Annotated in this window: 48 protein-coding genes and 1 pseudogene (1 of these 49 running past the window's edge); 26 read left to right on the top strand and 23 right to left on the bottom strand. The window is 64.7% G+C overall.

Features of this window, described 5'->3' with window-relative positions; translation table 11 throughout:
- Both D2V17_RS15640 and D2V17_RS15635 read right to left on the bottom strand, forming a co-directional pair.
- Positions 1–2108, bottom strand: partial view of a multidrug efflux RND transporter permease subunit gene (locus tag D2V17_RS15640; protein ID WP_119593766.1) — the 5' portion only. 1033 nt of this gene lie to the left of the window's left edge; only the first 2108 of its 3141 coding nucleotides appear in the window; its start codon is at positions 2106–2108; its stop codon lies off the left edge, out of view.
- Between the two features lie 18 nt (positions 2109–2126).
- Positions 2127–3269, bottom strand: coding sequence for an efflux RND transporter periplasmic adaptor subunit (locus tag D2V17_RS15635; protein WP_119593786.1), 1143 nt, complete (start codon positions 3267–3269; stop codon positions 2127–2129).
- A gap of 183 nt (positions 3270–3452) precedes the next feature.
- Here D2V17_RS15635 and D2V17_RS15630 point away from each other — a divergent pair, with 183 nt between their 5' ends.
- The 4 genes from D2V17_RS15630 to D2V17_RS15615 all read left to right on the top strand — a co-directional run bounded on the left by D2V17_RS15630 (position 3453) and on the right by D2V17_RS15615 (position 7867).
- On the top strand, positions 3453–4157 hold the full coding sequence (locus tag D2V17_RS15630) for a response regulator (RefSeq protein ID WP_119593764.1): 705 nt from the start codon (positions 3453–3455) through the stop codon (positions 4155–4157).
- Positions 4154–5257: an ATP-binding protein gene (locus D2V17_RS15625; RefSeq protein WP_119593762.1), complete on the top strand. Its 1104-nt coding sequence runs from the start codon at positions 4154–4156 to the stop codon at positions 5255–5257. Before D2V17_RS15630 ends, D2V17_RS15625 begins: the two co-directional genes overlap by 4 nt.
- Before the next feature lie 104 nt (positions 5258–5361).
- Positions 5362–6543 carry a glycosyltransferase family 2 protein gene (locus D2V17_RS15620; RefSeq protein WP_119593760.1) on the top strand — a complete coding sequence of 394 codons (1182 nt, stop codon included), beginning with the start codon at positions 5362–5364 and terminating at the stop codon, positions 6541–6543.
- The gene (locus tag D2V17_RS15615; RefSeq protein WP_119593758.1) at positions 6536–7867 is read left to right on the top strand and encodes a glycosyltransferase family 2 protein; all 1332 of its coding nucleotides are present in this window, start codon (positions 6536–6538) and stop codon (positions 7865–7867) included. The genes D2V17_RS15620 and D2V17_RS15615 overlap by 8 nt, the downstream gene beginning before the upstream one ends.
- Here D2V17_RS15615 and D2V17_RS15610 read toward each other — a convergent pair.
- From D2V17_RS15610 to D2V17_RS15585, 6 genes are all read right to left on the bottom strand, one after another.
- Positions 7803–9032, bottom strand: coding sequence for an ABC transporter ATP-binding protein (locus D2V17_RS15610; protein ID WP_119593756.1), 1230 nt, complete (start codon positions 9030–9032; stop codon positions 7803–7805). The genes D2V17_RS15615 and D2V17_RS15610 overlap by 65 nt on opposite strands.
- Entirely contained in the window at positions 9029–9817 is a 789-nt protein-coding gene (locus tag D2V17_RS15605) for an ABC transporter permease (protein WP_119593754.1), read from the bottom strand. The genes D2V17_RS15610 and D2V17_RS15605 overlap by 4 nt, the downstream gene beginning before the upstream one ends.
- Positions 9818–9913: 96 nt before the next feature.
- Positions 9914–10903: a glycosyltransferase family 2 protein gene (locus D2V17_RS15600; protein WP_119593752.1), complete on the bottom strand. Its 990-nt coding sequence runs from the start codon at positions 10901–10903 to the stop codon at positions 9914–9916.
- Entirely contained in the window at positions 10904–11881 is a 978-nt protein-coding gene (gene galE / locus D2V17_RS15595) for a UDP-glucose 4-epimerase GalE (RefSeq protein ID WP_119593750.1), read from the bottom strand.
- Positions 11878–12858 carry a UDP-glucuronic acid decarboxylase family protein gene (locus D2V17_RS15590; RefSeq protein ID WP_119593748.1) on the bottom strand — a complete coding sequence of 327 codons (981 nt, stop codon included), beginning with the start codon at positions 12856–12858 and terminating at the stop codon, positions 11878–11880. The genes galE and D2V17_RS15590 overlap by 4 nt, the downstream gene beginning before the upstream one ends.
- Before the next feature lie 356 nt (positions 12859–13214).
- Positions 13215–14153, bottom strand: a complete 939-nt coding sequence (locus tag D2V17_RS15585) for a LysR family transcriptional regulator (protein ID WP_191229236.1) — start codon at positions 14151–14153, stop codon at positions 13215–13217.
- Between the two features lie 124 nt (positions 14154–14277).
- Between D2V17_RS15585 and D2V17_RS15580 the strand changes: the two genes are divergently transcribed.
- From D2V17_RS15580 to D2V17_RS15530, 11 genes are all read left to right on the top strand, one after another.
- On the top strand, positions 14278–17214 hold the full coding sequence (locus tag D2V17_RS15580) for a TonB-dependent receptor domain-containing protein (RefSeq protein ID WP_191229235.1): 2937 nt from the start codon (positions 14278–14280) through the stop codon (positions 17212–17214).
- Positions 17215–17289: 75 nt separating this feature from the next.
- Entirely contained in the window at positions 17290–18978 is a 1689-nt protein-coding gene (locus D2V17_RS15575; RefSeq protein ID WP_119593742.1) for a dihydroxy-acid dehydratase, read from the top strand.
- Positions 18972–20261 carry an aconitase X gene (locus D2V17_RS15570; RefSeq protein ID WP_119593740.1) on the top strand — a complete coding sequence of 430 codons (1290 nt, stop codon included), beginning with the start codon at positions 18972–18974 and terminating at the stop codon, positions 20259–20261. The genes D2V17_RS15575 and D2V17_RS15570 overlap by 7 nt, the downstream gene beginning before the upstream one ends.
- Positions 20261–20704: an aconitase X swivel domain-containing protein gene (locus tag D2V17_RS15565; RefSeq protein WP_119593738.1), complete on the top strand. Its 444-nt coding sequence runs from the start codon at positions 20261–20263 to the stop codon at positions 20702–20704. The genes D2V17_RS15570 and D2V17_RS15565 overlap by 1 nt, the downstream gene beginning before the upstream one ends.
- A gap of 238 nt (positions 20705–20942) precedes the next feature.
- On the top strand, positions 20943–21509 hold the full coding sequence (locus D2V17_RS15560) for an HdeD family acid-resistance protein (protein ID WP_119593736.1): 567 nt from the start codon (positions 20943–20945) through the stop codon (positions 21507–21509).
- A complete protein-coding gene (locus D2V17_RS15555; protein ID WP_119593734.1) occupies positions 21506–21901 on the top strand; it encodes a DUF2147 domain-containing protein in 396 nt (131 codons plus the stop codon). The genes D2V17_RS15560 and D2V17_RS15555 overlap by 4 nt, the downstream gene beginning before the upstream one ends.
- Before the next feature lie 48 nt (positions 21902–21949).
- On the top strand, positions 21950–22861 hold the full coding sequence (yegS, locus tag D2V17_RS15550) for a lipid kinase YegS (protein WP_119593732.1): 912 nt from the start codon (positions 21950–21952) through the stop codon (positions 22859–22861).
- A 214-nt stretch (positions 22862–23075) separates the two neighbouring features.
- On the top strand, positions 23076–24362 hold the full coding sequence (locus D2V17_RS15545) for an arsenic transporter (RefSeq protein WP_119593730.1): 1287 nt from the start codon (positions 23076–23078) through the stop codon (positions 24360–24362).
- Positions 24363–24439: 77 nt separating this feature from the next.
- The gene (locus D2V17_RS15540) at positions 24440–24850 is read left to right on the top strand and encodes a DUF2946 family protein (protein ID WP_119593728.1); all 411 of its coding nucleotides are present in this window, start codon (positions 24440–24442) and stop codon (positions 24848–24850) included.
- A 75-nt stretch (positions 24851–24925) separates the two neighbouring features.
- Positions 24926–26959, top strand: coding sequence for a TonB-dependent receptor (locus tag D2V17_RS15535; protein ID WP_220474132.1), 2034 nt, complete (start codon positions 24926–24928; stop codon positions 26957–26959).
- On the top strand, positions 26959–28080 hold the full coding sequence (locus D2V17_RS15530; protein ID WP_119593727.1) for a PepSY-associated TM helix domain-containing protein: 1122 nt from the start codon (positions 26959–26961) through the stop codon (positions 28078–28080). Before D2V17_RS15535 ends, D2V17_RS15530 begins: the two co-directional genes overlap by 1 nt.
- Before the next feature lie 53 nt (positions 28081–28133).
- Here D2V17_RS15530 and D2V17_RS15525 read toward each other — a convergent pair whose 3' ends face one another.
- The 6 genes from D2V17_RS15525 to D2V17_RS15505 form a co-directional block, all read right to left on the bottom strand.
- Positions 28134–28931 (bottom strand): acetoacetate decarboxylase family protein, encoded by a 798-nt coding sequence (locus tag D2V17_RS15525; RefSeq protein WP_191229234.1) that lies wholly within the window; start codon positions 28929–28931, stop codon positions 28134–28136.
- Between the two features lie 262 nt (positions 28932–29193).
- Complete coding sequence (locus tag D2V17_RS15520; protein WP_119593723.1) at positions 29194–29823, bottom strand: 2-dehydro-3-deoxy-6-phosphogalactonate aldolase; 630 nt, start codon at positions 29821–29823, stop codon at positions 29194–29196.
- Complete coding sequence (locus D2V17_RS15515) at positions 29823–30692, bottom strand: 2-dehydro-3-deoxygalactonokinase (RefSeq protein ID WP_119593721.1); 870 nt, start codon at positions 30690–30692, stop codon at positions 29823–29825. The genes D2V17_RS15520 and D2V17_RS15515 overlap by 1 nt, the downstream gene beginning before the upstream one ends.
- Positions 30693–30776: 84 nt before the next feature.
- Positions 30777–33101, bottom strand: coding sequence for a glycoside hydrolase family 127 protein (locus D2V17_RS15510; protein ID WP_191229233.1), 2325 nt, complete (start codon positions 33099–33101; stop codon positions 30777–30779).
- Positions 33101–33256, bottom strand: a complete 156-nt coding sequence (locus tag D2V17_RS21420; protein WP_191229232.1) for a hypothetical protein — start codon at positions 33254–33256, stop codon at positions 33101–33103. Before D2V17_RS21420 ends, D2V17_RS15510 begins: the two co-directional genes overlap by 1 nt.
- Positions 33257–33474: 218 nt before the next feature.
- Positions 33475–34173: a FadR/GntR family transcriptional regulator gene (locus D2V17_RS15505; RefSeq protein ID WP_119593717.1), complete on the bottom strand. Its 699-nt coding sequence runs from the start codon at positions 34171–34173 to the stop codon at positions 33475–33477.
- Positions 34174–34390: 217 nt separating this feature from the next.
- Here D2V17_RS15505 and D2V17_RS15500 point away from each other — a divergent pair, with 217 nt between their 5' ends.
- Together D2V17_RS15500 and D2V17_RS15495 are read left to right on the top strand one after the other, a co-directional pair.
- Complete coding sequence (locus D2V17_RS15500) at positions 34391–35341, top strand: Gfo/Idh/MocA family protein (protein ID WP_119593782.1); 951 nt, start codon at positions 34391–34393, stop codon at positions 35339–35341.
- On the top strand, positions 35338–36687 hold the full coding sequence (locus D2V17_RS15495; RefSeq protein ID WP_119593715.1) for a glycoside hydrolase family 27 protein: 1350 nt from the start codon (positions 35338–35340) through the stop codon (positions 36685–36687). The genes D2V17_RS15500 and D2V17_RS15495 overlap by 4 nt, the downstream gene beginning before the upstream one ends.
- Positions 36688–36699: 12 nt before the next feature.
- Here the strand turns inward: D2V17_RS15495 and D2V17_RS15490 are convergent, their stop codons facing one another.
- The 7 genes from D2V17_RS15490 to phhA form a co-directional block, all read right to left on the bottom strand.
- Entirely contained in the window at positions 36700–37167 is a 468-nt protein-coding gene (locus D2V17_RS15490; RefSeq protein ID WP_119593713.1) for a GreA/GreB family elongation factor, read from the bottom strand.
- Positions 37164–38486, bottom strand: a complete 1323-nt coding sequence (locus D2V17_RS15485; protein ID WP_119593711.1) for an Hsp70 family protein — start codon at positions 38484–38486, stop codon at positions 37164–37166. Before D2V17_RS15485 ends, D2V17_RS15490 begins: the two co-directional genes overlap by 4 nt.
- Before the next feature lie 53 nt (positions 38487–38539).
- Positions 38540–38746: a hypothetical protein gene (locus tag D2V17_RS15480; RefSeq protein ID WP_119593709.1), complete on the bottom strand. Its 207-nt coding sequence runs from the start codon at positions 38744–38746 to the stop codon at positions 38540–38542.
- 154 nt (positions 38747–38900) lie between these two features.
- The gene (locus tag D2V17_RS15475; protein WP_119593780.1) at positions 38901–39914 is read right to left on the bottom strand and encodes a fumarylacetoacetate hydrolase family protein; all 1014 of its coding nucleotides are present in this window, start codon (positions 39912–39914) and stop codon (positions 38901–38903) included.
- A complete protein-coding gene (locus tag D2V17_RS15470; RefSeq protein ID WP_119593707.1) occupies positions 39911–40459 on the bottom strand; it encodes a VOC family protein in 549 nt (182 codons plus the stop codon). The genes D2V17_RS15475 and D2V17_RS15470 overlap by 4 nt, the downstream gene beginning before the upstream one ends.
- The gene (gene hppD / locus D2V17_RS15465) at positions 40456–41547 is read right to left on the bottom strand and encodes a 4-hydroxyphenylpyruvate dioxygenase (RefSeq protein WP_119593705.1); all 1092 of its coding nucleotides are present in this window, start codon (positions 41545–41547) and stop codon (positions 40456–40458) included. The genes D2V17_RS15470 and hppD overlap by 4 nt, the downstream gene beginning before the upstream one ends.
- A 14-nt stretch (positions 41548–41561) precedes the next feature.
- Positions 41562–42473: a phenylalanine 4-monooxygenase gene (phhA, locus tag D2V17_RS15460; protein WP_245978747.1), complete on the bottom strand. Its 912-nt coding sequence runs from the start codon at positions 42471–42473 to the stop codon at positions 41562–41564.
- 159 nt (positions 42474–42632) lie between these two features.
- Here phhA and D2V17_RS15455 point away from each other — a divergent pair, with 159 nt between their 5' ends.
- Positions 42633–43103 carry an Lrp/AsnC family transcriptional regulator gene (locus tag D2V17_RS15455; protein WP_119593701.1) on the top strand — a complete coding sequence of 157 codons (471 nt, stop codon included), beginning with the start codon at positions 42633–42635 and terminating at the stop codon, positions 43101–43103.
- A gap of 7 nt (positions 43104–43110) precedes the next feature.
- Here D2V17_RS15455 and D2V17_RS15450 read toward each other — a convergent pair whose 3' ends face one another.
- On the bottom strand, positions 43111–44622 hold the full coding sequence (locus tag D2V17_RS15450; RefSeq protein ID WP_119593699.1) for a tryptophan halogenase family protein: 1512 nt from the start codon (positions 44620–44622) through the stop codon (positions 43111–43113).
- Positions 44623–44889: 267 nt separating this feature from the next.
- Between D2V17_RS15450 and D2V17_RS15445 the strand changes: the two genes are divergently transcribed.
- From D2V17_RS15445 to D2V17_RS15410, 8 genes and pseudogenes are all read left to right on the top strand, one after another.
- Positions 44890–48045 carry a TonB-dependent receptor gene (locus D2V17_RS15445; RefSeq protein ID WP_119593778.1) on the top strand — a complete coding sequence of 1052 codons (3156 nt, stop codon included), beginning with the start codon at positions 44890–44892 and terminating at the stop codon, positions 48043–48045.
- An 81-nt stretch (positions 48046–48126) separates the two neighbouring features.
- Entirely contained in the window at positions 48127–49056 is a 930-nt protein-coding gene (locus D2V17_RS15440) for a glycoside hydrolase family 16 protein (protein ID WP_220474131.1), read from the top strand.
- A gap of 14 nt (positions 49057–49070) precedes the next feature.
- Complete coding sequence (locus tag D2V17_RS15435; protein ID WP_119593776.1) at positions 49071–50129, top strand: LacI family DNA-binding transcriptional regulator; 1059 nt, start codon at positions 49071–49073, stop codon at positions 50127–50129.
- The gene (locus D2V17_RS15430; protein ID WP_119593696.1) at positions 50126–51328 is read left to right on the top strand and encodes an MFS transporter; all 1203 of its coding nucleotides are present in this window, start codon (positions 50126–50128) and stop codon (positions 51326–51328) included. Before D2V17_RS15435 ends, D2V17_RS15430 begins: the two co-directional genes overlap by 4 nt.
- 73 nt (positions 51329–51401) lie before the next feature.
- Positions 51402–53783, top strand: coding sequence for a glycoside hydrolase family 3 protein (locus D2V17_RS15425; RefSeq protein ID WP_119593695.1), 2382 nt, complete (start codon positions 51402–51404; stop codon positions 53781–53783).
- A 32-nt stretch (positions 53784–53815) separates the two neighbouring features.
- A complete protein-coding gene (locus tag D2V17_RS15420) occupies positions 53816–55165 on the top strand; it encodes an MFS transporter (protein ID WP_119593694.1) in 1350 nt (449 codons plus the stop codon).
- 141 nt (positions 55166–55306) lie between these two features.
- A complete protein-coding gene (locus D2V17_RS15415) occupies positions 55307–55597 on the top strand; it encodes a putative quinol monooxygenase (protein ID WP_119593693.1) in 291 nt (96 codons plus the stop codon).
- 258 nt (positions 55598–55855) lie between these two features.
- Positions 55856–56236 (top strand): annotated as a pseudogene (locus D2V17_RS15410) (TonB-dependent receptor plug domain-containing protein); the annotation flags it as partial.
- A gap of 87 nt (positions 56237–56323) precedes the next feature.
- Here the strand turns inward: D2V17_RS15410 and D2V17_RS15405 are convergent.
- Entirely contained in the window at positions 56324–57580 is a 1257-nt protein-coding gene (locus tag D2V17_RS15405; protein ID WP_119592595.1) for an IS701 family transposase, read from the bottom strand.
- Between the last annotated feature and the right edge of the window lie 91 nt (positions 57581–57671).

The raw sequence follows: 57671 nt of genomic DNA, 5'->3' as shown, positions 1-57671 counted from the left end.
GTGCTCTGCGCGGCCGCCGCCAGCAGCTGGTACTGCGCCGCCAACAGCGCCTCCTCGCCCTGATTGGCGCGATCCTGCAAGCGCAGGGCAAAGCCCGAGGAGGTGCCCAATTCGTCGATAGCGGGCGGCATCAGGTTCATGACCATACCTTCGGGCACATTGGCCATCGCCTCGGTCGCGCTGGCGACTTCGGCGGCGGCGGTGGCGCCATCGCGCTCGCCCCAGTCCTTGAGCATGGTGAAGGCCATGGCGACATTGGTGCCCGAGCCGGCGAAGCCAAAGCCCAGCACCGTTTCCAGATCCTTGATGCCCGGGCGGTTCAAGGCGTGCTCCTCGTATTGCCTGACGACATCGAGCGTGCGCTCGGTCGTTGCGTCGGCGGGGAGCTGGAACAGCGTCATGAAATAGCCCTGATCCTCTTCCGGCAGAAAAGCGGTCGGCAGGTTCACGAAACTGACGACCAGCAGGCCGACAATCAGCGCGAAGCCCGCCATCGCCCGGCGCGTATGCCGCAGCAACAGGCCCAGCCAGCCGCGATAGCGCTCGGTCATGCTGGCGAAGCTGCGGTCGAACCAGCTGAAAAAACGGTTCTTGCTCTGGTGGCCCTGCACCGGCTTCAGGATCGTCGCGCACAAGGCTGGCGTGAGCGACAAGGCCAGAAAGGCCGAGAACAGGATCGACACCGCCATCGACAGCGTGAACTGGCGATAGATCGCCCCGACCGAGCCGCTGGCGAAGGCCATCGGAATGAACACGGCGGACAGCACCAGCGTGATCCCGATCACCGCGCCGGTGATCTCGCGCATGGCCTTGATCGTCGCCTCCTTGGGCGACAGCCCTTCCTCGGCCATCAGCCGCTCGACATTCTCGACCACCACGATTGCGTCGTCGACGATGATCCCGATGGCCAGCACCATGCCGAACATCGTCAACACGTTGATCGAGAACCCGGCCAGCAGCATCACCGTGAAGGTGCCGAGCAAGGCAATCGGCGCGACAATCGCCGGGATGAAGGTGTAGCGGACGTTCTGCAGAAACAGGAACATCACGAGGAACACCAGCACCATCGCCTCGATCAGGGTGATCACCACCTTCTCGATCGAAATCCTGACGAAGGGCGCGGTGTCGAAGGTCACCACCGGCTCGATGCCTGCGGGCATGTCCTGCTTCAGTTCGTCGAGCCGGGCGAGGATCGCCTGCTGCGTCTGCACCGCGTTGGCGCCGGGCGACAGCATGATCGCCACGCCCGCGCTGGGATTGGCATTGGTGCGAACCGAGAAGCTGCTGGTCTGCCCGCCAAGCTCGACCCGCGCCACATCGCCCAGCCGCACGCTGGAGCCGTCGGGGTTGGCCCGCAGCACGATGGCCGCGAATTGCTCCGGCGTGCTGAGCTGCCCCGTTGCCGTGAGCGGCACGGTCACGCGCTGTCCTGGAATGGCCGGGGAGTCGCCCAGCTTGCCCGGCGCGATCTGGATATTCTGCGCCGCGATAGCCGCAGTCACGTCACCGATCGACAGGTTATAGGCGAGCAGCCTGGTCGGATCGAACCAGACGCGCATCGCCTGTTCGGACCCGAACAGCTGCGTCCGCCCGACCCCCGCAATCCGCTTGAGTTCGGGCACGACATTGCGCGCGGCATAGTCCCCCAGCTGGACCGGGTCGCGGCTGCCATCGGGCGAAATCAGGTCGATGATCATCAGGAAGTTCGACGAGGCCGCTTCCACCGTCACCCCGGTCTGCCGCACCATTTGCGGCAGCCGCGGCTCGACCGTCTTGAGGCGGTTCTGCACGTCGACCTGCGCCAGCTCGGGATCGGTGCCCGGCTTGAACGTGGCCGTAACCGAGGCCTCGCCCGAGGTGTCGACCGAGGATTCGAAATAGAGCAGGTTCTTGACGCTCGACAGCTCGCGCTCGATCAGGCTGACGACGTTGTCGTTCATCGCCTGCGGCGTTGCACCGGGATAGCTCGCGTAGATGCTGACCGAGGGCGGCGCCACGGTCGGGTAGCGGGCAATCGGCAGCTGGGGAATCGCGATCAAGCCGACCAGCACGATCACGATGGCGACGACCCAGGCGAAGATGGGCCGGTTGATGAAGAACTGCGGCATGGATCGCTCTCCCCTCGCCTAGCGTGCTGCTGCGGCGGCAGGCCGCCAGGCGATGGACTTGACGGGCACATCGGGCTGAACCTTGTCCTGCCCTTCGACAATGACCGTCTCCCCGGCGCGAAGGCCGCTCGAAACGTGGTAACGCCCCTCGATCACGTCACCCACGACCACGTCGCGGGCCGCGACCTGCCCCTTGCCATCGACGACAAAGACCTGCGCCTTGCCCGAGGGATCGCGGCGCACTGCCTGCTGGGGGACGGTGATCGCCTCCTGCTCGAAGGTGCGCGGCAGCCGCGCGCGGACGAACATGCCCGGCAGCAGGCGCCGGTCGGGGTTCGGCACCAGCACACGGACGACGGCGTTGCCCGTGCTCGGGTCCACGGTAATGCCGGAGAACAGCATCCGCCCCTTCACCGGATAGGGCTGGCCTTCGGTCGAGAGGATCTCGACCGGCGCATTCTCGTCGGCTGTGCCCGCCTCGATGGCAGCACGCATCGTCTCGATGCGGGCGACCGGCTGGCGCACGTCGATATAGACCTGATCGATCTGGTGCACCGTCGCCAAGGGATTGGCGTCATTGGCCGAGACCAGCGCGCCTTCGGTCACAAGCGCCTCGCCAATGCGCCCTGAGATTGGCGAGGTAATCCGCGCAAAGCCCACATCGAGCCGGCGCCGCGCCAGAGCGGCACGCGCTTCGGCAACGTCGGCGGCGGCCTGATCGCGCGCGACGCGGGCATCGTCATAGCTCTGGCGGCTGATCGCATCGGCATCGACCAGCGGGCGCAGGCGCTCCTCCTGAAGCCGGGCACGGGCGAAGGTCGCCTGGGCCCGCTGCAAGGCCGCTGCCGAGCTGTTGGCGTCGGCCTGAAACGGCGCGGCGTTGATCTGGAACAGCGGCTGTCCGGCGCGCACTTCGCTGCCCTGCTCGAACAGCTGGCGCTGCACGATCCCGCCGACCTGCGGACGGATCTCGGCCACCCGGTAGGCCACCACCCGGCCCGGCAACTCGTCGAACAGCGCCAGCGGCTCAGGCTTCACCTTGAGCACCGCCACCTCTATTTCGGGCGGCGGTGCCTGCTCCGGCGACGAGCAGGCGGCCAGCACCAGGCCAAGCGTGCCGACAACAGCGAGCGATGCGCGCTTGCGGACCTTTGCAATCATAAATTCTTCGTCTCCGCCCGGTGGGCTGCCCATGTGCGGCCGGTATCCGGCCAGATTTCACGGCGCCTATGACACCGGAGCGTCGACCTTGTGTGCAGGCTATGTTGCGATTGTGTGGAGGCCAGTGGCCCTCCCCTGATAATCGCCGCTATAGTGCACCCGTTCTGGAGGAGGATCAGGAACTTGCAAACGGACAATGCCCTTGTGCTCGTTGTGGAAGACGAGGCCGAGATTGCGGAGATCGTGACCGCCTATCTCGAACGTGAGGGCTTTCGCTCCATCTCCGTCGCGAACGGGAAAGCCGGGCTTGATTTGCACAAGAGCCTGAAGCCCGACATGGTGCTGCTCGATGTCGGCCTGCCCGGCAGCGACGGTTGGGATGTCCTCAGCGAAATCCGCCGACGCGGGACCACGCCCGTCATCATGATCACCGCACTCGACAAGGATATCGACAAGCTGCAAGCCCTGCGGATCGGGGCTGACGACTATGTGGTCAAACCGTTCAATCCGGTCGAGGTGGTGGCGCGGGTGCGCGCGGTGCTGCGCCGCACGGCGGGCAATTCAGGGAGCAGGATCGTCCGCGTGGGCGCGCTCAGGATTGACCCGGACAGCCACCTTGCCAGTGTCGCCGATGCGGCCAGCGGCGAACTGGTCCACCTCAACCTCACGCTTACCGAGTATCGCCTGCTGGTTCACATGGCCGCCGCGCCGATGCGGGTGTTCGGCCGGGGCGAACTGGTCGACGCCTGCCTGCCGGGCGGAGACGCGCTCGACCGCACGGTCGACAGCCATATCAGCAAGCTGCGCCGGAAGCTTGCCGAGGCGGGGATCGACGACATGCCATCGGGTGTGCGCGGCGTCGGCTATCGGTTGCTGGCGGTCAAATGAAGCCGCTCAAGGGCCTTGGCCGGCATGTTGCCCTGTCGATGGGGCTTGGTGCCTTCATGGGCGTGCTCTCATCTTATCTCGGCATCTACCTGCTCTATCTGGCCGCCTACAGCTTCTACCCCAACCTGTTACCGAAGGAGGACAACGGCATACTCCTTCCCACGACGCCGGAATTGCTGGTGCTGGCGCTGGTGGCCGCACTGGTACTGCTGGTCACGATTACGATGGCGCTGCGCCTTGCCGGCCGCATTGTCGCACCGCTGGCATCGGTGGCGCAGGCCGCGCGGCGGATTTCCGAAGGTGATCTCACTGCCAGAGCCCAGGCTGATGACGATCTGCCGGGCGAAGCTGCCTTGCTGGTGTCCGACTTCAACAGCATGGCCGACCGGCTGGAGGAAATCGCCCACGATGTTATCACCTGGAATGCCCAGATCGCCCACGAACTGCGCACCCCGCTGACCATTTTGCGTGGGCGTCTGCTTGGCATGATCGATGGTGTGTTCAGTCCCGACGATGCGCAATTACACCGGCTGCTCAAGCAGGTCGAAGGGCTGTCGCGGCTGGTGGAAGACCTGCGGATCGTCAGCTTGCTCGACAGCGGCGAAATGCGGCTGGAGCGCATCGAGGTGGATCTGGCACGCGAAATCGCCGAGTTTGGCGAACTGGTCGAGCCGGGTCTGGTCGAGGCGGGGTTTAGCCTCACCATATCCCCGGCTCCCGGCAAGGCCGTGCTCGATATGACACGCATCCGCCAGGCCTTGCTGGCGCTGGTCGACAACGCCCAGCGCCATGCCAACCCCTGCGACTTGTGCGTCGAAGCCAGCATGCACGCAGACACGGTCGAGATCCGGGTGGTCGATCAGGGGCCGGGTCTGCCTGACGACTTTGCCCGGGATGCCTTCAAGCTGTTTGCCCAGGGCAAGCAAACCGAAGGCGGCAGCCGCGCAGGTTCGGGCCTCGGGCTGTCGGTGGTGCAGGCGATTGCCAAGGCCCATGGCGGCTCGGCGTTTTACGGCGTGGACGGGCAGGCCTGCTTCTTTGCCCTATCGGTCCCGCGATGGGCCCCGCCATCCCTTTCCGCCGCTGCCGGTGCGATTTAAGCATCCACGCGGCAATGGTCCAACATTCGTACACCTTTTCACAAGCACTCGACAGATAAGGGAAATTTCATCCACTGGGCCCGGTTCGCAAGGCAAGGACTTCGATGGCGACGCTTGTATTCGATTGGGAATGGACCGCGCCGTTCAGCCGGCTGGGCATCGCCGCGCACTATTCGCATGCCTTGATCCTCGTTCGCTGCCGCAATGCCCCGATCGAGCAGGTAACGATCCCCATTGCCGACCAGCGCATCGAAGGCACCGCCATCGAGAACGCCCTGTCTGCCGGCGCCTGCCACCTGCGCGACCGGATCCTGCTCGGCGGTGACGACCGCGAAGCCGCCGCGACGCTGCCTTCGGCTACGGTCGCGGTCTGCACGCGTGACCGGCCCGACGACCTGCAACGCTGCCTGGAGGGTATCCTCGACCTCGACGGCCCGGAGCACGAGGTGCTCGTTATCGACAATTGCCCCTCGGACGACCGGACCGAAGCGCTGGTGCGCGCAATGCCGCGCGTCCGCTATCTGCGCGAACCGGTTGCCGGCCTAAACCACGCCCGCAACCGCGCACTGCGCGAAGCGAGCGGCGAAGTGGTGGTCTTTATCGACGACGACGCGGTGCCCGATCGGCATTGGCTCACCGCGCACCTTGCCAACTACATCCAGCCCATCGTGCTGTGCGTGACCGGCCTCACCGTCCCGCTGGAGCTGGAGCATCCGTCGCAGGAAGAGTTCGAGCAATATTCGAGCTTCATTCGCGGGTTCGAACGCCGCGTGTTCGATCCGATGCGCGACGATCCGCTCACACCGGGCGCGATCGGCGCGGGGGTCAACATGTCGGTCAGGCGTTCGCTGGTCGAGACGGTGGGCGGGTTCGACGGCGCGCTCGATGCCGGAACCGTCACCAAATCTGGCGGCGATCACGAGATGTATTCCCGCATCCTCGGGGCCGGATACCGCATCGTTTACGAGCCGCGCGCCATCAACCGCCATCGCCACCGCAATTCGCCCGACGAACTGGAGAAGGCCATCGAGGGCTATGGCACCGGGGCCTATGCCGCGATGACCCGCGCCCTCCTGGTCGATGGCGAGTTCGGGGTCTTTCGCATCGCCTGGCTGTGGTTTCGCCACGCTCAGGCGAAAGCGATCCTGCGCGCCCTGTTGCGCCGGGGCCCCGAGGTCGACCGCCGCATGATCCGGGCGGAGATCCGCGGCTGCCTGCGCGGGCCATGGGCCTATCTGCGCTCGGTAAGAAACATCCGCCGCCGGAAGCTGCTGCGTTATGGATAGGAACAGCACACCGCAGGCGTCGGTCGTGATCGCCACCTTCAACCGCGCCGATACCGTGGTGCGAACACTCACCGCACTGGCGCGGCAATCGGTTGCCGCTGGCACGTTCGAAGTGGTGCTGGTTTCGGACGGCTGTGTCGACGACACCGTCGCCCGCGCCAGCGCGATGGAACTGCCCTACCCGCTCACCATCGTGGAGCAGGAGAACGGCGGTCCGGCACTAGCACGCAACACGGGTGCGCGAAGCGCCCGCGCCGAGCTGCTGATCTTCCTCGATGACGATATCAATGCAGCGCCGGACTTCGTGGCGAGCCATCTTGCCCGGCATCGCAACGCGGTTCGTCATCCGCTGGTGGTGATCGGCTACCTGCCCACCAGACTGGCCACCCAGAGCGGCCTTTACGCTTCGGCCTTGCGTGGATGGTGGGAAACGATCTTCGACCGCATGGCCGAACCCGGCCACCGCTTCACTTATCGCGATCTGCTCAGCGGCAACTTCTCGCTTCCTGCCGCGCTGTTCCGCCAACTGGGCGGGTTCGAGACCGAACTGCGCTGCCACGAGGACTATGAACTGGGCTACCGTCTGATCGAGGCCGGGGCCTGCTTCAGCTTCAGCCGCGAGGCGAGCGGCGTGCACGAGGAGCGGACCGACTTTGCCCGCTCGTTGCGCCGTCAGTACGATGAGGGCGTGGCCAATGTCTGGCTCGCACGGCGCTATCCGCCGCTCACCAGAACCCTGCGGCTAGGCAACTTCCATTGGTCGCGAATTTCCCGGCTTGCGCAGCGTCTGGCCTTCACTTCGCCGAGGCTGGCAGCGCTCCTCGCCGGAGGTACGCACGTGTTGCTGGGCATTGCCGACCGCCTGCGGTTGCGCCGCGTCTGGCGCCGTCTGTCAGACCTGCTGCTCATGCACAACTACTGGCGCGGGGTCGTCGCGGGTGCCGATGGCCGCGAGGAACTGCTCAGGCTGATTGCCGCGAGCGAACAATCCTACAATGACGATCACGCCCCCCTCGTCATCGATTTGCAGGACGGGGTGGAGGCTGCCGAGCAGGTGCTGGATGCCAGGCGCCCCCACGGTATCGTGCTGAAATGGGGGCGGAATATCATTGGCACGGTGCCTGCCGACCCGGGGCGCGAGCAATTGCACGCTGGATACCTGCGGCCCCTGCTCTGCCGGGATTTCGCCGACGAGTATCTGCGCGCGGCAGGCCTTCAGGCGGTGCAGGACGGGGGCCACGGCCGCTCCGCCCTCGCCCCTAGCGAGACTGCACCGTCCACCGGCGCGGTGGCCCCGAGCGATCGTCACGTGCCTGCCCGGTGACAGTCAGCGGATAGGCGCGCCAGTGGTAGTCATAGGCATAGGCCCAGCTCGGCTCGTATAGCCCAACGCTCACCGCGTAGTCGCCCGGCTTGAGATCGAGGCCCTTGAAGCTCACCGCCACCCGATTGGAGCCGCCCGCAAGCTCGATACGGTCGCCTTCGGACGAGATGTCGATCACCTCCTCGTCATCGCGGCCGATGCTGAGCCCGATAATCGGAGCAACCCCGGTCTCGGCACGATATTCGATTTCGATGGTGAGCGGATCGGTCGGTCCGATCTCGCTGACAGGCTCTCCCTTTGCGCCAAGCAGGCGCAGGTCTTCGATCTCCATCTCCATCGACCCGAAGCGGTTTTCGTGGGTTCGCAGCACATGGCCCATCGCCAGAACGCGATCGGGCTTCCCGCTCGGTGTCACGGCGCGCGACTTGCTCGACATCGCCGCGCGATAGTCGCCGACGATCATTGCCGATTGCCCCACCGCCACGACCTCGCCCTGCCGCAACCACATCACCTTGTCGGACAGCCTCTCGGCCTGTTCGAGATCGTGGCTGATCAGCACCACGGCAGTGCCCTGCCGCTTGATCGTTTCGATCCGCTCAAGGCACTTGTTCTGGAACGAGAGATCACCCACCGACAGCACCTCGTCCACCAGCAGGATATCGGGGTCGACATGCGACGCCACCGCGAAGCCGAGCCGCATCTTCATCCCGCTGCTGTAAGTGCGGAACGGGGCCTCGATGAAAGGCTCAAGTTCGGAAAAGGCGATGATCTCGTCCATCCGACGGGCGACCTGCTGCCGGGTCAGCCCCGCGACGACGCCGCCGATCTGGAGGTTTTCCAGCCCGCTCAGTTCCGGATGCATCCCGACGTTGAGGTCAAGCAGACCAGCGGTTCGTCCGCGCCGCTCGATCCGCCCTTCATCGGGGCGCATCACGCCGCCCAGCAGACGCAGGAGGGTCGACTTGCCCGCGCCATTATGACCGATCACAGCCACCATCGCCCCGGCCTCGACCTCCAGATCGACCCCTCGCAGGGCCCAGACCCGCTCAGCCTTCCCGCGCGAAAAGCCGCGCAGGAGTGCCTCTTTCATCGTGGCCGGATTGGGCGTGGCATAGCGCCGAAAGGCCTTGCCCACCCCTTCGGCGCGCAACACAACCTCGCTCATAGCTCCTCCAGAAAGCGCGAGCGGGCCGATCGGAAATAGGCCACCGTCACGATCAGCAGCAGCAGCGAGCCCGCCAGGATGACGCTCAGCGCCCCCCAGTCGGGCGCCTCCTGTCGCAGCAGGATTGCGCGATAGGCCTCCACCAGATGCGTGACCGGATTAAGCAGCACGAAGGCCTTGATGCTGCTGGACAGGCTGCCCAGCTCGTAAAAGATCGGCGTGATGAAATAGCCGAGTTGCAACACGATCGGCAGGCTCTGTTCGACATCGCGAAAACCGACATTCATTGCCGCCACGAAATAGCTCGCGCTGAGGATCATCACGAACTGAATCGCCAGGATCACCGGTAGCCACAGCGCGCTCGCCCCGAGGGTGAACCCCTCGAACAGCATGAACATGGCAAGCAGTGGCAGCGCGATCAGGAAGTTGACCAGCGAGGAGATGGTCGAGACCACCGGCAAAGCCTCGACCGGGAAGCTCGGCTGACCGATCAGATTGGCGTTGCCGGTGATGCTGGCGGCGGCCTGGTTGAGCCCCGCCTGCACCCATTGCCATGACAGGATCGCGATAAAGATGCCGCTCAGGCGCGGGGTTTCAAGCAGATCCAGCCCATGCGCGAAAACCACATAGAAGATCGCCAGAAACAGCAGCGGGTTCAGGACCGACCACAGCATGCCAACACTGGTGTGCTTGTAGCGGGCACGGAAATCGCGCCGCACCAACACGAAAATAACATCGCGCAAATGGACGAGCCGATCGCGGTCGAAAGTGCGCGCCCTCAGCATGACCGCCAATGTCCCATGAAGAGGCGACCGGAACAGGCCCCGCCTCTCTTCCCAAAGCCTGTTGCAGACCGAACGGTTTTCATTGCGAGCAAAGGCCTACCAAGTGCCGTCCTGATATCTCGGGCGTGAAATCAGCCCCATGCGGGCGACGCAATCTTTCAACCAGCGCGGCGTCAAGAGCGCCTTGATATAGAATCCAACCAGTTCGAGCCACAGCGAAGACGACGCAAACGCATGATCTTGCTGAAGCCGACGCATCATGAGGATGGCTCTCTTGCGTGCGCCCTCCATGGCCGCGCGCTGGGCATGCCACAGCAGGAAGTTGCGGTGATGGTCGACGAACTCGTCGCGATAGTCGGCCATCTCGCGCGCGAAACGCTCGACCACCAGTTCGTATGACCGGACCATCTTTTCCGCATCGCTGGACATGTTCCCCCGCATGATACGGTAGCCCACCAGTCGGCGGGGCACGCAGCGGAACGGAAAATGCTGCGCCGCCGCCATGGCGAACATGTAATCCTCGCAGCCTTGCGCACCCTTCGCGCGCAGCTCGGCATCGAAGCCGCCGACCACGTCGAACACCTCGCGATGCATCAGCATCGAACTGCCGTTGCCGATGAAGTTCTCGCCCGCCAGTTGCCGCCTGACATCGCCCTCGTAGCTGGGCGGACGGTAGCTGGGCCGATAGACCCGGTCGCGCCGGTCGATCTGGCAGAACCAGCAATAGGCGAGCGCTGGCGGTCCGCCGGCGATCAAGGCCATTTGCGCCGCGACCTTTTCCGGCGCCCACAGATCGTCGGCATCGACAAAGGCCAGATAAGGGGCCGTGGTCAGGGCCGCGCCGTGGTTGCGGGCCTCGGCCACACCGCCATTGCCTTGCCGGACCAGCCTGACCCGCGGATCGCGCGCGGCGACGGACATCACAAGCTCGGGCCCGCGATCGCCCGACCCGTCATCGACCACCACGATATCGAGATCGGCATAGGTCTGCGCACGCACGCTTTGCAGCGTTCGCTCGATTGTTTCGGCAGCGTTGTACATGGGGATCACCACGGCGACGGTGCCCCTGTCTGGAGCGCCTGCCATCTATCGGCCCATGCTGTTGCGCCATGTCAGGGCGCTCTCGACAATCTCCTCGATGGACGAGTGAGCGGGTGTCCAGCCAAGGTGGCTTTTCGCCTTTTGCGCCGAGGCCACGAGGATCGCCGGATCGCCTGCCCGCCGTGCGCCCCAGGTCACCTTCGGCTCCGCCCCCACCGCGCGCGCCACCGCCGCGAGAAGCTCCTTCACGCTGGTGCCCTGACCGGTGCCCAGATTGAACGCATGGCAACCAGCCTCGCGGAGCAGATAGTTCGCCGCGCGAACATGGGCATCGGCCAGATCGGTCACATGGATATAGTCGCGCACCGGAGTGCCGTCCGGGGTATCGAAATCGGTCCCGAAAACGGTGAAGTCCGCCGCCTCGTTGATGGCCGCCTCGATCGCGAGCGGGATGGCATGCGTTTCCGGCTCGTGCCGCTCGCCGATCTCGCCGTCCGGGTCGGCCCCGGCGGCGTTGAAATAGCGCAGCGTTACCGAGTTCAGCCCGTGGGCGGCATGAAAGCTGTGCAGCATCTTCTCCACGAACAGCTTGGACCAGCCATAGGGATTGATCGGCACCTGTGGGTGATCTTCGGTGATCGGCAGGAACTGCGGATTGCCGTAAGAGGCGCAGGTTCCCGAAAACAGCACCGGCACCGCCGCGCGCGCCACGAGTTCCTGCATCAGGTTGAGCGAAGCCACCGTGTTGTTACGATAGTAAAGGCCGGGATCGCCGACCGACTCCCCGACGTAGGCGAAGGCAGCAAAGTGGGCGACGAGGTCGGGCCTGGTCTCATCCATCGCGCGGCCCAGCGCCTCGCGGTCGAGCAGCGAGCCCTCGATCAGCGGCCCCCACCGCACCGCTTCGCGCCAACCGCGCGAGAGATCGTCGAACGTGACGACTTCCCAGCCATCGGCCGCAAAGGCCTTGCAGCAATGCGCGCCGACATACCCCGCGCCTCCGGTAACGAAGACCCTCTTCATGGCAGGTGCAACGTCAGCTGATCGTTATCCCGCAGCAATTGCTCGAAATAGGAGATGGTCTTTTCGAGGCCTTGCTTCAGTTGAATTTCCGGCTCCCAATCAAGGCTTTGCCGCGCCTTCGTGATGTCGGGTCGGCGCTGTCTGGGATCGTCGACGGGGATCGGATGCTGCTCGATCACCGAGCGCGATCCGGTTTGCGCGATCACCAGGTCCGCCAGTTCGCGGATGGTGAATTCCACCGGGTTGCCAAGGTTGATCGGGCCGCAGGTCTCTTCCGGGGCATCCATCAGCCGGATGAGCCCGTCGATCAGGTCGTCGACGTAGCAGAAGGACCGGGTCTGCTCGCCATCGCCATAGATCGTGATCGGCTGATTGCGCAGCGCCTGAATGATGAAGTTCGATATGACGCGCCCGTCGTCAGGCCGCATCCGCGGGCCATAGGTGTTGAAGATGCGGGCGACCTTGGTGCTGAGGCCATACTGCTGGCGGTAATCGAAAATCAGCGTCTCGGCGCAGCGCTTGCCCTCGTCGTAGCAGGCGCGCGGGCCGATGGGATTGACGTGTCCCCAATAGCTTTCGGCTTGCGGGCTCTGCTTCGGATCGCCGTAGACCTCTGAAGTGGAGGCCTGCAGAATGCGCGCCTTGGTCCGACGCGCCAGATCGAGCATGTTGATCGCCCCGAGCACGCTGGTCTTCGTCGTCTGCACCGGATCGAACTGATAGTGCATCGGGCTGGCCGGGCAGGCCAGATTGTAGATCGCATCCGCTTCGATTTGCAGGGGAACGGTCACGTCATGGCGCAGCACCTCGAAGCGAGGGTTATCCATGAGCTGGCGGATGTTTTCTTTCCGCCCGGTGAAGAAGTTGTCGATGCAGACCACATCTTCGCCGCGTTCGAGCAGCCTTTCGCACAGGAAGGAGCCGAGGAAACCCGCCCCACCTGTGACAATCGTACTTCCCTTCAAAGTACCACGCATCTTTGTTTGTCCCCCAGGCATATCAGCGCGCGATAAAAACGCGCCGATAATCAGTCAGCTATGCCGCTGCTGACCTTGGAGCAAGTGTTCCTAACATATGTCTATCAAAGTGGGACGATTTAGCGTTACCCTCTGATTTTCCATCAATCTTAACGGTCACCGCAGCCATTGAGGCTCAACCGACGAGATGCAAAATAGTGGCCGCCCGAAGAGCATATTTCCGCCAATTCGAAGCCCCTGAAAGAATGCCAGCACACATTGAAATAGATACTGACAGAACAGTCTAAGAGATTGCCGCAAGATGAAACCATGAGATGGCCGCAATTTTCACGGTTCAGCCCCGGATCGGACCGAGGCTACTGAAAGTCCACTTGCTGCCTGTGCGGCAACACATTCCACATTTCAGCGCCTGATTTCTCCTGCGCCATAGCGAGCTTTTCTTGCAGAAAAGCAACAAGTTCCCGCACATTGGGCTTCAGCATCCGTTGGCTGGGCACCATCGCCTTGAGCCAGAGCGGCGGTGGCCGAAAATCGGGCAACAGCCTGACGAACGCGCCGCTCGCAACGTCGTCGGCCACCAGTATCGAGGGCAGCACGGCCACCCCCAGCCCCTGCCGGACCGCTTCGCGCAACACGAGCGCATCGTTGACCTGGAACCGTGGCTGCACCCTCACCGCGAAATCGTTGTGCTCGCTATAGAAGTGCCAGGTGTTCCCATAGAGCAACGAGGCCAGACACTTGTGCTCCATCAGCTGGTGAGGATGGACTGGCGTCCCAAACTCCTCGCAATAGCGTGCGCTGGCATAGGTCGCGTTGGAATAAGGCATCAGGGGAATCTCGACGACCTGTCCGCTGGTCGAGGGGCGCGCGCCGATGGTCAGATCGCAATCCAGATCGAGCTGGTCGTTCAGGCGGTCGATCAGTCGCAAGTCGATCGTCACTTCGGGATGGAGTTGCATGAACTCGCCAAACAGCGGGCCGAAGATGCGGTTGGTCACGGTGCCCGGCGCGTCGATGCGCAAGTGCCCGCGCACGGTCTCGGTCGCCTCCGGCTCGGCGATTTCCTCATATTGCGCGAGCAAGCGCTGGCATTGCGGCAACAGGCGGCGCCCGTCCGAGGTCAGCAGGATCTCCCGCGTGGAGCGGTGAAACAGCGTTACCCGGAACTGATGCTCAAGCTGGCCGATCCGCTTCGACACCACCGATGGCGCAATCCGCTCGGCCCGCGCGGCGGCGGCAAAGCTGCCCAGACTGGCGGCGGCCAGAAAGGTGCGGATATTCACCAGAGTGTCCATAACGCTCTTCCCATTATTCGCGATCTGCGAACGCTGGCGTCTCATTATGGCATATTGTCCGTTCACTCAACGCTGCATATCCCCTTGCCCAACAACCACGATCACAGTGGGAAAGGGAGATATGATGACGAAGGCCACCGTCTTTTCGGCAACTACCTGCGCGTTTGCACTTGCGATTGGCTTGTCCTCTGCCGCACAGGCGCAGGATCAGGCAGCCGCCTCGCCACCGTCCGAAACGGCAGCGAGTGGCGAGAACAGCATGATCGTCGTCACCGGCTCGCGCATTCGTTCGAGCTTCGAGCAGCCCACGCCGGTCACGATGCTCGGCTCGGACCAGATCGAACAGCGCGGCATCACCAACCTCGGCGATGCGCTGAACGAACTGCCGAGCTTTTCCGCCACGGCCAGTCCGGCGACCTCGGGTCTCAACCCCGGCCCCGGCCTCAATATCGGCGGCCGCATCCTCGACCTGCGCGGCCTCGGCGCGGTGCGCACGCTGACGCTGGTTGACGGCAAGCGGTTCGTCTCCTCGACCACGCAGGGCACGGTCGACACCAACATGATCCCCTCGATCCTGCTCAGCCGCGCCGATGTGGTGACCGGCGGTGCCTCGGCGGTCTACGGGTCCGACGCGGTTTCGGGCGTCGTAAACCTGATTCTCGACCGCGACTTCACCGGCTACAAGGCCAACGCCCAGTTCGGCATCTCGAACCGGAACGACAACCTCACCCGTCAGGTCGGCGTGGCCGGCGGCTGGGACTTCGGCTCCAACGTTCACCTCGTGGTTGGTGGCGAGTGGGAGAAGTCCGACGGGATCGACGCCTGCCGCGACCGCGACTGGTGCGTGAACGGCATGACGATCATCGGGCGCAATCCGCTCGCCGCGGGTCAGTCACCCGACCGCCCGGCCTCGAACATCCTGCCCAATGCCGCCACCTGGAGCGCCGACTATCAGGGTGTCACCACTCCGCCCGCCAGCGCCTTTACCGGTGTCGATGTGCCGGTGCTGCGCCCGATCGACGGCATCACCTTCAACAACGATGGCACGCCCCGGCGCTATCAGTTCGGCTCCTATGCCAACCGCATCTGGATGGTGGGCGGCGAAACCGGCACGCCCGCTGAAGAAAACCCCTACTTCGATTTCCCGATCGTCTCCCCCACCGAACGCTACAGCGCAATGGGCCTGCTGACTGTGCAAGCAAGCGAGGATCTCTCGTTCGAACTGGGCGTGACCGTGGGCGGAGCCGATGGCCGCCACCGCTCGACCGCCTATCGCAATATCGGCATCGTCATCCAGGACGATAACCCGTTCATCCCGCGCTCGAACGATCCAACCCTCGATATTCCGACGATCCTTGCCAGTTCCGGGGCGACCAGCTTCACCCTCGGCAAAGGCTTCCATGATGTCGGGGCAACGCAGATCAAGGCGGAAAACCGCGTGTTCCGGGTGGTGGCCGGGCTCGAATACGAGCTGGGCAGCGGCTGGACCGCCGACGCCTACTATCAGTATGGCCGCAACTCGTTCCGCTCGGATCTCACCAACAACACCATCACCGCCAACATCGTGAAAGCGCTCGACGCAACCAGCGTCGGCGGGGTGCCTGTGTGCCGTGTGAACGCCGATGCCAATCCTGCCAACGACGATCCGTCCTGCGTTCCGCTCAATCCCTTCGGCTATGGCCAGGGCGCGAACTTCGACCAGGCGGTCGCCTACGTCACCGGCTCGGGCTTCCAGACCAGCGTCACCACGCAGCACATCGTTGCCGCCAACGTGGCCGGCAGCCTGTTCGAACTGCCCGGCGGCCCGGTCGGTGTGGCGTTCGGCGGGGAGTACCGCAGCGACGATCTCAGCGGCGACACCGACGACATCTCGAAGGCTGGCGGGTTCTTCAACGCCGGCAACGGATCGGCAATCGCGGGCAAGGTCGAAGTGGTCGAAGGCTATGCCGAAGTCGACGTGCCGCTGCTCAGCGGCGTGACCTTTGCCGAGGAGCTCGGCCTCAGCGGTGCAATCCGGCAGACGCACTACAACCGCTCCTCCGCCTTCGCGGACAGTTCCTCGGTCAATGCGACTACCTGGAAGCTCGGCGCGGTTTGGGCACCGGTCGAGGCGGTGCGGATGCGCGTTACCCGCTCACGCGATATTCGTGCGCCCAACGTGCCCGAGCTGTTCGGCCCGCAAACCACCACCACCGGCATCCTGACCGACGTCGGCAACGGCGGGGTGCAGGTGATCGTGCCAATCACCAAGGGCTCGAACGCCAGCCTCCTTCCTGAAGAAGCCGACACCTTTACCGCAGGCGTGGTGCTGCAACCGACCGGAGGCTTCCTCAGCCAGTTCCGCGCCTCGGTCGACTATTACGACATCGACATTTCGAACGCGATCGGCACGCTGGGCCAGCAGAACATCGTGCAGCGCTGCGAAGATGGCGACACGCTGTCGTGCTCGCTGATTACCCGCGATGCTTCGAACAATGTCACCAACATCAACGATACGATCCAGAACGTGAACCGTCTGGTCGCGCGCGGGATCGACTTCCAGCTGAACTATCGCCAGCCGCTTGGCGGCGACAACCAGCTCTCGGTGATGTTGCTGGCGAACCATGTGAAGGATCTCATCACCTACGATTCGGTGGGCGCAACCCAGCGCGCCGGGCAGACCGGCCTGCGCGGCGGCACCCCGTCGGGCGCGCCGGACTGGACGCTCGATGCCAATATCGCGCTCGATATTGGCGAAGCCTTCTCGTTCAACACTCACGTGCGCTGGATCGACAAGGGGTTCTTCTTCCCCACCTTCGTCGCCCCCGGCGATCCGGATTTCTCGTTCGAGGACCCGAACAGCGTGAACATCAACGAACTGCCCTCGCGCACCTATGTCGATCTGATGGCGACCTACCGGCTGCTCCCGGCCTCCGGCCAGCGCTTCGAGATCTTCGCCGGGATCGACAACGTGTTCGACCAGAACCCGCCCACCTTCCCCGGTGCCAACGGCGCGGGCAACAACGTGTTGTTCAACCCCGTGGGCCGGATGTTCAAGGGCGGTGTACGCGCCCGGTTCTGACCTGATCCCCTCTCCGGCCGGGCTCCAGCGGAGTCTGGCCGGCTTTTTTGCCATCTTTCCCGAAAGACGCCCCGCATGACCCTGAGAAGTCTCGCCGCCAATTCCCCCGTCCGCCACGCGCACTGGCAGGCGCTGGGTCTGTCTGAGGAAGACCTCGCCAAGCCGAAGATCGCGGTGGTCAATTCCTCCTCCGAACTGGCTGTGTGCTACGCCCATCTCGATGGCGTGGCCAAACAGGTGAAAGAGGCGATCCGCGCCGCTGGCGGTGTGCCGTTCGAAGTGCGCACAACCGCGCCTTCGGACTTCATCACCGGGGCCGCGCGGCAGGGCAGCTATATCCTCGCCGGGCGCGATCTGATCCCCAACGACATCGAGGCTCAGGTTGAGGCCGCGCTGCTCGACGGGATGGTCTGCCTCACCTCCTGCGACAAGACCCCGCCCGGCCACCTGATGGCCGCCATGCGGATGAACATTCCCACCATCCTCGTGATCGGCGGCTATCAGGCCTCGGGCATGATCGACGGCGACCATGTCGATATCGAAGACCTGTTCTCCGGCGGCGTGCGCGAGAGGCTGGGCGGCGCGATGAAGCACTCGGTCGACGCGATGACCAAACAGGCCGTGCGCGGCCCCGGTGTCTGCGCGGGTATGGCCACGGCCAACACCATGCACTGCGTGGTCGAGGCGCTGGGCATGTGCGTGGCCGGTTCCGCCCCGGTGCGCGCCAATTCGGACAAGATGTTCGCCTATGCCCGCGAGGCAGGCGCGCGGATCGTCGAGATGGTCAACGAGGGCCTCACCCCGCGCCAGATCATGACAGAGGGCGCATTCCGCAACGCGGCCGCCATGGTGCTGGCGGTCTCCGGCTCGATCAATGCGATCAAGCACCTGCAGGCTGTGGCCGTAGAGGGCGGGCTCGACATCGACCTGTTCCAGATCTGGGAGGACATGGGCCGCGTTGTTCCCACCCTCGCCGCCGTGCGCCCGAGCGGGCCGCGCCGGATCGAGGAGTTCGAGGATGCAGGCGGCGCGCGCGCGATGATGAAGCAGCTCGAAAGCCTGCTCGATGCCGAGGTGATCGTCGCCTCGGGCAAGACGCTGGCCGATGACCTTTCCGAAGTTACAGTGGCCGACGATGAGGTCATTCGCCCGCTCGCAAACCCCATCTCGGAAGGTCCGTCGATTGCGATCCTCAAGGGTTCGCTGGCGCCGGAAAGCGCGGTGGTGAAACTGGGTATCCGCGACGGCTCCCGGCCCGAGGCCTTCTCCGGCCCGGCGCGGGTGTTCGAGACCACCGCGCAGGCAATGGAGGCTATCGCCAGCGGCACGGTGCAGAAGGGCGATGTTCTCGTGCTGCGCGGGCAAGGCCTGAAGGGCGGCCCGGCGATGGGCGGCGGGGCCTCCAATATCCTGTTCGCGATTGATGCGGCGGGGCTCGCCAAGGACGTGGCCTTTGTTACAGACGGGCAGCTCTCGGGCCTGTGCCTCAAGGGCCTGACCATCGCCGAGGTCGCCCCTGAAGGCGCGGTCGGCGGCCCCATCGGGCTGGTGCGCGACGGCGACCCTGTCGAGATCGACGTGGCCGCGCGGCGCATCGACGTGATGGTGCCGGCAGAGGAACTGGCCGCCCGCCCCGGCCCGGGCGACGAATTCGCCGTGCCCGCCGCTGGCTGGCTCGGTATGTACCGCCGCGACGTTCAGGAAATGGGCACCGGAGCGGTGCTGATCGACATGGCCAACACTCGGGGAGAACCCAAATGGTAAGTCTGACCGATGCGGAAAAAGCCATGCGCGACGGCGCCGAGGGGCCAGCCGTCGCCAAGGCGATGGACCTGCTGATCCGCTATGCCGAAGCACTCGACGCGCCCGACTTTGTCTACTGCAACAATATCGCCGGGGTGCCGGGTTCCTCGCCAAAGTGGGTGAAGGACTATTACAAGGAAGACGGCGGCGACTATCGCGCGGTATTCTCGCGCTTCGATCTCGACAGCGACGAAGTGGTCGACGTGCCGCGCATGAACGGTTTCTCGTGCCACCTGCAAGGCGGGATGGACCCCGAGCTGTGGCGCGAACAGGGGATGACCGAGGAAGCCTTCGCCAACTTCCGCAGCGACGAAGCCGAAGTCGCCGCACACGGCATTCAGGTGATGAAGACCTGCACCCCCTATCTCGCGGGCAACGTGCCGGTGATGGGCGAACACTGCGCGTGGATGGAATCGAGCGCGGTGGTGTTCTGCAACTCGGTGATCGGCGGGCGCACCAACTGCGAGGGCCGCGAGAGCACCAGCGCCGCCATGCTGGCCAAGCGCATTCCCAACTGGGGCTTCCACACCGACGCATTCCGCAAGGGTCAGCACGCCATCAAGGTGGAGGTGCCGGTGGATTCGATCTTCGAATGGGGGATGCTCGGCTATTTCACCGGCGCCGCGGTGGAGGATGCGATCCCGGTGCTGTCGGGCGACATCTCGGATGCGGCGCTGATCAAGCACAAGCATTTCGGAGCGGCCGCGGCCTCGTCGGGCGGGGTCGAGATGTACCACATGCTCGGCATCACCCCCGAGGCGCCCACCCGCGAAGTGGCTTTCGGCGGTGCCGACAAGGGCGAGACCTTTACCTACGGCGCGAAGGAACGCGCAGAGGTCTACGAACGGCTCAATTCCATCGGCAGCAGCCGCGATGTCGACTACATCATGCTCGGCTGCCCGCATTATTCGATCGACCAGATCGCCGATGCGGCGCGGATGCTCGAAGGCCGCAAGGTCCACGCAAACACCGAGCTGTGGATCTTCACCAGCCGCGCGGTGAAGGCGACCGCCATGGCCTCGGGCTACGACCGCATCCTCGCCGCCGCCGGCGCGAAGCTGATGACAGACACCTGCTCTGCAATCAGTCAGGCCGTGCCACCGGGCACGAAGGTGGCCGCTTTCGACAGCGCCAAGCAGACGCACTACCTGCCCGCGATCATGGGCATCGAAGGCTGGTTCGGCACGACGCAGGATTGCATCGATGCCGCCTGCACCGGCCGCTGGAATGGAGGGCTGCACTGATGGCTACAACCGCAACACGCAAGCCCGATCTGGTGATCCGCGGCCGCAAGGTGGTGGGCGGCGTGGTCGAAGGCGAAGCGCTGGCGACACAGCAGACTATTTCCGGCTGGGGCGGCGTCAACCCGATGAAGGGCGAGGTGATCGAAAGCCGCCACGAACTGCGCGGGGTGAGCTTTGCGGGCAAGATCCTCGTGTTTCCGGGAGCCAAGGGTTCTTCGGGCTGGTCAGCAGTGTTTCACACCAGCAGGCTGGCGGGCATGTCGCCCATCGGCATGCTGTTCACGATCACGACCACCAAAGCGGCGCTTGGCGCTGTGGTGCTGCGCGTACCCAGCATGACCGACTTCGATATCGACCCGGTCGAGCATATCGAAACCGGCGACTGGCTGCGCATCGATGCCGATGCTGGCGAAGTGCAGGTGTGGAAGGGCGGCAGGCCGTGAAGAGGTTCCAGCCAGAAACAACAGAGCGGCGGATGCGGGTCTGATTCGTACCTTTTCCGGGAGGCCGTGGAGAAGTCGCGCCAGCCCCGCTTCCAGTTCCGGCACAGCGGCATCGAGCGCAACCGCCTGAAGCATCGGGGAGATCCGGAACGGGCAGCACCACCATTTAGGCAACCGGATCTTGTAGTTCCGCAAAGGCTCCGACCTGTGTAGTATGCGTCTCTGATTGGAGCGCGATATGCCTGACATGCACCCGGAACTCTCGCCAGAATCCACTTTGCCCTCGTTTCGCTGGGGCTGGCTCCTGGCTTATGGCCTGCTCTTGATCCTCACGGGCATTGTCGCCCTGACCAACCCGCTCGCCACCGGAATAGTGACCGGCCTGCTGATCGGTTTCACCATTGCGTTCTACGGCATACTCGCGATTGTGGCAGGCCTGTCCGCCATGTCCGGCCATGCCCGCTGGACTGAGCTGGTGCTGGGAGTTTTCGCACTTGTCGCCGGCGGCCTCGTCATAATGATGCCGCTCGCGGGCTCGGCCACCGTGATCTGGATGTTGGGTTTCTGGCTGCTGGCGGCGGGTATCGCCGAGATCATCAGCGCCTTCCGCATCAGCATGGATCGGGGCTGGAGACTGTTCCTGGGCATTATCCATATCATTCTGGGCCTGCTGCTGGTGTTCATGGACCTGCGCGGAAACCTCGTACTGCTGGCGATGCTGATTTCGGTCAGCTTCCTGTCGCGCGGGATCTTTGTGGTCTGGTTTGCCATGGCCGCACGGCGCGCGACCAACACGCTGTCATGAGAGGTTTGCTTGCGATCGGGGCCGCGCTGCTGCTGTGCTCCGGGGCATCGGCGCAGGATCGTTCGCTCGGTGTTTGGCGCAATCCTTCGAACAGCGTCCACGTTCAGATTGAACGCTGCGGCCGCCAGATGTGCGGGACCGTCTCGTGGGCGAACGACAAGGCCAAGGCGGACTCGCGCCGTGGCGGCACCGACCCTCTGATCGGGGCCCAGCTGTTCCGCAATTTTTCGGAGGAAGAACCCGGCGTCTGGCGGGGTCAGGTCTTCGTTCCCGATCTCGGCGAGACCTTTTCAGGGACAGTCACCGTGGTGGACACCAACACGATCCGGGCCAGAGGCTGCCTGCTTGGCGCTATCGGTTGCCGCACGCAGGTCTGGACGCGCGTGCGCTAATGAGCCAGCCCGCAGCCTGACGACGACAGCAGCAGTACCGAGCCCCCCATGACCAGAATACGCGTTATCCTTCACGGCAAGGCCGCCGGAAATCAGGCCGTGCGCGCGGCCATTGAGACGCTTCGGCGCGAAGGTCACGAGATCGGTGTGCGCGTGACGTGGGAAGCGGGCGATGCCACCCGTCTTGCACGCGAGGCGGTGGAGGATGCGCGCGCGGGCCAGATCGACTGCATTGTCGCGGGCGGCGGAGATGGCACGGTGAACGAGGTGATTGGCGCGGCCTGGCAGGTTTCGCCGCCCGAGCGCTGCTCGTTCGGCATCCTGCCCTTGGGCACGGCAAACGACTTCGCCCACTCGACCGGAATTCCGGTCGCCGACCCCGAGGCGGCGCTGCGGCTCGTGGCCGAGACGCCAGCGCGCGCCATCGACCTCGGGCTCTTTGACGCAGAGCCCTTCGTCAATCTCGTCTCGGGCGGCTTCGGTTCGCAGGTGACGGCAGAGACCGACCCCGATCTGAAGCGCCACCTGGGCGGCCTCGCCTACATTCTGAGCGGCCTTGTCCGGCTGGGCGACATGGAGCCTTGCCGCGGACGCTTTCACGCCGAGGGCTTCGAATGGGAAGGTGATTTTCTCGCCTTCGCGCTCGGCAATGGACGACAGGCGGGCGGTGGGATCACGCTGTGCCCCGAAGCACGGCTCGACGATGGCAAGATCGACCTCATGATTTTGCCCGCGCTGGCGGAGAATGCCGGAACCGAGGCCATCCGCACCCTCATCCACGAAGGGGCCGCGAGCCTTGAACGGTTCGCCATTCGCACCCGATCCGACAGCATTCAGTTCGAATCCGACAAGGAGATCTTCGTCAATCTCGACGGCGAGCCGCGCCGGATCCGTTCGGCCCGGATTACCTGTTGCCGACGCGCATTGCGGGTTCACCTTGGCCAAACGCCCCTGCTGTGATCCTCTTACTTCTGCAATTGGCGCGCGTCGGGGCGCCCCCTGCCCGTCAGCTTCGACGATGGGCCTCTGCCATCGGCGAGCGGTTGGCAGCTTTCGGCGTCCCGCAAGTCCTCGATCACAGAGAGCCTGAACTGGCTGGAAACATGCAGCACCACTCTCCCCCCGAGGCAGACGGAGAGCAGGCCACGAACACATCCGCCGGAGCTGTCGGCTGATGGTTCTTGCGGCCCTCATCTTCGTCGCCACCATCACGCTGGTGATCTGGCAACCGCGTGGGCTCGGCATCGGGTGGAGCGCGGTCGCCGGGGCGCTGGTGGCGCTTGCCACCGGCGTGATCTCGCTGGCCGACATTCCCGTGGTGTGGGACATCATCTGGAACGCCACGGGAGCCTTCGTCGCGGTTATCCTCATCAGCCTGCTCATGGACCGGGCCGGGTTCTTCGAATGGGCAGCGCTGCACATCGCGCGCTGGGGCCGTGGCAACGGGCGCTGGCTGTTCGTGCTGGTCGTGCTGCTCGGCGCAGGCGTGGCGGCGCTCTTCACCAACGACGGGGCCGCGCTGATCCTTACCCCGATCGTGATCGCGATGCTCCGGGCGCTGGGCTATAACGCCAGAGCGACGCTGGCCTTCGTAATGGCGGCGGGCTTCATCGCCGACACTTCCAGCCTGCCGCTGGTCGTCTCGAACCTCGTCAACATCGTGTCGGCCGATTTCTTCGACATCGGGTTCGGTGCCTATGCTCTGGTGATGGTGCCGGTCGACCTCGCCGCGATTGCGGCCACGCTGGCCGCGCTGATGCTGTTCTTCCGCAAGGACATTCCGGCCCGCTACGATGCCAGCCAATTGCGCGCTCCGGTTGAGGCCATTCACGATCATGCCACGTTCCGCGCAGGCTGGCTGGTGCTGGCGCTGCTGCTGGTCGGCTTCTTCGTGCTCGATCCGCTTGGCGTGCCGATCAGCGCCGTGGCGGCCATTGGCGCGCTGGTCCTCATCGTCGTCGCGGTGCGGGGGCGCATTATCCCCACCGGCGAGGTAATCCGCGAAGCGCCCTGGCAGATCGTGATCTTCTCGCTCGGCATGTATCTGGTCGTCTACGGCCTGAGCAAGGCAGGGCTCACCGCGGCTGTGGCCGGATTGCTGGAGTGGACGGCCGAAGGCGGGGTCTGGGGCGCGGCATTCGGCACCGGGATTATCGCTGCCGTGCTGTCCTCGATCATGAACAACCTGCCGACCGTTCTCGTGGGCGCATTGTCGATCGACGCCACCAGTGCGACCGGCGCGGTGCGCGAGGCGATGATCTATGCCAACGTCATCGGCTGCGACCTCGGGCCGAAGATCACGCCGATCGGCTCGCTGGCGACATTGCTGTGGCTGCATGTGCTGGGCCAGAAAGGCGTGACAATCGGCTGGGGGTATTACTTCCGGGTCGGCATCACGCTGACAACGCCCATCCTGCTGGTGACGTTGGCGGCGCTCGCCCTGCGGTTGAGTCTGGCGTGAATGGTGCCCACCAGTTTCTCCGCTTCTTGAATACCGGCTGCTGACAAGCGCGCAGGGCCACGCTAGGGGCACTCTTCATGCCCGCTCTTCGCGCCTTCATCATGACGCGTCGCCATCTTGCCATGGCGCTGATCGGGCTGGCCTTGCTGCTGAAGGCCATGATCCCTGCCGGATTCATGCTGGCAAGTGACGGTGGCCGCACGCTGACCATCACGATCTGTTCGGATGCCACCAACGGGCTCAAGCAGATGCAACTGGCGATCCCCGGCAAACAGCCGCAAGGCAGTCCTTCCGAGACCGCGCAGAAGGATGGCCATTGTGCCTTTGCCGGGCTGGCCAAGGTGGCCATGGGCGGGGCCGACCCGTTCCTGCTTGCGCTTGCCTTTGCCTTCATCCTGCTGCTGGGCCTTGCCCCTGCCGGGCCTGCCCTGCGCCAGCTGCCCGATCATCTGCGCCCGCCGCTGCGCGGCCCGCCTGCCCTCGCCTGAAATCCGGCACCGGATGCGCCTGCCTGACCGGCCCGGCGCTCCCACTCTCATAACCGATTTCCTGAGGGCACTTTTATGTCCAGACTGCACCTATCCTCGGCGCTCGCGCTTGCGCTCGCCACGTACCCCCTCGCCGCCAAGGCCAGCGACGACAATGCCGCCGCCGCCAGAAAAGCCGACACCAGCTTCTCGGTCGGCGACATCGTCGTCACCGCGCGCGGGATGGCCGGCAACACCGCCAATGTCCTGACTTCGGTCGACCGTATGGGCGGCAATGTCGCGCAGAACGCCGATGTCGACAACGTCTACGAACTGATCGGCCAGATGCCCGGCATTCAGGTCACCGACTTCAATCAGGGCACCAGCAGCGGCAAGTTCTCGATGCGCGGGTTCAACGGCGAAGGCACCATCAACGCGGTCAAGCTGCTGATCGACGGCGTGCCATCGAACAGCAACGACGGCAACATGCCCTATATCGACATGGTGTTCCCGCTGAACATCGCGACGATCGAGGTCGTGCGCGGCACCTCCGATCCGCGCTACGGCCTCCACGCCATAGCCGGCAGCACCGACATCCGCACCCGCACCGGCGGCACCTACGCCGAAGCGCGCATCGCCGCGGGCAGCTACGACACCTACGAAGGGCAGCTCGTCGCCGGCCTGGAAAGCGGCAGGACCACCCAGAATTACCAGATCGCCTACCGCGAGAGCGCTGGATATCGCGACCATTCCGACAGCAACCGCCTCAGCCTCTCGGGCAAGTGGGGCCTTGCGCTGGGTGAAGACGTAAAGCTCGGCGCCCTCGCCCGCTATTACGAGGCCGATACCGACGAACCCGGCTACCTCACCTATGCCGACAGCCGCGCCAATCCGCGCATGACCAACGCCTACAACGCCTCCGACCGCGACACCCGCGACATGCAGCAGTATGCGCTGAGCGCCGAGGTCGCCTTCTCCGACCGGCTCGACTGGCAGGCCAGCGCGTGGTTCAACCGCCTGCGCGATGATCGCTACGTCAAGTATTCCGCCAGTGCCTCGCAGCAGCGACGGCTCGCCGAAGAGGATCACTATGGCCTGTCAAGCGCCTTGCACTGGCACGGCGAACTGGGGGCCGCCACGCTGATGCTGGAGGCCGGCGGCGACGTGCAGTGGCAGGACAACCGCTCGCTGCGCTGGCTCGCGGTCGAGCGCGTCCCCACCAGCCAGACCCGCGACCAGCAGTTCGACCTCACCGTGGGCGGGGTCTATGTGCAGGCCATCGTCGAGCCGACCGACTGGCTGCGGATCACGCCCGCCTACCGCATCGACTGGGTCGGCGGCAGCTTCGACAACCTGCTGGCGGGCACCAGCGCGCCGATCAACGACTATGGCAGCATCGACCAGCCCAAGCTGTCGGTCGCGCTGCTACCGGCGGCGGGGCTCACGCTATATGGCAACTGGGGCAAGACCTTCCAGATCGGGCTCGGCTCTGGCGCCTATCTGATCGCGCCGCGCGTCGTGGACCTTGCACCCTCGATCAACGAAGGCTGGGAACTGGGCGCCAAGTATGCGCTCGGCGACCTGTTGGAGGCCCGCCTCGCCTATTGGGAGCAGAGCGCGACGGGCGAAATCGCCCGCAAGCTCAACGATCCGCTTGGCGACTTCGAGAATGTCGGGGCGACCGACCGGCGCGGGGTCGATGTGCAGGGCAATGTCCGCCTGCTGCCCAGCCTCAGTCTGTGGGGCGCGCTGGCATGGCAGGAGGCTATCATCTCGGTGGCTCCTCCGGAAAACCCGGAATATGCCGGCAACACCATCAGCCACACGCCGGAATGGCTGTGGTCGGGCGGTGTCGACTGGCGCCCGGCAGAGCCGCTGACGCTTTCGCTCAGCGGGCGCGGGCAATCGTCCTACCACCTCACCAGCGCCAATGCCGAAGGCACCTGGGGCGACCTGACGGTCTTCGATGCCAGCGCCTCCTACCGCCTCAACGAGACGGTCGAGCTTGGCCTCACGCTCAGGAACATCGGCGATGCCTACTCCGAATATGTGTGGTGGGACGGCGCTCAGACGCTGCACAGCCCGGCCAATGGCCGCAACGTAACCGTCAGCCTCAGGCTGCGCGGCTGATGCGCCAGCAGGGGGACCGGATCCGCCACGTCGTGCGCCAGCTGCATCTGTGGCTGGGGCTGAGCCTTGGCGGCCTGCTGGTCCTCCTTGGTCTCACCGGCACGGTGCTCGTCTTCTACCCGGAAATCGATGCCCTGCTGCATCCCGAGATCAGGGTGGAAGGCGAGCAGGCGCCAGACTGGGACCGGGCGCTCGCCACCTTGCGGGCCGAGTACCCGGACAAGGCTGGCCCCTGGCGGCTCGAAGTCACCGGCGCTTGGGGCGCAATTCCCGCGCGCTACTACGCCCCGCCCGAGCGCGCCGGATATGCGTTTCGTCCGATGATGGTCTGGCTTTCGCCCGATGGCATGCGGGTGCTGCGGCGTGACTACTGGGGCGAATATGCCATGACCTTCATCTACGATCTGCATTACCGGCTGTTGCTGGGAGAAACCGGCGGCAAGCTGGTGGGCTGGTCGGGCCTTGGCTTGCTGGCGCTGCTGCTGAGCGGGCTGTGGGCATGGTGGCCGAGGGGCTGGTCGCGCCAAAGCTGGGGCAAGGCGCTGCGCTTCAAGCGCGGGGCCGCGCCATCGCGTACCTTGCGCGACTGGCACAAGCTGACCGGGCTCGGCGGGCTGCTGTTCCTGCTGTTGCTGACGCTGACCGGCGTGATGCTCGCCCTTCCGAAGGAAAGCGACACGGCGCTGGGTGCGTTGGGCCTTGCCGTTACCTCCCTGCCCTCGGTCGAGGCGGAGCATTCCGACGCCCCGCAGATTGCGCCGTCGCAGGCGATTGCCGCTGCCCTGTCGCAGCTTCCCGAGGCACGGATCGCCTGGATCGAAACCCCCGCTTTGACCGGGGGATACTACCGCCTGCGGATGCAGGTGCCAGCCGATCCGAGCTTCCGCTTCCCGCACAGCTTCGTCTGGGTCGATGCTGCGAGCGCAAAGGTTCTCGCCGTGGACAATGCGGCCGAAGCAAGCGGCGGCAATGTGATCAACAACTGGACGCACGCGCTGCACGATGGCTCTGCCGGTGGTCTCGCCGGAAGAATAGTCGCCGCGCTGTGCGGACTAGTGCCGCTGGCGCTGTTCGTAACCGGATGGCTGCGCTGGCGGATCAGGCGCAAGGCGGCCAGATGACGGCGCGCGCGACCGCAGGGCAACGCCCTTCAAGCGATTGAGCGCATGGTCGCCTACCGCAGGATTGTCTGCCCGCTGCCATCGCCGCCGCCGCTCGACCGCACGAGCTGCGCCGGACCGAAATCGTCGAGCGGCAGCGCCGCCAGCGCGTTCACGATCGGGTACTGGGTCGGCATGTCTTCCCAGCGCGCCGCGTGGAAAGCAAAAGACCCGGTGCCGATCTCGCTCGATTGCAGGACTGGCGTAGGTCCATCGGGCGCGGTGATCGTGGCATAGCTCACATCGGCCTCTCCCCACTCGCCCGTGCGGGGAATATACTTGGCAAACATCATCGGCACGGGAGGCGCGGGATCGCCCGGAGCGAAGCCGCTCGCCTGGGCGTCGAGAAAGCGGAACCCCTCCCATTCGGCATGGGTGCGCCAGCCCTCCTCATCCGGTTCGAGGTCGGCAACGTCGGCGTAGATCTTGCTCCAGCCCAGTTCCTCGCGTCCGGTGATGATCGGGTCGGCCATGCTCTCCCACACCACCGGTACAAAGTGACCGGTCTCCTCGGTCAGTCCCTGCCAGCGCGCGGGAATGGCGACGATGGCGATATTGTAGCCCCGCCCGGCCAGCCAGCCGATATTGCGGAACATCAGGAACGACAGGTTGATCCGGGGCTCGCCAGCGAGGGTGAAACCGGGCGGCAACATCGCGGCCAACAGCGAGGGATCGCTGCGCGCGCTGAGCGACAGGGTGGTCGTTTCCTTGCGATAGCGTTCGCCCTGTTTGTCCTCGGGCAGATTGCGCGGGCCGGGCGCAGGGCCGAAACAGATCGGCATGCGGAACATGGGAGACAGTCGGCCAGTCATCAGTGCGGGCTCCGAGGCAGGGATCATGCGACCGTGGCTGGCACGGAATGGCTAAGAGTTTCCGCATAGCACGCTATCGCAGATCGCTGGCAATCCCGTTTCACCGCGAAGGGAGGCTCGGGGCTTAGGCGAAGCCAATTCGCCTCTCGCGAAATCGCGCATGACGAACGCCGAGAGCAAGCTGGGCGGAGCGCTGCGCGATCTGGCGAGCGAAGCGCGGGCGCACAAGCCCATACGCGCAGGGCTTTGAGCGCAGGGCCCCCTAAAGCCGACGCACCGCCGCGACCATGGCCACGGCCGCTTCGTAAACCTCTTCCGCAGCCCTGCCCGGCTTGTAAAGGTTGGAGCCAAGGCCAAACCCGTCCGCTCCGGCGGCCCGCCATTGGGCCATATTGTCCGGATCGATCCCGCCGACCGCGAGCACCTTCACCTCTCTCGGCAGAACCGCGCGCTGCGCCTTCAGCATCGCCGGCTGGGCACTGTCTGCCGGAAACAGCTTGAGCGCGGTCGCGCCCGCCGACAGCGCGGCAAAAGCCTCGGTCGCGGTGTAATAGCCGGGCATGGCGCCCATCCCGAGCGAGCGCGCCTCGCCGATCACCGCCGCGTCGCTGTTCGGTGCCACGATAAAGCACCCTTGCGCCGCGTGGACCTCGCGCACTTGCTGTGCCGTCAGCACCGTACCCGCGCCGATCATCGCCCGCTCGCCGATGCGCTCGACCAAAATCGCGATCGAACGGAGCGGATCGGGCGAATTGAGTGGCACCTCGATCATGGTGAATCCGGCCTCGACCAGCGCATCGCCAATAGCCGGGGCCTCCTGCGGCGTAAGCCCGCGCAGGATCGCCACCAGCGGGCAGGCCGCAAAGGCCGCTTCGAAATCACCTGCACCCATCACATAGCCTCGTAAATTGCCTGAATTCCGGCGGTAAAAGCCGCGTTCGAATCGATCACCTCAACCGTGCCGCCCGCGATCTCGATGGCAGCGCGGTAAAGGATCGCCAGATCGCCATCGGCCAGAAGCGTAACCACTCTGCCGGCAAGATCGCGCGCGCCGACATCGCTGCCGATCAGCAGCCCGCTCACGTAGGACGCGGTATCCTGTGCGGCACGCGCACCAAGCAAGGCCGCCGCGCGGGCCTGAAATAGCGCAGACGGCAAATCGGTTGCCCCCATTCCTCGCGCGACGCCCTCGGCAAAGGCGGGGCCATTCGTCACCGCTCCCTGCAACATTTCCGCCAAGACCGACCCGGACTTGAGCAGCGCGAACAGCTCCCCCGTCATCGCCGTGGACAGCGCGCAAATGCGGATGTCATCCGTTGCGATCCACTTGCTGTGGGTGCCCGGCTGGCAGAACAGTGCGCCGCTCGATACAGCGCCCGAAATCAGCGCTCCGAACACCTGCACCTCCTCGCCGCGCATCACATCGCAGCCGCGCTGATCATGCACCGAAATGCCCGGAACGATGAACACGCGGTCACCGCAAGCATGAGCAGCCGCCGCCAGATCCGCAATCGAGGCGGGAGCCGGGCAATAGGGAACGTCGACCCAGCCGCGGCTCGACCCGACCATGCCCGATGCGATCACCGGCAGGTCGCCATAGTCGGCGCGTATCGCCCCGATTTCAGCCGGATAGTCACTGCGCGCCATGCGCAGCGCGCCGCAGTGGTCACGGCGGGTGTGCCTGAGCGAGCCGTCACCGCCGATCACATAGATCCGCCGGTTGGTCGTGCCCCAGTCAATTGCGATGTAATCACCGCGCACCCAGCAACTCCTCGCGCCCGCCTATTTGTACGACAATAAATCACCTGTCCAGCAGGTCAAGCAGCGCAGAAGACGCGTGGCTGTTCAGTCGGCGGTGAGCATGATCGCTTCGTAGACAAGCGCCCCGTCCTTGTTGGTGGTGAGTGTGACCTCTGCCTCATCGCGCCCCTGCTCGCCCGCATCGGGCAAGGCAAATTCGACCGGGAGGAAGCCCTCGCCCTGCACAGGCCGCGGCGTGACCGGCTCGCCATCGACGGTCAACGAGAAACGCTCCGCTGCCTCGGCACCGAACACGATCACTTGCAACACACCAGCCCCCGGACGCCGCGCCAAGGCAAAGCGGACCGTGTCTCCGGCGGCGATCCGGCGTGCGGCACGACCGTTCCAGTTCACCACCTCGCTCTTCCCCGGCACGAACCGGTGGTCGCGCTCGGGTTGCATCTCGCCAAGCTGGAAGCGGTCCACGGTGCGGCGTGCCAGTTCGCGCGCATGGTCCTGTGCGGCCAGATAGGCACCGCGTTCCTGCGCCCATTGCCCGGCGGTGAAGGTCGGGAAATAGACCGCGGTACGACGGTCATATTGTGCGAAGAACGGCGCCATGGCGAGCGTGCCGCCCAGCGCGTCGGGCACGGTGAAGTGGCCCGGCTCGCCCGCCGGACGCAGCAAATCGGTGGCCGTGCCGCCCTCGCTCAGCAAGGCCGGAGCGGCGCGCGCGAAGGGCTGATCATCCGGCCCGAGATCGGCGGCCAGAACCCTCGGCCCGTGCAGGAATGCCACCAGCGAGGGATCGTCGGGCACGGCCTCGCTCGTCAGCGCCATCGGCATGACGAGTTCAACCGTGTCTCCTTCGCGCCAGCGCCGGGTGATGACGGCGTAGCCCTTCTCCTGCTCGACCGCGACTGGCTTGCCGTTCAGCGCGAGAGAGGCGCCCTTGCTCCACGCCGGAATGCGCAAGGCGATCCGCCGGGGCCCGCGCGGGGCACGCCGCACCGTGAGGCGGGCCTGCCCTTCGTCAGGCATGCGGGTCTGCAAATCGAGTGCGATCCCTTGCGCATCCCAGTCGAGCTGCGACGGAATGTAGAGGTTGACGTAAAGCGTCTGTCCATCGGCCCAGTAGATCGAGTCCATATGCTTGGCATGGCTCTCCATCCCCGTGCCAACGCAGCACCAGAAGCTGTTGTCGGGCTCGGAATAGTAGCGCCGCGCACCCGAGGACAGCGGCATGAAATAGACGAAGCTCCCGTCCCGCGGGCGCTGGTGCGCCATGATATGATTGAGGTGCACGCGCTCGTAAAAGTCGAACAGCGATGCGTCGCCTTGCCAAGCGTAAAGGTGCCGCGTCAGCTTGAGCATGTTGTAGCTGTTGCATGCTTCGCAGGTCGCTTCGGAAATGCGATGCGCGCGCTGGTCCGGCAGCCCGAAATGCTCATGTTCCGAATTGCCGCCGATTACATAGCTGTGGCGCTGCGTGACCGTCTGATGGAAGAACCGCGCGGCTTCAGCACCTTCGGCGCTGCCGTCGAGTTCGTGGATGCGCGCAAGGCCGATCACTTTGGGGATCTGCGTATTGGCGTGGAGCCCCGCAAGACGATCCTCGCCCGCCACCAGCGGATCGAGCACCGCCCGATGATAGAGCCGCTTCGCCAGATCGAGCCAGCGCTTTTCGCCGGTCAGAGCATAGGTTTCGGCATAGCTGTCGTTAAGCCCGCCGAATTCGGTGCGCATGATCTGCTGGAGTTGTTCGTCGCTCAGCCCCTCCAACACCCCGGCGAGATAGCCCGCCACCCCCAGCATTACCGGCAAGGCGCGCGGATTGCGGGCGAGCCGGTGCGCGTCGATCAACCCGGCGTGGATCTTGTGCCAGGTGTAAAGCGGCACCCAGCCACCGTTGAGATCGAAACCGGTGCTGGCGATTTCGCCGCGGCGCAGTTCCTCGAACACGATCTTGCCGTCGACCACCTTGCCATCGCGTTCGACCGTGGTGCCGCCGCAATAGCCATCGCCATGCGCGGCCTGAATACGCGCCATTTCGGCGAGGCAATGGTCGAGTTGTCCGACCAATCCCGCATCATTTCCATTCGCCACTTCGATCGAAACAGCGCTCAGCCAGTGGCCCAGCGAATGCCCGGCGATGCCCTGCGCTTCCCACCCGCCATAGACCGGCTTGGGCGCAGGCAGACCCGCCGAGAGGTAGAAATTGTGCAGGAACCGCTCAGGATCGAGCGAGGCGAGATAGGCCCGGTTGGCCACCTGCGCATCGGCATAGATCGACGGCGAAAGCCGCACTGCTGCCAGCGGCGCAGACTGCAAATTCAGCGTAGGGGCAGCGCCAGCCGCCCTGGCCAAGGTCGGGCCAAGCAGCGCCGCGGCGCTCGCGCCAATGAGGGATTGCCGGCGGGTGAAGCGCATCACAGCGCCTCCCATGCAAGGCCATCGGGCTCGGACTGATGGGTGCGAGGGCCATGCGATAGCCAGACGAGCTTCCGGTAAAGCTCGCCGAGCGCCACGATGAGCAGCCCCGGCCCACGAACCGCGCCCCCGTAATTGCCAATGGTGTCCGCCATGTTTCCCTCAGTCCCCGACCGGCCCATCGCGTGAGAAACAGGCCTCGCTTGATGCTGTTACGCCTTATTATGTCTGACTATATGTCCATGAACCGGCCAGTCAACGTTCATGAGAACGGAAATTGCTGACGCGCAGGCACGTCCTCCCTAACAGCGAGCCAGAAAGCCAAAAATGCCGCAGGTCTGGTCCCGCGCACGGCGGCTAAAGCAGCACCTCTTCAGGCGCCAAGCGCTACCTCGGTATCGCGCTGCGCCAGGGCGATAAGCTCTTCGGTCACTTGCCGCGCCCGTTCGGCATCGCCATCGGCGATTGCTTCGAACAACGCGCGGTGCTCCTCGATCGAATCGCGCGGCGATTTGCTTTTGCGCGACTTGAAGAACGTCGTCCAGCGCACCGCCGCGCCAATCGTGGCGGAAAGGCTGACCATCAGTTCGTTGTCTGTGGCCATCAGGATGGCGGCATGGAACTCCTGATCGGCCACCTGACCTTCGGGCGTGCTCAGCGTGTGGCGCGCCATCTCTTCCAGGGCATGCCCCATCGCGGCCAGATGGCGCGCAGTCTTCTTCTTGGCCGCCAGCGCCGCAGCGGCCGGCTCAACCACCAGACGCAACTCAAACAGGCTTTTGACGAACTTGGGCGGTGGCGTCACCTCGAACATCCATTCCAAGACGATAGGATCGAGCATGTTCCACGCCTCGCGATCCCGTACCCGCGTGCCGATCTTGGGCCGGCTTTCGATCAGGCCGCGCGCCGAAAGCATACGCAACGCCTCCCGCACCACGCTGCGCGAAACGCCATGGTCCTCGGCGATCTCGATCTCCCCCGGCAACACGTCGCCCGGACGTATCTGGCCGGTGACAATGGGCACGCCCAGTTCACGTGAGAGCTTGATGTGGGACGGTTCGCGCTTCGCCATGCCTCGCTCTGGTGATGACCTCTCAACGGGTTTCATTTGCCTCACTTTCTTGCGCAGTTCGCCTCAGGTTTGGCAACACCTGTTTGCCAGGTCGGGGTTGTGTTTCGGTTAGCGCGCGATATTGTCGGACAAGAAGGCAACATCTGTCCTCGGGGAGGAAACCTATGCACAAGCGGCCCATGAGCGCCGAAAGGGCACCAGCAAGGGGCTGCGCGCTGTGACAGCCCCGATCAGGATCGCCGTTATCGGCCTCGGCAAGATCGCGCACGATCAGCACTTGCCCGCCATCGCGCGCAGCCATCAGTTCGATCTGGTCGCCACGGTCGACCGCGCTGGCGTGAGTGAAGGCCCAACACCGTTCTTCCCCTCCATCGAGGCATTGATAGCAAGCGGAATCGCGGTCGATGCGGTGGCCATCTGCACCCCGCCGCAGGTCCGCCACGATATCGCTCAGACTGCGCTCGAACAGGGCTGGCACGTGCTGCTGGAGAAGCCTCCCGGCGCAACCATCGCCGAGGTCGTTGCCCTGCGCGAGGCCGCCCAGGAACGCAAGGTAACGCTGTTCACCGCCTGGCACTCGCGCTTTGCGCCGGCGGTGGAGGCGGCGGGCGCGTGGCTCAAAGGCCGCGAAATGACGCGCGCGAAAATCACCTGGCGCGAGGATGTGCGCATCTGGCATCCGGGGCAGGACTGGATCTGGGCGCCGGGCGGGTTCGGCGTGTTCGACCCAGGCATCAACGGCCTCTCGATTGCCACCAGTATCCTGCCCTCGCCGATGTTCGTAGTCAGTTCGCAGCTTTCGTTCCCGGCCAACCTGTGCGCGCCCATTGCCGCGCAGGTCAGTTGCCGTGACCGCAGCGGTGCCCCCATCGAACTCGATTTCGATTTCCTGCAGGAAGGCCCACAGCATTGGGACATCGAGGTCGAGACGACCTCGGGCACGCTGGTGTTGTCCAAAGGCGGGGCGGAGCTTTCGGTGTCCGAAGGCGCCCTCGGCGAGCACGACACGCGCGGTGAAGACCTCGTGGGCGAATATCCGGGCCTTTACCGGAGGTTTGCGGCTCTCGTGCGGGCGGGCGTGTCGGAGGTTGATGTAAGTCCGATGCGGCTCGTCGCGGATGCGTTTCTGCGCGCACGGATCGTTCAGGTGGAGGAGTTTCACGAATGACCCTGTCCCGTCGCGGCCTGCTCGGCGCAGGACTGACCACCGCACTCGTACCCACACTGGCATCGGCGGCCTCGGTGCCCGGCGCGCGCGCTTCGGCATCGGCGCAGCTCGCCCCCACGCCGCCGATGGGCTGGAACAGCTGGAACAGTTTTGCCACCACCATCACCGAGGAACAGACGCTCGAACAGGCGGCGATCATGCAGCGCGACCTGCTGCCCGCCGGTTATGACATTCTGACGGTCGATATTCAGTGGTACGAACCCGCCGCGTCGAGCTATCAGTACAACACCGAACCCGAACCGGTGCTGGACGGCTTCGGGCGGCTGTTGCCCGCGCCCAATCGTTTCCCTTCGTCCGAAGGCGGCCATGGTTTTGCGCCGCTCGCCGCCAGGGTTCATGCGCTGGGCCTGCGCTTCGGCGTTCACCTGATGCGCGGCATCCCCCGCCTTGCGGTCAAGCGCGATCTGCCGGTGTTGGGCACCGAGGTCACCGCCGCGCAGATTGCCGACACCACCAGCCTGTGCTCGTGGAACCCCGATATGTACGGCGTCGATATGAGCAAGCCCGGCGCGCAGGCCTATTACGACAGTGTCTTTGCGCTGTTTGCCGCCTGGGGCGTCGATTTCGTCAAAGTCGATGATCTGTCGCGCCCCTACGACGCCCATGCCCCGGAGATCGAGGCGATCCATCGCGCGATCGTCAACAGCGGGCGACCGATGATCCTCAGCATGTCACCGGGAGAGACGCCGGTGATACGCGGCGATCACGCGCGCGCCTTCGCCCAGATGTGGCGGATCTCCGACGACTTCTGGGACGAATGGCCGATGCTGGAAGCGCAGTTCACCCGGCTTGAGAACTGGAACCCGTTTATGGGCGAAGGCAGCTGGCCAGATGCCGACATGCTGCCGCTGGGCCGACTGGCGCTGGGCGAGCGGGATACGAAGTTCACCCCGGACGAACAGCAAACGGTGATGACCTTGTGGTCAATCGCGCGCTCGCCGCTGATCATGGGCGGAGACCTGCGGCACCTCGATGCGGCAACCAAGGCCTTGCTTACCAACCCCGAGGTGATTGCGGTCAATCAGGCCTCGTTCGGCAACCGCCCGCACTTCGTGGAAGACCGCACCCGCATCTGGTCCGCCCGCGCTCCGAATGGCGATCACTATCTGGCCCTGTTCAACACCGGTAACGACCCGCGCGAGGTTGGGATCGATCTGGACATGCTGGGCATTAACCGCGCCGTTTCGGTCCGCAACCTGTGGACGGGGCAGAACGAGGAAGACGCCTCTGGCCGCCTGTCGCGCGCGGTCCGGCCGCACGGTTCGGTGCTGTTGCGGCTCTCATGAAAGCCCCGTCTGTCAGGCCCCCGCCACGGTGATGGCGAGGATCTCTATCGCATCGGCATTGCCCGCGAAGTCGATCAGATCCCCCACCTCGCTGCCCATCATCGCGCGGGATAGCGGAGCCGAAAAGGCCAGCAGGCCCGCCGCCGGATCGGCCTCATCGCCGCCCACGATGGTGATCGCCCGCTGCTGACCGTTGAGCGTGAATTTCACCGTGGTGCCAAAGGCCACCCGGCTGCCATCAGGCTCGGCCATGCGTTCGGCGGTTGTCTGCCTGGTGTGCCAGTAGCGCAGGTCGCGTTTCAGGGCGGCGATCTCGGTTTCGTCCTCCGCGCCCGCCAGCGCCGCCTCCAGTGCAGCGACCTTGTCGTCGATCTGCGCCAGCCCTCGCGCGGTGACGAGATTGGGACCGGCCGGAATGGGCAGCTCGAATTTGGGTTCGAGATGTTCGTCATCGCCCTCGCGGCGGAAGGCTACGCTCATGATTGCTCCTCTTCCTCAATCACCCAATCGGCAAGATCGGGATCGGCGGCCATCAAGCCCAGCCCATGGGCAATCGAGGTCAGCTCGTTGCCCTGCGCGATCCGCTCGTCACCAAAGCGCTGTTCGAACAGCCTGCGCACCGCCGGTATCAGCGACGATCCGCCGGTCAAAAACACATGGTCGATATCCTGCGCGGAAAGTCCGGCCTGGTTCAGCGCCGCGTCGACCGTCTGATCAATGCGTTGCAGATCGGGCGCGATCCAGTCTTCGAAGTTCTTACGGCTGACCTCCGCCGCGATAGCAAGCCCCGTTGCGGAAAAGGCAAACTCTGCCTCGGTGTCGCGCGAAAGGGCGCGCTTCACCTGCCCGACCGCTTCGTAAAGCGCGTGGCCCAGTTCGCCCTCGATCACCGCAATCATGCGTTCGATCGCAGCCGGATCGGTGGCGCTGCGTTGCAGGCGCGCCAGCTCATCGAGGGTGCGCCGGTTGCGCATCAGGGCGAGCCGCGACCAGTCGCCAAAATCGGCATAGTGCCCGGAGGGGATTTCCAGCACCTTGTCGAACGAGCGATAGGTGCCGCCCTTGCCCAGCAGCGGGAGCACCAGATGGTCCATGATCCGATAGTCGAACATGTCTCCGGCAATGCCGATGCCCGCCGAGCCCAGCGGCACGCAACGCTTCGCCGCGCCGGGGGCGCCCACCCGCACGATCGAGAAGTCGCTGGTGCCGCCGCCGAAATCGGCCACCATCAGCGTCGCCGGATCGTTCAGGCGCGAGGCAAAGCCATAGGCCGCGCCCATCGGCTCGTAGACGTAGTGAACCGGGCGTCCGAGCATGGCGAACATCGCATCATAGCGGGCGCGCGCCAGAGCCGGATCGGGCCGCGCGCCGACATAGCGCACCGGGCGGCCGATCACGATATTGTCGGGCAGATCGGCCAGCGCTTCGCCTGCATGGGCGAGCAGATGGGTGAGGAAGATCTGGCCCAGCTCCTCGAACCGCAGCCGTTTGTCGAACAGGCTGGCGCTCTCGAACAGGGGATTGGCGGCGAGCGACTTGAACGACTGCAGAAAGCGGCTGCCTTCGGGAAAGTCGAGAAACTCGGCGATGGCCCATGGGCCTGCTTCGTGCCCGAGCCCGCCGCGCACGGCATGCTCCTGCCAGAAGCACAGCGCCGAACGGAACACGTCGGACGCGCCGCCGGGTGCGGCAAATTCGACCAGCGCCGTGTCCCCGTCGGCGCGGGTGCTGGCGATGACCGAGTTGGTCGTTCCGAAATCGATCCCGATGGCACGTGCGGCGGGTTTGGGGTCGGTCATGGTGGCCTGTCCTATCTCGCGCACAGGGAGCCCGGGCGGCGGGCAGCCTTGGCTTATTCTTCGGGCTTGAGCGTGACCCAGACCTCGACCGGGGCGATGAACTTGCCCGGCGCGGGCTTGCCGACGTCGATCCGCTCGGCGGTGACGAGCTGGCCGGTTTCAAGGGTGAAGCTGGCCCACGGCTTCGGCATCCGGCCGAAGGACATCTTCTGAATCGGGCGACCGGTGGCGGTGTTCATGATCGTTGCAAGGATGCTCATCCGCAGCCGTTACGGCGCTCACGCGGGTGATGTCCAGTGCTACCTGCCAGCCATCGTCAGACTCTTCGCTGCGCCCCAAACCGGCGCGCCAACAACTCCCGGCAGCCCCAATTGCTGTGCCGCCCACACGCTGATCCGGTGCCTTGGCAAGCGCTCATTCCGCCGTGGCGGCAACAGTCTGATCGATCACCCCGAAGATCGCCTGCCCCATATCGTCCTCCATCCAGATGCGGACCTGATCGCCCGCCTTCAGGAACGGCGTTACCGGCGCGCCGTCGCGGATCGTCTCGACCGTCCGCAGTTCAGCGATGCAGCTGTAGCCGAGGCCGCCATCGGCCACGGGCCTGCCCGGCCCGCCATCGGCATCGCGGTTGGATACCGTGCCCGAGCCGACGATGGTGCCCGCCCCCAGCGAGCGCGTCCTGGCGAGGTGCGCAATCAGCGTGCCGAAGTCGAAAGTCATATCGGTGCCCGCATCGGCGCGCCCCAGAGGCTGGCCATTCAGATTGACCTTGAGCGGCCCGTGGAGCCGCCCGTCCCGCCAGCGCTCGCCCAGCGCCTCGGGCGTAACGAACACCGGCGATAGCGCGCTGGCGGGCTTCGATTGATAGAAACCAAAGCCCTTGGCCAGTTCGCCCGGAATGAGATTGCGCAGCGAAACGTCGTTCACCAGCCCGACCAGCCGGATCAGCCCGCGCGCCTCCTCCGCAGTTACGCCTTGCGGCACATCGTCGGTGACGACGACCACCTCGCCCTCCATATCGCAGCCCCAGGCCTCGTCGGCGAGCGGGATCGCCGCATGGGGAGCCAGAAAGCGGTCCGAGCCGCCCTGATAGACCAGCGGATCGTGCCAGAAGCTGTCCGGCACTTCCGCCCCGCGAGCGCGGCGGACCAGCGCAACATGGTTCACATAGGCCGACCCGTCCGCCCACTGATAGGCGCGCGGCAGGGGAGCCGCGAGCGCCGAATGATCGAGCGTTTCGCCTCCAGCCGGATCAGCCGCCAGCCGCTCGGCCAGCGCCTTGAGCAGAGGCGCGCAGGCGGCCCAGTCGTCGAGCGCTGCTTGCAATGTCGGGGCAACAGCGGAGGCATCGAGATAGCTGGCAAGGTCATCGGCGACGACGATCAGATGGCCGTCGCGGCCGTGGTTCAGGCTGGCGAGCTTCACGCGTTCGGGTCCTTGTGCAGCCATTCTGCATGGCGAGGCGCACGCTTGGTCTGGCTCCATTCGTCGAGCATCAGCGGGGCCACGCGCTTGAGTTCGGCATATTGCTCGGGTGTGCCGATATTGCAGGCCAGCTCGACCCGGTGGCCGTTGGGATCGAAGAAATAGATCGAGCGGAACACGCCGTGGAAGGTCGGGCCGAGCACCGCGATGCCCTGCGCCTCGATATGGGCCTTGGCCGCCAGCAGCGCCGCCTCGTCCGCGACCTCGAAGGCGAGGTGCTGGACCCAGACCGGCGTATTCGGATCGCGCCCCATCGCGGGCTGTCCCGGCAGCTCGAAGAAAGCGAGCACATTGCCGCCGCCGCAATCGAGGAAGACGTGCATGTACGGATCGTCCTCACCGGTGGAGGGCACCTTGTCCTCGGCAAAGGCGGTGGTGTAGGTCATGCCCAGCACCCGCTCGTACCATTCGACGGTCTCTTTCGCGTCGTTGCAGCGATAGGCAACGTGGTGGATGCGCTTGAGTTCGGGGGCTGTCGTGCTCATGCGGGCTCCTCCTTTGTCAGCAGGCCGCGCTGCACCTGATCGCGCTCGATGCTTTCGAACAGCGCGGTGAAGTTGCCCTCGCCAAAGCCCTCGTCCTTCTTGCGCTGGATGAACTCGAAGAACACCGGGCCGATCTGCGGCTGGGCGAAGATCTGCAGCAGCAGGCGCGGGTCGCCGTCCTCGGTCGAACCATCCAGCAGGATGCCGCGCGCCTGCAGTTCTGCGACCGGCTCGCCGTGGCCGGGCAGGCGCTCGTCGAGCATCTCGTAGTAGGTTGCGGGCGGCGCGGTCATCATCGGCACGCCGAGCGCGTGCAGCTTGTCCCACGCGGCGATAAGGTCGTCGCACAGCAGCGCGATATGCTGGATGCCCTCGCCGTTGTAGGCGCGCAGGAACTCCTCGATCTGGCCGCCACCGGCCTTGCCCTCTTCATTGAGCGGAATGCGGATCTTGCCGTCGGGCGCGGTCATCGCCTTGCTGGTGAGGCCGGTATATTCGCCCTTGATGTCGAAATAGCGGATTTCGCGGAAGTTGAAGATGCGCTCGTAGAAGCTGGCCCAGTGCGCCATGCGCCCGCCATAGACGTTGTGCGTCAGGTGATCGATGATCTGGAAGCCCGCGCCTTTGGGGTGGCGGTCGACGCCCGGCTCGTAAACGAAGTCGATGTCGTAGATAGACAGACCGCCGTTGTCGTCTTCGTAGCGGTCGATCAGGTATATGATCGAGCCGCCGATCCCGCGGATGGCGGGCAGGCGCAGCTCCATCGGCCCGGTGTGGACCTCGACCGGCTCGGCCCCGCGTTCGACCGCCATCGCATAGGCCTTGGCCGCGTCCTTCACGCGCCAGCCCATGCCGCAGGCCGATGCGCCGTGCTCGGCGGCGAAATAGGCGGCGGGGCTGCGCGGCTCGTAGTTGGTGATGAGGTTGATGCTGCCCTGCCGCCACAGCTGCACGTCTTTCGAACGGTGGCGGGCGATGAGGGTGAAGCCCATGGCGGTGAACACAGGCTCCAGCAGGCCCTTTTCGGGGGCGCTGAATTCGACGAACTCGAAGCCGTCAAGGCCGATGGGATTTTCGAACAGGCTCATGTCTTGGTCCTCTCTCAATTGGTCTGGCGGCGCGCAGCCTTGGCCAGCGCATAGGCCTGCGTACCGCGATGAATGACGGTGTCGGTCGGTGTCAGAGCGCCGACTTCAATGGGGGAGCTGCCACGCAGGCGCTCGTAGATCGGGCCGAGGTCGGCATCGCGCGTCTGCTGGAGCAGGTCTTCGAAGCTCTCGATCACGAAGTAGCTCTGCTGATAGTCATCGATCCGGTAGTGCGAGCGCATCACCCGTTCGAGGTCGAACCCGATGCGGTTCGGCGACGGATCATCGAGCGCGAACACACTCTCGCCGTAGGACGAAACAATGCCCGCGCCGTAGAGCTTCAGCGCGCCGCTATCGCGGATCAGCCCGAACTCCACCGTATACCAGTAAAGCCGCGCCAGTGCCTCGATCATCCCGAGCCGGGCCGCGCGCAGGCCGCCCTCGCCATAGGCCTGCATGTAGTCGGCGAAGACCGGATGAGCGAGTAGCGGAACGTGGCCGAACACATCGTGGAAGATGTCCGGCTCCTGGATATAGTCGAGCTGCGCGGGCGTGCGGATAAAACGCCCGGCGACGAAGCGTCGGTTGGCGAGGTGCTCGAAGAACACCTCATCGGGCACCAGCCCCGGCACCGCAACGACCTGCCAGCCCGTCTTGCGTCCAAGGCGGTCGTTCAGCTCGTCAAAATCGGGGATGCCCGGCTTCGACAGACGCAGCATGTCGAGGCCGTCCATGAAGGCTGGAACCACGCGCCTGGGCAACATCGCCGCCTGACGCGCAAACAGCCGGTCCCACATCGCGTGTTCGGCAGCAGTGTAGGCATTCCAGTGCTGAGGAATGGTCCAGTCGGGCGCTGCTCCCGGCGGAGGAGAGGCGAGGTTTGCCATGGCACCATCATATCGCACGTGCACGAAATCAGGTTTCATCAAACGGCCATTGCGCGGCCATCTTGCAATATATCGATCAAAAATTCAGATTATTTGATGAAACTCTATCAAGGCCATATACAAGGCTTGCTGGGTGGAGCTCGCTGGCCTGGTCCCAGCGGCGCCAAAACGCCATCCCGATGCCGATGGAGCAACCGCATGAGTTCCACACGTCCGATTGACGCGATCGACCGCAAGATCCTGCACGAATTGCAGCGCGATGCTTCGATCAGCCACGCGAAACTGGCGGAGCGCGTCGGCGCATCGACGGCCTCGTGCTGGCGGCGCATTCGCGCGCTCGAAGCCGATGGGGTTCTTGGCCATCAGATCCGGCTGGTGAACGCCGCGCGCCTCGGCCGCAGCGTCAACGTTATCTGCCACATCAAGATCAAGAACCACCTGATCGAAACCACCGAGGCATTCGAGAACTTCATCGCCTCGCGTGACGAGATCATCGAGTGCTACTCGATGTCCGGCGACTGGGACTATCTGCTGCGGGTACTGGTATCCGACGTGGAGGACTACAACCGCTTCCTGATGCGCACCGTGCTGCGGCATCCGTCAGTCGCCACCGGCTCCTCGCACTTCACGCTGGCCCAGGTAAAATACACGACGGCGGTGCCGCTCTGACGCGAGCCTACCCGGCTTCGGCCTTGCAATACTTGCTCAGATAGTCCGCGTGGCTCGGCATGTGCTCGACGAGATAGCGGATGGAGCGCTCGATCCCGTCGATCTCGCCGCGCAACTGGTCCAGCGGCAGCGCATCGGCCATCACATTGTGCCCGTTCGGCTGGATGCCCTGCCCCATCATGACCGATGCCCAACTGGTTTCGATGAACAGTTCGTCATCCTCGCGGAAGATCTGGCCATTGCTGCGGAACAGCGCGATCTTCTCCTTGAGGGTATCGGGCACGTCCATCGTGCGCACGTGGTTCCAGAACGGAGAATCGTCGCGCGCCGTGGCGCTGTAGTGCAGCACCAGGAAGTCGCGGATGCGGAGGTATTCCTTGGCCGTCAAACGGTTGAAGGCGTCCTCCTGCTCCTGCGTCACCCCATCGAGCGACAGGATCGAAACAAGCTTGTTGATCCCGGTGTTCACGAGATGGATCGAGGTGGATTCGAGCGGCTCCATAAAGCCTGCGGCCAGCCCCAGCGCGACCACGTTGCGGTTCCAGAACTTCTTTCTCCGCCCGGTGACGAAACGCAGGAAGTTGGGGTCGGCGCCGGGCTTTCCGGCCAGATTGGCGACGAGGATCGCGTGGGCCTCGTCATCGCCCATGAACTCGCTGCAATAGACATGGCCGTTGCCGTTGCGGTGCTGTAGCGGCACCCGCCATTGCCAGCCCGCCGAATGGGCCGTGGCACGGGTGAAGAGCGCCGGCGGACTGCCATCCTCACGCTCGCACGGCAGCGCCACGGCGCGATTGCAGGGCAGGTAGTGGCTCCAGTCCTCGTAACCGGTCTTCAGCGCCTGTTCGATCAGCAGGCCGCGAAAGCCCGAGCAATCGACGAAGAAATCGCCCGGCATCACCTCGCCGTCGTCCATCGTGATCGAGGCGACATGGCCGCTCTCACCATCGAGCGCAACGTCCGCCACCCTGCCCTCGCGCCGGACCACGCCGCGCGCTTCGGCATAGCTGCGCAGGAAGCGCGCGTACCGGGTGGCGTCGATGTGGTAGGCATAGTTCATCGGCGGCAGGTGATCGCTCTCGTAGTCGGGAGTGCGCAGGAACTTGCCGAAATGGGCGGCCATCGTTTCCAGGTTGAACGCCTGGATCGGCCGCGGGTCGCCAGCCTGCTTCAGCCGGTGCCACACATGATGAAACGAGACCCCGTCGATCTCATAGCCATAGGTGCCGAAGGGGTGGAGATAGCTCTGGCCGATCCGGCCCCAGTTCTCGAACTGGATGCCGACCTTGAACGTGCCCTGCACCGCTGCCAGCATCTCCGCCTCGTCGATTTCGAGCAGGCGGTTGAAGTCCACGAAAGGCGGGATCGTCGCCTCGCCCACGCCGACCGTGCCGATCTGCTCCGATTCGACCAGTACGATCTCGAGCTTGCGGTGCCCGGCCTTCATCCGCGACAGCGCGGCGGCGGTCATCCAGCCAGCCGTACCCCCGCCGACGATTACGATCCGTTCGATCGCCACTTCTCTCTCCTCTCCATTGAGCGCGCCTTATCCCGGCTACGCAGCACCTAGCCTATATGACTAGCCGACAGAATTGTGAACGTTCATTTTTATCTTGAGAACGATCACAATTTTATCTAACGACTGATCGAACGGTAGGTACTTCTGTGCCTAAACCGTGGTTTGGGGAGGATTCTTGCCGTGTCTCGCACGATCAATAAAGCTATAACAGATTCGCGCCGCACCTTGGCGCTGACCACTGCATCCATCATTGCGCTGGGCCTTGTCATGCCAGGCGTAGCAATGGCGCAGGATGCCGAAGAGCCGGCAACCGGCGATGCGCAGCCGTCTGACCAGATCGTCGTCACCGGCTTCCGCGCCAGCCTCGAATCCGCGCAGAACGTGAAGCGCGATGCCGACACGGTGGTTGATGTTATCACCGCCGAGGACATCGGCGCCCTGCCCGACCGCTCGGTGGCTGAATCGCTGCAACGTGTCCCCGGCGTCAATATCAGCCGTTTTGTCGGCCGCGACGATCCCGATCGGTTCTCCGTCGAAGGCTCGGGCGTCATCATCCGCGGCCTGCCGTTCGTGCGCTCGGAACTTAACGGGCGCGATATCTTTTCCGCCAACGGCGGCCGCACCCTCGGCTTCAACGACGTCTCTCCCGAGTTGCTCGGCCGGGTCGAAGTGTTCAAGAACACCACCGCCGACATGATCGACGGCGGCATCGCCGGAACGGTCAATCTCGTCACCCGCAAGCCGCTCGACAAGCGCGGGTTTCATATCGCTGGCACAGTCGAGGCCAACGTGGGCGATCTCGCCAACGAATGGTCGCCCGGCTTTTCCGCCCTCGCCTCCAACACCTTCGACACCCGCCTCGGCACTTTCGGCCTCCAACTGGGCTATGCGCAGCAGCGCCTGGTGACGCGCACCGACGCCTCGCAAATCACCGATCCGTGCTATCGTGCCGAGACGCTGGATTCCGGCTGTATCCGCGTGCGGCCGGTCGGCTCGGGCGGATTTTCGGGCGATACGGACTTCGACGCCACCAATTTCCCGCCGCCCAATTCGGTCATCGTGCCCAAGGGCGCGGGTGTGCGCACCACCCACCTGACCCGTGACAGGCAGGCCTATTCTGCCGTAGGCCAGTTCGAGAGCAACGACGGCCGCCTGCGGGTTACCGCGGAATACATGCGTGCCGCAACGCAGGGTTCGCTCAGCGAGTTTTCGCAGTTGGCGCTGGTGAACAACGATGCCTTCTTCCCCGAACCCGTGCCCGGCACCCAGTTCGAATATAACGGCAACCTCTTCCAGAAGGGTATCCTGACCCAGATTTCGGACGGCGGCATCCCCGGTATCTCGACCGAAAACCTGCGCTTCGAGCAGGAAGAAGATGCAATGACGGAAGACCTGTCGCTCGACATCGAATTCGAGCTGACTGACCGCTTCCGCAGCAACTTCGAATTCCAGTATGTCAATTCGGATCGCAATCAGGCCGGCTTTATCGCCGCGATGCAGACCTATGCCGATATCGCTATCGACAACAGCGGCAAGACGCCTTCGATCCAGTTCTACAAGCCCGGCACCACCTCGTCCGGCGGGGGCTATTTCACCGATCCGACGCAATCCTATTTCTGGTTCAACCTCGACAACCAGATCAAGAACGAAGGCAAGCTGTACACGCTGCGGGGCGACTTCGAATACGATTTCAGCGACACCGGCTTCTTCCGCAAAGCGCGCTTCGGTGCGCGCTGGGGAGAACGCAAGCGAACGACCCGCAACGCGAACTTCTCAAACTGGTCGAACCTCGGCGCGCCCTGGACCGGTCGCGGCGGCAACTGGGATTGTGCCGATGCACAGGCCTATGGCTGCGGCGGGGCCTATGCCTCTGACTTCCCTCAGCTCGCTGGTGTCTACTCGCCCTTCGGCAACAACTTCCAGCGCGGCAATGCCCCCGCGCCGACCGAAAACGGCGAAGCGATATTCTTCGGCGGCGACGACCTTGTGGCAAAGTACCTCTCCGGCGAACTGGGCGAACAGCTGCAGGCGATCCGCGACTTCACGCTGACGCCCGAAGGCCGTCCGCTGATCGACGGGCGAACCTATACCGACCCGGTCACAGGTCAGGCCACTGCCTGCGATCCGTTCTGCCCGCCCGAGATCATTCCGATCAAGGAGATCACCACGGCCGCCTATGTCCGCGTCGATTTCGGTCATGATTTCGATAGCGGCGCCAGCCTCTCAGGCAATATCGGCCTGCGCTACGTCCGTACCGACGTCAGTTCGCGCGGCGTGGTTGGCTTCATGCGACCCGACTATCTCGATGCGCCGGTCAATTCGGTCGAAGGGGATCCGAACTCGCCAAACTTCGGCGGCAACGGAAATGGCGTGGCCGAAGTGGCAGACCTTCAGAACCGCTGCGCCAATGTTACCGGCCCTACTGCGCCCGGCTTCTGCTCGCTTTCCCCGGAGCGCCAGCAGGAGTTCGTCGACGGCATGACCGGCGACATCTTCAACGATTTCGCCAAGGAGAAATACGAGCACTGGCTTCCAAGCTTCAACGTCAGGTTCGACACCGGGAACGGCTATGTCTTCCGTGCGGCTGTGTCCAAGGGCATCTTCCGGCCTGACCTCGACCAGTTCCGCACTGGCGGTCTTGTCTTCGACAACACGCAGAATCTGGTCGATGCGGGTACGCAGGATACCGGCCCGCTGTTCCGCCTCGACACGGGCAACCGGCAGCTGCGCCCGACCGAGAGCTGGAACTTCGATCTCTCGGCGGAATGGTATTTCAGCCGCGTCGGTTCGCTGACGGCTGCCCTGTTCATGAAGAAGGTCAGCAAGCTGGAGAATCCGGGTGCTACCGTCCAGAACCTCACCAGTTCACAGGACAATACCATCGAAGTGCTGATCAACGGCCCGGTCAACGTCGACGAGGGCACGCTGAAAGGGGCAGAACTCGCCTATCAGCAGACCTACGACTTTCTGCCCGGTGTCTTGTCGGGGCTCGGAACGCAGCTCACCTATACCTACGTCGATGGCGGTGCATTCACCAACTCGACGGTCGGAGCCGAGCAGAGCCCGTTTGCGGCAGGCCTGCCGCTGGCCGGGATTTCGAAGCACACGGTCAACGCGGTGCTGTTCTACGAGAAGAATCGCTTCTCGGCGCGCGCCGCCTACAACTGGCGCTCGGAGTTCCTGCAAACGCCGCGCGACGTGATCTTCCCGTTCTCGCCCATTTACGGCGAGGCCACCGGGCAGCTCGACGCCTCGATTTTCTACGACGTCACGCCGACCATCAAGATCGGTGTCCAGGGCGTTAACCTGCTCGACGAAGTCACCCGCACTAGCCAGGTGTTCGACTTCGCCGGCACGCGGGTCGCCCGCTCGGCGTTCCGCAACGACCGCCGCTTCACCTTCCTGGCGCGTTTCAACTTCTGACGCGCAGGTTGCCCCAAGGGGCGCAATGGGAAAGGGTTGCCATGCTCCTCCATGGCGACCCTTTCTCCATGGGAGATGGCTATGAAAAGAGCAGTATCACTCGCCGCGCTGGGGCTCGCATCCTGCGCCACGGTCACGCCCCGGCCCGAGCCGCAATGGCAGATGGTCTGGTCTGACGAATTCGACGGCGATGCGCTCGACCCCGCCAACTGGTCGTTCGAAATCGACTGCTGGGGCGGCGGTAACAACGAGCGCCAGTGCTACACCGACAGTCCGCGCAATGCCTCGGTGGCGAACGGCCTGCTGACGATCACGGCAAGGCGCGAGGACCACACCGGCCCTGCGCTGCCGCCCTACCTCGCGGCAGAATCCGACCCGCAGGCAACGGCCACAAGGCGCTTCACCTCCGCACGCCTCAGCACCAAGGGCAAGGCCGCCTGGGCCTATGGCCGGATCGAGGTGCGCGCGAAGCTGCCGCAAGGTCAGGGCGTGTGGCCGGCGATCTGGATGCTGCCGGAGGCCAACACCTATGGCCGCTGGGCCGCCTCGGGCGAGATCGACATCCTTGAGGCCGTGAACCTCGGGGTCGAATGCGACGATGGCTGCGAGCCCGGCGGCGAGAACACCATTCTTGGCACCCTGCACTTCGGCGGGCAATGGCCCGACAACGCCTATGACAGCACCGAAGTGTCCGCGCCGCAGGTGCTCGACGGCTTTCACACCTATGGCGTGATCTGGGAGCCGGGCCGTATCCGCTGGACACTCGACGGCGAGGTCTATGCCGACAAGGTGAACAGCGACTGGTGGAGTTCGGGCTCGAAGGCGCCCGATGCGCCGTTCGACCAGCCATTCCACCTCCTGCTTAACCTCGCCATCGGCGGCGGCCTGCCAGAAGAGCGCGCGCTGGGCGGAGTTGCCGAAGAAGGCTTCCCCAAGCAATTCGCAATCGACTGGGTCCGGGTCTGGCAATGCGAGCCTGGCGGCGCTAGGCAACCGACCTGCCGGTATTGACGGGGTAAATGCTGATGGCGAGGCGGCGCCAATCCGTAACGATCAAACATGTGGCCGCCGATGCCGGCGTTTCGCTGCAAACGGTCAGCCGCGTCATCAATGACGAGCCGAACGTGCGCCCCGCGATGAAGGAGCGGGTGCAGGCATCGATCGACAAGCTCGGCTACATCCCTTCCATCGCGGCGCGGCGGATGAGCGGCTCACGCTCCTACCTGATCCTCGCCCTGAACGACCGCGAGCGCACGATCGCCGACTGGCAGGCGCGCGGCGGCAATGACTGGGTCGACCAGATGCTGCTCGGCGGAATGCTGAAATGCGCCGAACTCGGCTACCGGATGATCTTCGAACTGGTCGACACCCATTCGGACCATGTCGAGCGCGAACTCAACGCGGCGCTGGTGGCGCTGGAGCCCGACGGGGTGATCCTCACGCCGCCGCATTCGGACAATCCGCTGATCACCACCATGCTTGCCAAGCGCAAGGTGCCTTTCGCGCGCATCGGTTCGATAGGCAACGGCGGCGGCATCCCGCTGGTGATGGGCGACGAAGGCGCGGCGCGCATGGCGAGCGAATACCTCGCCGATCTTGGCCACACCCGGATCGGGTTCATCGCCGGACCGCGCGACTACCAGCTCAGCGCATGGCGCAAGGATGGCTGGCTGGCGGTCATGCGCGAACGCGGTCTGCCGCATGACGACCTCTGCGTGCGCGGCGATTTCGGCTACGAAAGCGGCGTTGCCTGCGCCCGCGCGCTGCTCGCGCTGCCCGAGCGGCCGACCGCGATCATCGCCAGCAGCGACCAGATGACCTTCGCGGCGATGGACGTGGCGCAGCAAATGGGGCTGGCGATCCCCGCCGATCTGTCGCTCATCAGCTTCGACAACACGCCTGCCGCCAAGCTGCGCACGCCCTCGCTGACGGCAATCGATCAGCCAGTCGCAGCGACGATGTCGCGGGCGGTGGAACTGCTGATCGCCGCCAACAGGGGCGAGGATCCGCCTGGCGAGTCGGAAGTGATCGAGCCCGGCCTGATCGTGCGGGAATCGACCGCCGCCCCCACTCCGTCCGCATGACGCAGGCGCAGCAGCAGAAGCAAGCCAACCGCTTCCTGCTGCTCTATGCGTTGGCCGCTGCTGGCGGCGCGATCTCCTACACTCCGTTCATAACGCTGCTGCTGCCCGTCCGCATCACGGCAATGGTCGGCTCGGGCGATATCGAATGGCTCGCCTACGCCACCTTTTTCGGAGCGCTCGCGTCCAGCGGCGGGAACATCCTGTTCGGCTGGCTCAGCGACAAATCGGGCGTGCGAACGCCGTGGATCGTGGCCGGGCTCGTGCTGTCGTCGCTGCTGTTGCTGTCGTTCTCGCTGGTCGACGACATCCGGCTGCTCGTGCTCGTGATGATTGTCTGGCAACTGGCGGTGAACATGATGCTGGCTCCACTGACGGCATGGGCGGGAGACTGCGTTCCCGATGTGCAGAAGGGCACATTGGGCGGGCTGCTGTCTCTGTCGCCCGCGCTCGGAGCCTTGTCTGCGGCATTCGTAACCTTGCCGGGCCTCGCCGGGCCGGATGGGCGACTGTGGCTGGTCGCGGGGCTGGTCGCGGCGTTCGTCCTGCCCGCCCTGCTGTACGGCCGCCCCCGTCCCTTCCCCGACCTGATGGACGACACAGGAATGTCGCGCGATGCCGGCCACGATGAGCGGTCTGCCACCTCGCCATTCACCGTGGCGCGAATGTGGCTGGCGCGGCTGCTCATTCAAATCTCCGAAGCGGCGCTGTTTGCCTATCTCTACTTCTGGTTCCGCACCGTCGACCCGGTGATGACCGACGCACGGGTGGCGCAGATCTTCAGCGTGATCCTCGTCGTGTCGGTGCCGGTCGCCCTCACTGCCGGGCGCTGGGCCGATCGCGTCAACAGGCCTTTCCTGCCGCTGCCCGTGGCTGCCGTTGGCGCCGCGGTCGGCCTGCTGCTGATGGCTTTGTCGGATACGCTGCTCTCGGCAATGATCGGATATGTGGTGTTCGGCGTATCGGCATCGGTGTTTCTCGCCATCCACGGCGGGCAGACGCTGCGAGTGCTGCCAAGGCCGAGCAATCGCGGGCGCGACCTGGGGCTGTTCAACCTCACCAACACCACCCCGTCGCTGGTCATGCCGTGGCTGACGCTGGCGCTCGTGCCGGTGTTCGGCTTCTCGGGGCTGTTCTTCGCCCTGACAATCTGCGCCGCCCTTGCCGCGCTGCTGCTGCTCACACTTCCCCGCCCGCTTTAGCCCCTTGCCAATCGCCACCGCACATGCAAAAGAACAATTGAGAACGTTCACAATAGCGACGGTGAGGATTGAAATGCGGACAAGTGTGTTGGCGATTGCCTGTGCGATCTCGGTAGCGGGTTGCACGCCTGCGCTGGTGGATCCGGTGGCGGTATCGCAGGCCCCGGCTAACGCGCGCAGTGCGGAGGATGCCCGCATCGCCGATCTGCTGTCGCGGATGAGTGTGGAGCGCAAGGTCGCCCAGCTCATTCAGCCGCAGATCAATTCGTTCACCGCTGCCGACATGGAGCGCTATCGCTTCGGCAGCTATCTGAACGGCGGCAATGGCGGCCCCTACGGCGATGAGTTCGCCCCCGCTTCCGAGTGGCTGCGCCTTGCCGACGAAATGTACGACGCTTCGGTCAAGCCGATGACGAATGGCGAGCCGGTCATCCCGACCATGTGGGGCACCGACGCGGTCCACGGCCACACCAACATCATCGGCGCGACCATCTTCCCCCACAATATCGGCCTGGGCGCAACGCACGATCCCGATGTCGTGCGGCGCATCGGCGCAGCTACCGCGGTCGAGATCGAAGTCACCGGCATCGACTGGAACTTCTCGCCCACCGTCGCGGTGGCGCAGGATGACCGCTGGGGCCGGACCTACGAAAGCTATTCCGAAGACCCGCAACTGGTCGCCCGGATGGGCGCCGCGCTGATCGAAGGGCTGCAAGGCGATCCGGCCTCCGGGGACTTCCTCGGTGCAGGCCATGTCATCGCCACTGCCAAGCACTTCTTCGGCGACGGCGGAACCGAGAACGGCATCGATCAGGGCGACGTCAATGGTGACATCGAGGCGCTGAAGGCGGTGCATGCGGTGCCCTACCCCGCCGCGATCGACGCGGGCGTGGAAGCGGTGATGGCCAGCTTCAATTCGATCAACGGCCGCAAGATGCACGGCAACAAGGAACTGCTGACCGGCCTGTTGCGCGGCGAGATGGGCTTCGATGGCCTGGTCGTCGGCGACTGGAACGGCCACGGCCAGATCGAGGGCTGCACCGTTTCCGACTGTCCGCAGGCAATTCTGGCGGGCCTCGATGTCTATATGGTGCCCGACGACTGGAAGCCCCTGCTCGAAAATCTCGTGGCACAGGTGAACGACGGCACGATCCCGATGGCGCGGCTCGACGAGGCGGTCGGACGTGTGCTGCGCGCCAAGATGCGCGCCGGACTGCTCGGCGACCATGCCGCAAGGCCCTCCGACCGGCCCAATGCCGGCGACATGCGCCTGCTCGGCTCGCCCGAACACCGCGCCGTGGCGCGCGAAGCCGTGGCCAAGTCGCAGGTGATCCTGAAGAACAGCGGCGTGCTGCCGCTCAAGCCGAATGCGCGCATCCTCGTGGCAGGAAGCGGCGCGGACAGCGTGGCGCAGGCTGCGGGCGGCTGGACGCTGACCTGGCAGGGCGGGCGCGAGCTGACCTCGGAATACTTCCCCGGCGCAACCTCGATCTATGCCGGGATCGCCAGCGAGGCCGCCGCGACAGGCGGCGAAGCCCGGCTTTCCGCCGATGGATCGTTCACCGGCGAAGCCCCCGATGTCGCCGTGGTGGTGTTCGGCGAGGAGCCCTATGCCGAGTTCTCGGGCGACCGCAAGACGCTCGCCTTCACCGATGAAGAGGGGCTCGACATCCTGCTCCGCCTGAAGGCGCAGGGTATCCCCACGGTGGCAGTGTTCCTCTCGGGGCGCCCGATGTGGGTGAACCGCGAGCTGAACGCTGCCGATGCCTTCGTGGCCAGTTGGCTTCCCGGCAGCGAAGGCCAGGGCGTGTCCGATGTCCTGTTCGGCAAGCGCGAGGCAACCGGGCGGCTGTCGTTCTCATGGCCGAAGGACTGTGCTGGCGGTCCGCTCGCCGGCACCGACAGGGTGCTGTTCCCGCTCGGCTACGGCCTGTCGCTGGGCGAGCGTTCCACCCTCACCCAACTCGACGAGACCTGCGCCTTCCTGTCCGGCGACGCGGGCGCGCAATGGTATGCGGACGGACGCCTTGCATCGGGCATCACCGCCAGCGCCGGCGGCGTTGAGCTCGCAAACCTGCGCGGAACGGCGGCTGGTGTAAGCGCACGCGGCGTGGACCGGAACCGGCAGGAGGACGCACGCGAAATCACATTCGCCCCCGGCTCCTCGCTCACCATCGCGCAGGAGGGCGAGGGAAGCGGAGACTACGTCATCGCCTATACCATCACCCGGCGCCCCTCGGCGCCCGTGACTGTCACCGTGGGAGACACCACGCTCGACATCACTGCGCAGCTCGAACATTCCGAGCTGAAGGGCTGGCGCGAGATGGTCCTGACCGAGCAATGCCTGCCCGGCCTCGGCAACGCGCTGACCATCGCCTCGCAAGGGCCGCTGACGCTCGGTATCGCATCGGTGGCACGACAGGATATACCGGAAGGGACGGCCTGCTCGTTCTGAGCGGGCCGCCGGTCTTGGGAGGACAAAGGCACATGACACAACCGACTGCTCAGGGCGCCAGCGTGCGCGCGGCTTTCATCGCCGTTACCACGCTGTTCTTTGCGTGGGGCTTCATCACTTCGCTGATCGACCCGCTGGTGGCCGCGGTGAAGGGCATCTTCGTGCTCACCGACTTTCAGGCGCAGTTGTCGGCTTCGGCCTTCTTCATTGCCTATGGCCTGATCTCGTTCCCGGCGGCGGCGCTGGTTGCCCGGCTGCGGCCGGTGCCCGCGATCCTGCTCGCGCTGGGCATGATGGCGGTGGCCTGCCTCGTGATGCTGGGCGCGGCCAATCTGGCGACCTATTCGCTGGTGCTGCTCGGCCTGTTCGGGCTCGCCAGCGGCATCACCATTCTGCAGGTCGCAGCAAACCCGCTCGCCGCTTCGCTGGGCAAGCCCGAGGGAAGCCACTTCCGCCTGACGCTGTCGCAGACCTTCAACAGCTTCGGCACCTTCATCGGTCCGATCGTCGGCGGGATCCTGTTTCTCGAAGGCGTTGAGGTCGCCGAGGGCATGGAGATCACGCCCGAGGTCCGCGCCAACGCGCTGGGCGGGATCGACCGCGCCTATTTCTGGATTTGCGGTCTGCTGATCCTGCTGATGCTGTTCTTCTGGCTCTCGCGCCGCACGGTGTCGGCGGCGGCGCCCGAGCCGGAGGCCACGCCAAGCGTGGGGGCGATGATCGCAGACGTGTTCTCGTCGCGCTGGGCCTTGCTGGGTGGAGCGGCAATCTTCCTTTACGTGGGCGCCGAAGTCGCCATCGGCACGCAGATGGCGCTGTTCCTCAATATGGATCAGGTGTGGGGCCAGTCCGATGCGCCTTTCGCCGTGCCCTTGCTGGGTCATGTGATGGGCAATGACGGCAATCCGGGCGTGTCGCTGCAGGAGGCCGCCAAGGCCGTCGCCTTCTACTGGGGCGGCGCGATGGTAGGCCGGGCGATCGGGACGGTCCTGCTGGCGCGTTTCCAGGCGGCGAAGCTGTTGGTCATGTTCACGCTCGTGGCCGCGGCAATGTGCTTCTACGTCTTTTCCGTGGGCGGCGTATCGGCAGGCTTTGTCGCGCTGAGTATTGGCCTGTTCAACTCGATCATGTTTCCGGTGATCTTCACCCTGACGCTGGAACGCTCGACCGCGAGCCAGCAGGCGACCTCCGGCATGCTCTGCACCTGCATCATCGGCGGTGCCTTCATTCCGCCGCTGGTCGGCGCAGTGTCGGGCGCGACCAGCTACGTCACGGCCTTTATCGTGCCGATGGGCTGTTACCTGCTGCTCTGTCTGTTCGCCCTTGCGGCCCTGCGCAGCCGCCCTGCCCGCCAGACTGACAGCATGAAGTCTGTGCATTAAGCCGCTTCCAGGCCGTTCAAAGCACAAACGAAATACTTGTGAATTGAACGGCCCGGCAGGCCGCGCCTCTGCTATGTCGCCCGCAAACAGCCGCCCCGCCCCCCCCCCCCGGAAGAAGCGCGTTGCTTGAAAGGACAGATCATGCTCAAGGTCATCGCACAGGATTTCATCAAACCCGAAGCCGTCGAGATCGTTCTGCCGTTCTACCGCGAACTGGTCGAGAAGAGCCGACAGGAAGAGCTTTGCATCGCCTACGACCTGTTCGTGGACCAGAAAGATCCCGGACATTTCATCTTCATTGAGGAATGGCCGGATCGCGCCGCGCTCGACGCGCATTGCCAAACCGAGCATTTCACCCGGCTGGTCCCGCTCATCAATGCCCACCAGCGACAGGATGCGACATTCATCCTGATGGATGCGGTTGCCGAGTGACCCCACGCGGCGCTGCACTCATGTTGCAGCGCAAATAGACAGGCACTGTGGCACACCAGCAACAACGCCTTGACGCGCGGAATTCCGCCATTTCTGCGCAAATACGGCCCTCAGATGACAACCAGCGTCACAATCAAGACATCGTATCGCAGCAACGAAACTTACTGGTAACATTTGTTACCAATTCCTGTCTTATTCGCCGCATACCGGGGCCCCCTCGAACCAGCATTGGCTAGAAATCGAAGGGTCTCCCTATCCATGAATTGCAAGTATCTCCTGGCAGCCAGCGCACTGAGCGCTGCCACCGCCTTCCTCATTCCATCGGCAGCACAGGCGCAGTCCACCGGTAGCTCCGAGTTCGACAACGCGATCGTCGTGACCGGCGCGCGCAATACCGATGTCGGCGGTGTTGATATCCCGGATTCGCCCAAGGCCAAGGTCGCCATCGAATCCGAACTGATCATGCGCCAGACCCCCGGCCAGACCATCAACGACACGCTGAACCTGGTCCCCGGCGTCAGCTTCACCAACAACGACCCGTTCGGTTCGCTGGGTGGCTCGTTCACGATCCGCGGTTTCAGTTCCGACCGCATTTCGCAGACCGTTGACGGCATTCCGCTCAACGATTCGGGCAACTATCACTACTTTGGCAGATTTTCTGGTGTCGGGTCAGATATGCAGCGACCGCAGTGCGGGCATGGCCGATCCGGTGGCTTGGAGAAGCGGTCAATGATGGCCTGTCTGATCGCTGGTAAGCTCGGCTGTGGAGGCGGACCGGCAGTCCTTTTTTTCCCCCTTGGCCTGCTTGAGGCGCTGGGTCTGCAAGAAGGCCAGGGCGATCATGGACATCAGCGCGTGTCGGTGCAGCCCCTTCCATGATCTACCCTCGAAGTGATCGAGGCCGAGTTCTTCCTTGAGTTGCTGATGCCCCTGCTCACAGACCCAGCGGGCCTTGATGGCGCCGGCAAGCTGCCTGATTGGCGTGCTGGCAGGCAGGTTGGAGAGGTAGTATTTGCGCTCGCCAGTCGAGCGATGCTCCCCGACCAACCACACCTCCTCGCCGGGCAGATGTTGCGCACCCATGTCCCGGATGCGCTGGGGCGGACCATCGGCGACACGCACGCGAACGGCAGCGAACCGCGCCGAGAGTGGCCCTTTGGTCCCGCGCCGCCAACTCACCTTGCGCCACCTTGCCATCTCCAGCATTGCCTTGGCGGATATCGATTTTGCGTCGGGGATGGCGTTCTTGCGAGGGCGACCTCTTCCAGCGATCGGGAAGATCATCCCAACATCGGCGGGGTAGACCTTCTGTCTGAAAGGTATGCCCACCGCCCATGCAAGCCCGCGCTCACTCAGCCCCTGTCGGAACGGTGCGGACATGCCATAGCCCGCATCCGCCAGGACACAGCCGAAACGAACACCCGCAGCGCCGACCCGATCGATCTCAGCGAGCGCGATCTCGGGCTTGGTCCTGTAGGGGCAGCAATCGAGAGGAACTCCAGTCCGTTCCAGGCGGGCCACGTCTCCGGTCCAGCTCTCGGGCAGGAACAGGCGCAGGCCGACCATGATGGGGACTTCGCCAGATGCCAGCGTCACCGACACCAGCGTCTGGCAGTTGGCATTCTTGCCCAGTGCCGACGCATATTGCGGCGCCACGCCGACGGAATGGCGCCCCTTCTTGGGCAGCGCCGTGTCGTCGATGATCAGCCAGGCCTTCTCGCCGCCTACCTGCCGGTCGGCCTCGGCGAGCAGAGCTGCCTCCAGCGGTGCTTCGTCCCACACGCCGCTGGCGATGAAATGATGCAGCCGATCGTAGCTGACATCATCTGTCCGGGCGGCCATCGGCTGTATGCTTTTGCGATCCCCCGGGCCGATCAGTCCCGCGATATACGCCGGACACATCCGGCCACGCGTCTTGTGTCGCAACGCCGCTACAAACGGTGCCAACCACTCGTCCAGTTCGCCACGCCAATCCGTATCCATCGCCAGCCCCTTCGAAAAGCTGGCTCCCTATGAATCACTGGAATCCCACCTTGGGAATCCCAAAAATCAGATTTCTGCCAAAGTAGTGCTA

Source organism: Aurantiacibacter xanthus (assembly GCF_003584015.1).
Lineage (GTDB): Bacteria > Pseudomonadota > Alphaproteobacteria > Sphingomonadales > Sphingomonadaceae > Alteraurantiacibacter > Alteraurantiacibacter xanthus.
The sequence above is the reverse complement of the archived record's forward strand: the minus strand, read 5'-3'. Positions and strand labels throughout refer to the sequence as shown.

Bases quoted from the DNA above. Each gene is read 5' to 3' on its own strand.
- D2V17_RS15635 (WP_119593786.1), bottom strand. From the start codon at position 3,269: ATGATTGCAAAGGTCCGCAAGCGCGCATCGCTCGCTGTTGTCGGCACG.
- D2V17_RS15625 (WP_119593762.1), top strand. From the start codon at position 4,154: ATGAAGCCGCTCAAGGGCCTTGGCCGGCATGTTGCCCTGTCGATGGGG.
- D2V17_RS15620 (WP_119593760.1), top strand. From the start codon at position 5,362: ATGGCGACGCTTGTATTCGATTGGGAATGGACCGCGCCGTTCAGCCGG.
- D2V17_RS15615 (WP_119593758.1), top strand. From the start codon at position 6,536: ATGGATAGGAACAGCACACCGCAGGCGTCGGTCGTGATCGCCACCTTC.
- D2V17_RS15610 (WP_119593756.1), bottom strand. From the start codon at position 9,032: ATGAGCGAGGTTGTGTTGCGCGCCGAAGGGGTGGGCAAGGCCTTTCGG.
- D2V17_RS15605 (WP_119593754.1), bottom strand. From the start codon at position 9,817: ATGCTGAGGGCGCGCACTTTCGACCGCGATCGGCTCGTCCATTTGCGC.
- D2V17_RS15600 (WP_119593752.1), bottom strand. From the start codon at position 10,903: ATGGCAGGCGCTCCAGACAGGGGCACCGTCGCCGTGGTGATCCCCATG.
- galE (WP_119593750.1), bottom strand. From the start codon at position 11,881: ATGAAGAGGGTCTTCGTTACCGGAGGCGCGGGGTATGTCGGCGCGCAT.
- D2V17_RS15590 (WP_119593748.1), bottom strand. From the start codon at position 12,858: ATGCGTGGTACTTTGAAGGGAAGTACGATTGTCACAGGTGGGGCGGGT.
- D2V17_RS15585 (WP_191229236.1), bottom strand. From the start codon at position 14,153: ATGGACACTCTGGTGAATATCCGCACCTTTCTGGCCGCCGCCAGTCTG.
- D2V17_RS15580 (WP_191229235.1), top strand. From the start codon at position 14,278: ATGACGAAGGCCACCGTCTTTTCGGCAACTACCTGCGCGTTTGCACTT.
- D2V17_RS15575 (WP_119593742.1), top strand. From the start codon at position 17,290: ATGACCCTGAGAAGTCTCGCCGCCAATTCCCCCGTCCGCCACGCGCAC.
- D2V17_RS15570 (WP_119593740.1), top strand. From the start codon at position 18,972: ATGGTAAGTCTGACCGATGCGGAAAAAGCCATGCGCGACGGCGCCGAG.
- D2V17_RS15565 (WP_119593738.1), top strand. From the start codon at position 20,261: ATGGCTACAACCGCAACACGCAAGCCCGATCTGGTGATCCGCGGCCGC.
- D2V17_RS15560 (WP_119593736.1), top strand. From the start codon at position 20,943: ATGCCTGACATGCACCCGGAACTCTCGCCAGAATCCACTTTGCCCTCG.
- D2V17_RS15555 (WP_119593734.1), top strand. From the start codon at position 21,506: ATGAGAGGTTTGCTTGCGATCGGGGCCGCGCTGCTGCTGTGCTCCGGG.
- yegS (WP_119593732.1), top strand. From the start codon at position 21,950: ATGACCAGAATACGCGTTATCCTTCACGGCAAGGCCGCCGGAAATCAG.
- D2V17_RS15545 (WP_119593730.1), top strand. From the start codon at position 23,076: ATGGTTCTTGCGGCCCTCATCTTCGTCGCCACCATCACGCTGGTGATC.
- D2V17_RS15540 (WP_119593728.1), top strand. From the start codon at position 24,440: ATGCCCGCTCTTCGCGCCTTCATCATGACGCGTCGCCATCTTGCCATG.
- D2V17_RS15535 (WP_220474132.1), top strand. From the start codon at position 24,926: ATGTCCAGACTGCACCTATCCTCGGCGCTCGCGCTTGCGCTCGCCACG.
- D2V17_RS15530 (WP_119593727.1), top strand. From the start codon at position 26,959: ATGCGCCAGCAGGGGGACCGGATCCGCCACGTCGTGCGCCAGCTGCAT.
- D2V17_RS15525 (WP_191229234.1), bottom strand. From the start codon at position 28,931: ATGACTGGCCGACTGTCTCCCATGTTCCGCATGCCGATCTGTTTCGGC.
- D2V17_RS15520 (WP_119593723.1), bottom strand. From the start codon at position 29,823: ATGGGTGCAGGTGATTTCGAAGCGGCCTTTGCGGCCTGCCCGCTGGTG.
- D2V17_RS15510 (WP_191229233.1), bottom strand. From the start codon at position 33,101: ATGCGCTTCACCCGCCGGCAATCCCTCATTGGCGCGAGCGCCGCGGCG.
- D2V17_RS21420 (WP_191229232.1), bottom strand. From the start codon at position 33,256: ATGGCGGACACCATTGGCAATTACGGGGGCGCGGTTCGTGGGCCGGGG.
- D2V17_RS15505 (WP_119593717.1), bottom strand. From the start codon at position 34,173: ATGGCGAAGCGCGAACCGTCCCACATCAAGCTCTCACGTGAACTGGGC.
- D2V17_RS15495 (WP_119593715.1), top strand. From the start codon at position 35,338: ATGACCCTGTCCCGTCGCGGCCTGCTCGGCGCAGGACTGACCACCGCA.
- D2V17_RS15490 (WP_119593713.1), bottom strand. From the start codon at position 37,167: ATGAGCGTAGCCTTCCGCCGCGAGGGCGATGACGAACATCTCGAACCC.
- D2V17_RS15485 (WP_119593711.1), bottom strand. From the start codon at position 38,486: ATGACCGACCCCAAACCCGCCGCACGTGCCATCGGGATCGATTTCGGA.
- D2V17_RS15480 (WP_119593709.1), bottom strand. From the start codon at position 38,746: ATGAGCATCCTTGCAACGATCATGAACACCGCCACCGGTCGCCCGATT.
- D2V17_RS15470 (WP_119593707.1), bottom strand. From the start codon at position 40,459: ATGAGCACGACAGCCCCCGAACTCAAGCGCATCCACCACGTTGCCTAT.
- hppD (WP_119593705.1), bottom strand. From the start codon at position 41,547: ATGAGCCTGTTCGAAAATCCCATCGGCCTTGACGGCTTCGAGTTCGTC.
- phhA (WP_245978747.1), bottom strand. From the start codon at position 42,473: ATGAAACCTGATTTCGTGCACGTGCGATATGATGGTGCCATGGCAAAC.
- D2V17_RS15455 (WP_119593701.1), top strand. From the start codon at position 42,633: ATGAGTTCCACACGTCCGATTGACGCGATCGACCGCAAGATCCTGCAC.
- D2V17_RS15445 (WP_119593778.1), top strand. From the start codon at position 44,890: ATGCCAGGCGTAGCAATGGCGCAGGATGCCGAAGAGCCGGCAACCGGC.
- D2V17_RS15440 (WP_220474131.1), top strand. From the start codon at position 48,127: ATGAAAAGAGCAGTATCACTCGCCGCGCTGGGGCTCGCATCCTGCGCC.
- D2V17_RS15435 (WP_119593776.1), top strand. From the start codon at position 49,071: ATGGCGAGGCGGCGCCAATCCGTAACGATCAAACATGTGGCCGCCGAT.
- D2V17_RS15430 (WP_119593696.1), top strand. From the start codon at position 50,126: ATGACGCAGGCGCAGCAGCAGAAGCAAGCCAACCGCTTCCTGCTGCTC.
- D2V17_RS15425 (WP_119593695.1), top strand. From the start codon at position 51,402: ATGCGGACAAGTGTGTTGGCGATTGCCTGTGCGATCTCGGTAGCGGGT.
- D2V17_RS15420 (WP_119593694.1), top strand. From the start codon at position 53,816: ATGACACAACCGACTGCTCAGGGCGCCAGCGTGCGCGCGGCTTTCATC.
- D2V17_RS15415 (WP_119593693.1), top strand. From the start codon at position 55,307: ATGCTCAAGGTCATCGCACAGGATTTCATCAAACCCGAAGCCGTCGAG.
- D2V17_RS15405 (WP_119592595.1), bottom strand. From the start codon at position 57,580: ATGGATACGGATTGGCGTGGCGAACTGGACGAGTGGTTGGCACCGTTT.